Origin of the sequence: Pseudomonas sp. PB105, assembly GCF_009764655.1 — a bacterium.
Lineage (GTDB): Bacteria > Pseudomonadota > Gammaproteobacteria > Pseudomonadales > Pseudomonadaceae > Aquipseudomonas > Aquipseudomonas cyclaminis.
Genome location: NZ_RWIO01000093.1, coordinates 508,006 through 563,996 on the forward strand (window position 1 = coordinate 508,006; position 55,991 = coordinate 563,996).

Annotated in this window: 56 protein-coding genes (2 of these 56 only partly in view); 29 read left to right on the forward strand and 27 right to left on the reverse strand. The window is 59.9% G+C overall.

Translation table 11 applies throughout. The features are described from left to right. The 4 genes in view from yidC to rpmH are tightly spaced (at most 16 nt apart) and all read right to left on the reverse strand, a layout consistent with a single transcriptional unit that may run on beyond the window. On the reverse strand, positions 1–1,053 hold the 5' portion of the coding sequence (yidC, locus tag EJD88_RS25505) for a membrane protein insertase YidC (RefSeq protein ID WP_099586138.1). Its footprint begins 630 nt before the window's first position; 1,053 of the gene's 1,683 nt are visible here — the first part of the coding sequence; its start codon is at positions 1,051–1,053; the stop codon falls past the left edge of the window. A gap of 2 nt (positions 1,054–1,055) precedes the next feature. Further along, positions 1,056–1,301, reverse strand: a complete 246-nt coding sequence (gene yidD, locus EJD88_RS25510) for a membrane protein insertion efficiency factor YidD (RefSeq protein ID WP_010207715.1) — start codon at positions 1,299–1,301, stop codon at positions 1,056–1,058. Continuing rightward, positions 1,294–1,698: a ribonuclease P protein component gene (rnpA, locus tag EJD88_RS25515; RefSeq protein ID WP_053128141.1), complete on the reverse strand. Its 405-nt coding sequence runs from the start codon at positions 1,696–1,698 to the stop codon at positions 1,294–1,296. The genes yidD and rnpA overlap by 8 nt, the downstream gene beginning before the upstream one ends. A 16-nt stretch (positions 1,699–1,714) precedes the next feature. Continuing rightward, positions 1,715–1,849 carry a 50S ribosomal protein L34 gene (gene rpmH / locus EJD88_RS25520; RefSeq protein ID WP_003213577.1) on the reverse strand — a complete coding sequence of 45 codons (135 nt, stop codon included), beginning with the start codon at positions 1,847–1,849 and terminating at the stop codon, positions 1,715–1,717. A 586-nt stretch (positions 1,850–2,435) separates the two neighbouring features. Between rpmH and dnaA the strand changes: the two genes are divergently transcribed. From dnaA to gyrB, 4 genes are read left to right on the forward strand one after another with little or no spacing between them, the layout of a single operon-like run. Continuing rightward, a complete protein-coding gene (gene dnaA / locus EJD88_RS25525; RefSeq protein ID WP_099586139.1) occupies positions 2,436–3,956 on the forward strand; it encodes a chromosomal replication initiator protein DnaA in 1,521 nt (506 codons plus the stop codon). Positions 3,957–3,994: 38 nt separating this feature from the next. Beyond that, positions 3,995–5,098 carry a DNA polymerase III subunit beta gene (gene dnaN, locus EJD88_RS25530; protein WP_005783345.1) on the forward strand — a complete coding sequence of 368 codons (1,104 nt, stop codon included), beginning with the start codon at positions 3,995–3,997 and terminating at the stop codon, positions 5,096–5,098. Positions 5,099–5,118: 20 nt separating this feature from the next. Continuing rightward, the gene (recF, locus tag EJD88_RS25535; RefSeq protein WP_099586140.1) at positions 5,119–6,222 is read left to right on the forward strand and encodes a DNA replication/repair protein RecF; all 1,104 of its coding nucleotides are present in this window, start codon (positions 5,119–5,121) and stop codon (positions 6,220–6,222) included. A 4-nt stretch (positions 6,223–6,226) separates the two neighbouring features. Further along, positions 6,227–8,644, forward strand: coding sequence for a DNA topoisomerase (ATP-hydrolyzing) subunit B (gene gyrB, locus EJD88_RS25540; protein ID WP_099586141.1), 2,418 nt, complete (start codon positions 6,227–6,229; stop codon positions 8,642–8,644). Between the two features lie 105 nt (positions 8,645–8,749). On the opposite strand, the gene EJD88_RS25545 is transcribed toward gyrB, so the two are convergent. Further along, positions 8,750–9,472, reverse strand: coding sequence for a response regulator transcription factor (locus tag EJD88_RS25545; protein WP_099586142.1), 723 nt, complete (start codon positions 9,470–9,472; stop codon positions 8,750–8,752). A 377-nt stretch (positions 9,473–9,849) separates the two neighbouring features. Here EJD88_RS25545 and EJD88_RS25550 point away from each other — a divergent pair, with 377 nt between their 5' ends. Then, positions 9,850–12,132 (forward strand): CHASE2 domain-containing protein, encoded by a 2,283-nt coding sequence (locus EJD88_RS25550; RefSeq protein ID WP_158879281.1) that lies wholly within the window; start codon positions 9,850–9,852, stop codon positions 12,130–12,132. Positions 12,133–12,311: 179 nt separating this feature from the next. Here EJD88_RS25550 and EJD88_RS25555 read toward each other — a convergent pair whose 3' ends face one another. The 4 genes from EJD88_RS25555 to glyQ all read right to left on the reverse strand — a co-directional run bounded on the left by EJD88_RS25555 (position 12,312) and on the right by glyQ (position 16,709). Next, positions 12,312–13,082, reverse strand: a complete 771-nt coding sequence (locus tag EJD88_RS25555; protein WP_017528685.1) for a 1-acyl-sn-glycerol-3-phosphate acyltransferase — start codon at positions 13,080–13,082, stop codon at positions 12,312–12,314. 83 nt (positions 13,083–13,165) lie between these two features. Continuing rightward, entirely contained in the window at positions 13,166–13,702 is a 537-nt protein-coding gene (gene gmhB, locus EJD88_RS25560; protein WP_160385046.1) for a D-glycero-beta-D-manno-heptose 1,7-bisphosphate 7-phosphatase, read from the reverse strand. Between the two features lie 2 nt (positions 13,703–13,704). After that, entirely contained in the window at positions 13,705–15,759 is a 2,055-nt protein-coding gene (gene glyS, locus EJD88_RS25565; RefSeq protein WP_099586144.1) for a glycine--tRNA ligase subunit beta, read from the reverse strand. Next, entirely contained in the window at positions 15,756–16,709 is a 954-nt protein-coding gene (glyQ, locus tag EJD88_RS25570; RefSeq protein WP_003213601.1) for a glycine--tRNA ligase subunit alpha, read from the reverse strand. Before glyQ ends, glyS begins: the two co-directional genes overlap by 4 nt. Before the next feature lie 81 nt (positions 16,710–16,790). On the opposite strand from glyQ, the gene EJD88_RS25575 reads away from it, so the two are divergent. Together EJD88_RS25575 and EJD88_RS25580 are read left to right on the forward strand one after the other, a co-directional pair. Continuing rightward, positions 16,791–17,348, forward strand: a complete 558-nt coding sequence (locus tag EJD88_RS25575; RefSeq protein WP_099586145.1) for a DNA-3-methyladenine glycosylase I — start codon at positions 16,791–16,793, stop codon at positions 17,346–17,348. A gap of 40 nt (positions 17,349–17,388) precedes the next feature. Beyond that, positions 17,389–18,276 (forward strand): lysophospholipid acyltransferase, encoded by an 888-nt coding sequence (locus tag EJD88_RS25580; RefSeq protein WP_099586146.1) that lies wholly within the window; start codon positions 17,389–17,391, stop codon positions 18,274–18,276. Positions 18,277–18,411: 135 nt separating this feature from the next. Here the strand turns inward: EJD88_RS25580 and EJD88_RS25585 are convergent, their stop codons facing one another. The 5 genes from EJD88_RS25585 to def form a co-directional block, all read right to left on the reverse strand. Then, positions 18,412–18,723, reverse strand: coding sequence for a lipopolysaccharide assembly protein LapB (locus tag EJD88_RS25585; protein WP_099586147.1), 312 nt, complete (start codon positions 18,721–18,723; stop codon positions 18,412–18,414). 18 nt (positions 18,724–18,741) lie between these two features. Then, positions 18,742–20,115, reverse strand: a complete 1,374-nt coding sequence (trkA, locus tag EJD88_RS25590; RefSeq protein ID WP_112192829.1) for a Trk system potassium transporter TrkA — start codon at positions 20,113–20,115, stop codon at positions 18,742–18,744. 23 nt (positions 20,116–20,138) lie between these two features. After that, a complete protein-coding gene (gene rsmB, locus EJD88_RS25595) occupies positions 20,139–21,449 on the reverse strand; it encodes a 16S rRNA (cytosine(967)-C(5))-methyltransferase RsmB (protein ID WP_158879282.1) in 1,311 nt (436 codons plus the stop codon). Beyond that, positions 21,446–22,399 (reverse strand): methionyl-tRNA formyltransferase, encoded by a 954-nt coding sequence (gene fmt / locus EJD88_RS25600; protein ID WP_112192831.1) that lies wholly within the window; start codon positions 22,397–22,399, stop codon positions 21,446–21,448. The genes rsmB and fmt overlap by 4 nt, the downstream gene beginning before the upstream one ends. Positions 22,400–22,468: 69 nt before the next feature. Next, on the reverse strand, positions 22,469–22,975 hold the full coding sequence (def, locus tag EJD88_RS25605) for a peptide deformylase (protein WP_099586151.1): 507 nt from the start codon (positions 22,973–22,975) through the stop codon (positions 22,469–22,471). A 135-nt stretch (positions 22,976–23,110) separates the two neighbouring features. Here def and EJD88_RS25610 point away from each other — a divergent pair, with 135 nt between their 5' ends. From EJD88_RS25610 to EJD88_RS25620, 3 genes are all read left to right on the forward strand, one after another. Next, positions 23,111–23,878: a peptidoglycan-binding protein gene (locus EJD88_RS25610; RefSeq protein WP_099586152.1), complete on the forward strand. Its 768-nt coding sequence runs from the start codon at positions 23,111–23,113 to the stop codon at positions 23,876–23,878. Positions 23,879–23,941: 63 nt separating this feature from the next. Continuing rightward, positions 23,942–25,036, forward strand: coding sequence for a DNA-processing protein DprA (dprA, locus tag EJD88_RS25615; RefSeq protein WP_158879283.1), 1,095 nt, complete (start codon positions 23,942–23,944; stop codon positions 25,034–25,036). A 54-nt stretch (positions 25,037–25,090) separates the two neighbouring features. Further along, positions 25,091–25,648: an L-threonylcarbamoyladenylate synthase gene (locus EJD88_RS25620; protein ID WP_099586154.1), complete on the forward strand. Its 558-nt coding sequence runs from the start codon at positions 25,091–25,093 to the stop codon at positions 25,646–25,648. A 99-nt stretch (positions 25,649–25,747) separates the two neighbouring features. On the opposite strand, the gene EJD88_RS25625 is transcribed toward EJD88_RS25620, so the two are convergent. Further along, positions 25,748–26,725, reverse strand: a complete 978-nt coding sequence (locus tag EJD88_RS25625) for a quinone oxidoreductase (protein WP_158879284.1) — start codon at positions 26,723–26,725, stop codon at positions 25,748–25,750. Positions 26,726–26,884: 159 nt separating this feature from the next. Here EJD88_RS25625 and hemF point away from each other — a divergent pair, with 159 nt between their 5' ends. Further along, entirely contained in the window at positions 26,885–27,817 is a 933-nt protein-coding gene (gene hemF, locus EJD88_RS25630; protein WP_158879285.1) for an oxygen-dependent coproporphyrinogen oxidase, read from the forward strand. Continuing rightward, positions 27,817–28,635 carry a shikimate dehydrogenase gene (gene aroE, locus EJD88_RS25635; RefSeq protein ID WP_158879286.1) on the forward strand — a complete coding sequence of 273 codons (819 nt, stop codon included), beginning with the start codon at positions 27,817–27,819 and terminating at the stop codon, positions 28,633–28,635. Before hemF ends, aroE begins: the two co-directional genes overlap by 1 nt. Positions 28,636–28,651: 16 nt before the next feature. On the opposite strand, the gene EJD88_RS25640 is transcribed toward aroE, so the two are convergent. The 3 genes from EJD88_RS25640 to betC all read right to left on the reverse strand — a co-directional run bounded on the left by EJD88_RS25640 (position 28,652) and on the right by betC (position 32,907). Then, complete coding sequence (locus tag EJD88_RS25640) at positions 28,652–30,220, reverse strand: SulP family inorganic anion transporter (protein ID WP_158879287.1); 1,569 nt, start codon at positions 30,218–30,220, stop codon at positions 28,652–28,654. A gap of 241 nt (positions 30,221–30,461) precedes the next feature. Further along, the gene (choX, locus tag EJD88_RS25645) at positions 30,462–31,376 is read right to left on the reverse strand and encodes a choline ABC transporter substrate-binding protein (RefSeq protein WP_112192836.1); all 915 of its coding nucleotides are present in this window, start codon (positions 31,374–31,376) and stop codon (positions 30,462–30,464) included. Between the two features lie 16 nt (positions 31,377–31,392). After that, entirely contained in the window at positions 31,393–32,907 is a 1,515-nt protein-coding gene (gene betC / locus EJD88_RS25650; protein WP_158879288.1) for a choline-sulfatase, read from the reverse strand. A 103-nt stretch (positions 32,908–33,010) separates the two neighbouring features. Here betC and EJD88_RS25655 point away from each other — a divergent pair, with 103 nt between their 5' ends. The 6 genes from EJD88_RS25655 (at position 33,011) to EJD88_RS25680 (ending at position 38,616) form a co-directional block, all read left to right on the forward strand. After that, entirely contained in the window at positions 33,011–33,961 is a 951-nt protein-coding gene (locus EJD88_RS25655; RefSeq protein ID WP_099586161.1) for a LysR family transcriptional regulator, read from the forward strand. 31 nt (positions 33,962–33,992) lie between these two features. Beyond that, positions 33,993–34,322 carry a DOPA 4,5-dioxygenase family protein gene (locus EJD88_RS25660; RefSeq protein WP_099586162.1) on the forward strand — a complete coding sequence of 110 codons (330 nt, stop codon included), beginning with the start codon at positions 33,993–33,995 and terminating at the stop codon, positions 34,320–34,322. Between the two features lie 96 nt (positions 34,323–34,418). Next, a complete protein-coding gene (locus EJD88_RS25665) occupies positions 34,419–35,378 on the forward strand; it encodes a 2-dehydro-3-deoxygalactonokinase (protein ID WP_158879289.1) in 960 nt (319 codons plus the stop codon). Position 35,379: 1 nt separating this feature from the next. Then, a complete protein-coding gene (locus tag EJD88_RS25670; RefSeq protein WP_112192839.1) occupies positions 35,380–36,000 on the forward strand; it encodes a 2-dehydro-3-deoxy-6-phosphogalactonate aldolase in 621 nt (206 codons plus the stop codon). Between the two features lie 48 nt (positions 36,001–36,048). Beyond that, on the forward strand, positions 36,049–37,197 hold the full coding sequence (gene dgoD, locus EJD88_RS25675; protein WP_099586165.1) for a galactonate dehydratase: 1,149 nt from the start codon (positions 36,049–36,051) through the stop codon (positions 37,195–37,197). A 114-nt stretch (positions 37,198–37,311) separates the two neighbouring features. Beyond that, complete coding sequence (locus tag EJD88_RS25680; RefSeq protein ID WP_099586166.1) at positions 37,312–38,616, forward strand: MFS transporter; 1,305 nt, start codon at positions 37,312–37,314, stop codon at positions 38,614–38,616. Between the two features lie 37 nt (positions 38,617–38,653). Here EJD88_RS25680 and EJD88_RS25685 read toward each other — a convergent pair whose 3' ends face one another. From EJD88_RS25685 to trpB, 4 genes are all read right to left on the reverse strand, one after another. After that, positions 38,654–40,312 (reverse strand): BBE domain-containing protein, encoded by a 1,659-nt coding sequence (locus EJD88_RS25685; protein WP_158879290.1) that lies wholly within the window; start codon positions 40,310–40,312, stop codon positions 38,654–38,656. A 170-nt stretch (positions 40,313–40,482) separates the two neighbouring features. After that, the gene (locus EJD88_RS25690; protein WP_158879291.1) at positions 40,483–40,923 is read right to left on the reverse strand and encodes an anti-virulence regulator CigR family protein; all 441 of its coding nucleotides are present in this window, start codon (positions 40,921–40,923) and stop codon (positions 40,483–40,485) included. A gap of 135 nt (positions 40,924–41,058) precedes the next feature. Next, positions 41,059–41,868: a tryptophan synthase subunit alpha gene (gene trpA / locus EJD88_RS25695; RefSeq protein WP_158879292.1), complete on the reverse strand. Its 810-nt coding sequence runs from the start codon at positions 41,866–41,868 to the stop codon at positions 41,059–41,061. Continuing rightward, the gene (gene trpB, locus EJD88_RS25700) at positions 41,868–43,094 is read right to left on the reverse strand and encodes a tryptophan synthase subunit beta (RefSeq protein WP_158879293.1); all 1,227 of its coding nucleotides are present in this window, start codon (positions 43,092–43,094) and stop codon (positions 41,868–41,870) included. Before trpB ends, trpA begins: the two co-directional genes overlap by 1 nt. 110 nt (positions 43,095–43,204) lie before the next feature. Between trpB and EJD88_RS25705 the strand changes: the two genes are divergently transcribed. Next, positions 43,205–44,104, forward strand: coding sequence for a LysR family transcriptional regulator (locus EJD88_RS25705; protein ID WP_112192845.1), 900 nt, complete (start codon positions 43,205–43,207; stop codon positions 44,102–44,104). Here EJD88_RS25705 and EJD88_RS25710 read toward each other — a convergent pair. Then, positions 44,101–44,427, reverse strand: coding sequence for a YqjD family protein (locus EJD88_RS25710; protein WP_003170746.1), 327 nt, complete (start codon positions 44,425–44,427; stop codon positions 44,101–44,103). The genes EJD88_RS25705 and EJD88_RS25710 overlap by 4 nt on opposite strands. A 155-nt stretch (positions 44,428–44,582) precedes the next feature. Here EJD88_RS25710 and EJD88_RS25715 point away from each other — a divergent pair, with 155 nt between their 5' ends. Together EJD88_RS25715 and EJD88_RS25720 are read left to right on the forward strand one after the other, a co-directional pair. Further along, positions 44,583–44,798 (forward strand): dodecin, encoded by a 216-nt coding sequence (locus EJD88_RS25715; RefSeq protein ID WP_032885105.1) that lies wholly within the window; start codon positions 44,583–44,585, stop codon positions 44,796–44,798. Between the two features lie 116 nt (positions 44,799–44,914). After that, the gene (locus EJD88_RS25720; RefSeq protein ID WP_032885104.1) at positions 44,915–45,139 is read left to right on the forward strand and encodes a DUF1161 domain-containing protein; all 225 of its coding nucleotides are present in this window, start codon (positions 44,915–44,917) and stop codon (positions 45,137–45,139) included. A 58-nt stretch (positions 45,140–45,197) separates the two neighbouring features. On the opposite strand, the gene EJD88_RS25725 is transcribed toward EJD88_RS25720, so the two are convergent. Next, positions 45,198–46,199, reverse strand: a complete 1,002-nt coding sequence (locus EJD88_RS25725) for an LLM class flavin-dependent oxidoreductase (RefSeq protein WP_099586172.1) — start codon at positions 46,197–46,199, stop codon at positions 45,198–45,200. 220 nt (positions 46,200–46,419) lie between these two features. On the opposite strand from EJD88_RS25725, the gene EJD88_RS25730 reads away from it, so the two are divergent. Both EJD88_RS25730 and EJD88_RS25735 read left to right on the forward strand, forming a co-directional pair. Then, the gene (locus EJD88_RS25730; protein WP_099586173.1) at positions 46,420–46,851 is read left to right on the forward strand and encodes an OsmC family protein; all 432 of its coding nucleotides are present in this window, start codon (positions 46,420–46,422) and stop codon (positions 46,849–46,851) included. A gap of 207 nt (positions 46,852–47,058) precedes the next feature. Beyond that, positions 47,059–47,298 (forward strand): DUF1161 domain-containing protein, encoded by a 240-nt coding sequence (locus EJD88_RS25735; protein ID WP_034110558.1) that lies wholly within the window; start codon positions 47,059–47,061, stop codon positions 47,296–47,298. Here the strand turns inward: EJD88_RS25735 and EJD88_RS25740 are convergent, their stop codons facing one another. Then, on the reverse strand, positions 47,299–47,721 hold the full coding sequence (locus EJD88_RS25740) for a hypothetical protein (RefSeq protein WP_158879294.1): 423 nt from the start codon (positions 47,719–47,721) through the stop codon (positions 47,299–47,301). It lies immediately after the preceding gene. Positions 47,722–47,794: 73 nt separating this feature from the next. On the opposite strand from EJD88_RS25740, the gene EJD88_RS25745 reads away from it, so the two are divergent. Then, the gene (locus EJD88_RS25745) at positions 47,795–48,832 is read left to right on the forward strand and encodes an aminopeptidase (protein WP_158879295.1); all 1,038 of its coding nucleotides are present in this window, start codon (positions 47,795–47,797) and stop codon (positions 48,830–48,832) included. Between the two features lie 82 nt (positions 48,833–48,914). Here EJD88_RS25745 and EJD88_RS25750 read toward each other — a convergent pair whose 3' ends face one another. Then, complete coding sequence (locus EJD88_RS25750) at positions 48,915–49,574, reverse strand: HAD family hydrolase (RefSeq protein ID WP_158879296.1); 660 nt, start codon at positions 49,572–49,574, stop codon at positions 48,915–48,917. Further along, on the reverse strand, positions 49,571–50,113 hold the full coding sequence (locus tag EJD88_RS25755) for a gamma carbonic anhydrase family protein (protein WP_099586177.1): 543 nt from the start codon (positions 50,111–50,113) through the stop codon (positions 49,571–49,573). Before EJD88_RS25755 ends, EJD88_RS25750 begins: the two co-directional genes overlap by 4 nt. 54 nt (positions 50,114–50,167) lie before the next feature. On the opposite strand from EJD88_RS25755, the gene prlC reads away from it, so the two are divergent. The 5 genes from prlC to EJD88_RS25780 all read left to right on the forward strand — a co-directional run. Next, a complete protein-coding gene (gene prlC, locus EJD88_RS25760) occupies positions 50,168–52,267 on the forward strand; it encodes an oligopeptidase A (RefSeq protein ID WP_178117161.1) in 2,100 nt (699 codons plus the stop codon). After that, complete coding sequence (locus tag EJD88_RS25765) at positions 52,264–52,539, forward strand: YheV family putative zinc ribbon protein (RefSeq protein ID WP_010207776.1); 276 nt, start codon at positions 52,264–52,266, stop codon at positions 52,537–52,539. The genes prlC and EJD88_RS25765 overlap by 4 nt, the downstream gene beginning before the upstream one ends. Before the next feature lie 261 nt (positions 52,540–52,800). Then, the gene (locus tag EJD88_RS25770; RefSeq protein ID WP_099586179.1) at positions 52,801–53,553 is read left to right on the forward strand and encodes a gluconate 2-dehydrogenase subunit 3 family protein; all 753 of its coding nucleotides are present in this window, start codon (positions 52,801–52,803) and stop codon (positions 53,551–53,553) included. 2 nt (positions 53,554–53,555) lie between these two features. Further along, positions 53,556–55,340 (forward strand): GMC family oxidoreductase, encoded by a 1,785-nt coding sequence (locus EJD88_RS25775; protein ID WP_112192849.1) that lies wholly within the window; start codon positions 53,556–53,558, stop codon positions 55,338–55,340. Between the two features lie 12 nt (positions 55,341–55,352). After that, positions 55,353–55,991 carry the start of a cytochrome c gene (locus tag EJD88_RS25780; RefSeq protein ID WP_158879298.1) on the forward strand. 660 nt of this gene lie beyond the right edge of the window, so the window shows 639 of its 1,299 coding nt (coding positions 1–639); it begins with the start codon at positions 55,353–55,355; the stop codon falls past the right edge of the window.

Sequence of the window (55,991 nt, forward strand, 5' to 3'; positions counted from 1 at the left end):
CCACAGAATGCCGTAATCCACAGTCAGTTCCAGACCTGGGGACAACTCTTTCAATACCGCTTGGCTTTTCGGGCCGGCGTAAAGGGTAGCGCTGGTTTCAGCCTTGGCACCTGGTGCGACGTTCAGCACCGGGCCAGTAAAGCCGATGATGTAGTTGCCTTGGCTGTCTTTACGGGTTTGAACCAGGTTGGCTTCACCTTTGTTCGGGATCCATGCGGTCACGAAGTAGTGTTGCAACCAGGCGACCCAGCCGCCTTGGACGGTTTCTTTCAGCGCGCCCTTGTCGATATCTTTCATCGACACTTTTTTGTACGGTTCGCTACTTGTCCACAGGGCTGCGCCCAGGTAAGTCGCGGTGCCGGTGGCGGTGCTGGAAGAAGGATCGGAGCTGCCATCACGCTTGAGTTGGGCAAACAGGTTGCCGCTCCACGGTTTTTCGCTGGTGTTGTCGATCAGGTAAGTGACCTTCAAGTCGTACAAACCGCGAGTGAAACTGAAGCGCTTGATGTAATTGACGCCGTCGAGACTGAATTTCAGGTCGACGTTCAACTGATTTTGGCCATCAGCCAGTTGATAAGTCTTCTTTTCGGTCGAATAAACCGGACGACCGGTAGCACGCGCATCCGGACCATTGGTGCCGGTCAGGCCGCTTTGCGCCAGATAAGTACGTTCACCGCCATTATCGAACAGTTGGAACGGTACATCTGGATGATCTTGGCGACGTGGATAAAGCGGCAGTTTCAACTGCGCGATATCACCACCTTGTGGGTCGATAGCCAGGTCGAGCACATCCGTTTTCACAAGGATGAGGTCTTTATTGGTGACCACTGGCGTTTCTAAAGGGGCGGTTGTCTCGCCATTCGCGCTGGGAACATCGGCACTCGCGGACGCATTGGTACCCAACGGAGTGTCCGGAATAGCCGGCGCAGCCTGATTGGTAGCAACATTCTGAGTCGGCAGGGCAGCTTGGCCATAATCCTGGTTCCACTTAAGAACCATGACATAGGACACGATTGCCAGGGCGACGATCAGGATCGTGCGTTTAATATCCATGATTACTCGGCCATCGAAGAAGAACGGGAGGTAGGGATAGGTGGAACCGGGTCATAACCACCGGGATTCCACGGATGACAGCGACCTAAACGACGAAAGGTCAGCCAGCCACCGCGCAGAAGACCATGATTTTCTATGGCCTCTAACGCGTAGCAGGAACAACTGGGGTAGAAACGACAGTGACTGGCCATCAGAGGACTAATGGCATAGCGATAAAACTGGATCGGAACGAGTGCCAGTTTACGCATCGGTGCTGTCTACCCCTACAGTTTCGGTGCTGACTGCTGGTGCTGGCTTGTTGGTACGCGCCAGACGTTTCCAGAGCTTGCCGAAATGCTGAATCAATTCGGGGTTTTCTACATCCCCCAAGCCTTTGCGCGCGACGATAACAATATCCCAACCAACCAGAGTGTCCTGGTGGAGGCGAAACGATTCGCGCATCAGACGCTTGAGGCGATTGCGCTCAACGGAGAGCTTTACGCTCTTCTTGCCGATCACCAACCCGAGACGGGGGTGATCAAGATCGTTGTTACGCGCAAGGAGCAGGAGATTTTTCCCCGGAACCTTGCCGGTGGGGGAGTCAAAGACTGCCTTGAAGTGCCGGGGGGTTAGCAAACGCTTTTCCCGACTGAAGTCCTGACTCACCACCAGTACCGGATTATCAAACTGCCAGACGCGCACGACCTTTGGCGCGGCGACGCGACAGGACAGCACGGCCGTTCTTGGTAGCCATGCGAGCACGGAAGCCGTGAGTACGGGCGCGTTTGATGGTGCTTGGTTGGAAAGTACGTTTCATGGCGTTGTTACCTGGTTCGTCCACAACGGGCCGGAATGGCCCCCGTTTTAAGAGACCGGCGATTCTAGAGAAAGCAAGCCTCTAGGTCAATTTCCAACCAGCTTTTCCTTCAATTAGATCGCTATAGGGCAAAACGCCCTTTTCTATCCGCCGGCCTTCCACGAGCAATGTCATAGATATAAAAATAAAGAAGGAAGTTATTTAAAGCTTTTCTGTAAAGCTTATAAAAGCTAGGCAGGCCATCCTCTGTGGATAACTGCGTTAAGGCCATATTCCACGTGCTGTACAGAGGATGACAACACGGGGGAGAAGCAGTGCTCTGCCTGTGCTGCGCTGTCGGATAAGCTGTGTGTGGAATGGCATGTTATCCACAGGCCAGTTACCCACAGACTTTCACCCCCACTTGTGCAACGAGCTCAGGGGCGCTTATCCACAGAGCTTATGCACAGACCATTGGTCGCCTTTTTCCCCGATAAGACGTTGATTTTGGGTGCCCTGTGGGCAACCTACATGTGGATAAGTGGGCGGCTCGCCGCTACAATGGCGGCTGTTTTTGCCTCACCGGCTTTCAACTTAGGGGATATCCGTGTCAGTGGAACTTTGGCAGCAGTGCGTGGAGCTTTTGCGCGATGAGCTGCCTGCCCAGCAATTCAACACCTGGATCCGTCCGCTACAGGTCGAAGCCGAAGGCGACGAGTTGCGCGTTTATGCGCCCAACCGTTTCGTTCTCGACTGGGTCAACGAGAAGTACCTGAGCCGCGTTCTAGAATTGCTCGACGAACATGGCAACGGTCTCGCGCCCGTTCTCTCCTTGTTAATAGGCAGCAAACGTAGCTCGGCGCCTCGCGCTGCGCCGAATGCGCCGTTGGCGGCGAGTGCCTCGCAGGCCCAGGCCGCAGTGGCACCTGTTAACAATTCACCCGCGCCGCTTGCCCAGACGCCTTCGAAATCAGCGTCGCAGAAAAATGCGCCTATTAATGAAGAGCCGTCTCGCGACAGCTTCGACCCGATGGCTGGCGCCAGCTCGCAACAGGCACCGGTTCGCGCCGAACAGCGCACCGTGCAGGTAGAAGGCGCGCTCAAGCACACCAGTTACCTGAACCGCACCTTTACCTTCGAGAATTTCGTCGAAGGTAAATCCAACCAGCTTGCTCGCGCCGCGGCCTGGCAAGTGGCGGATAACCCCAAGCACGGTTACAACCCGCTGTTCCTTTATGGTGGCGTTGGCTTGGGTAAGACTCACTTGATGCACGCTGTGGGCAACCACCTATTAAAGAAGAACCCGAATGCCAAGGTCGTGTACCTGCACTCGGAGCGCTTCGTAGCTGACATGGTCAAGGCCTTACAGCTCAATGCCATCAACGAGTTCAAGCGCTTCTATCGCTCCGTTGACGCCTTGCTGATCGATGACATCCAATTCTTCGCGCGCAAAGAGCGTTCCCAGGAAGAGTTTTTCCATACGTTCAACGCCCTGCTCGAAGGCGGCCAACAGGTCATCTTGACCAGTGACCGTTATCCGAAGGAAATCGAAGGCCTGGAAGAGCGCTTGAAATCGCGCTTCGGCTGGGGTCTGACCGTTGCGGTCGAGCCGCCGGAACTCGAAACCCGCGTTGCAATCCTGATGAAAAAAGCTGATCAGGCTAAGGTCGATCTACCGCACGACGCTGCGTTCTTTATCGCCCAACGCATTCGCTCCAACGTGCGTGAGCTGGAAGGCGCGCTCAAGCGGGTCATCGCTCACTCGCACTTCATGGGTCGCGACATCACCATCGAACTGATCCGCGAATCCCTGAAAGACTTGCTGGCACTGCAGGACAAACTGGTGAGTGTGGATAACATCCAGCGCACCGTGGCCGAGTACTACAAGATCAAGATTTCCGATCTGCTGTCCAAGCGCCGTTCGCGCTCGGTGGCTCGTCCGCGCCAGGTGGCCATGGCTCTCTCCAAGGAGTTGACCAACCATAGCCTGCCGGAAATCGGCGATGTGTTTGGTGGTCGCGACCACACTACGGTCTTGCATGCATGCCGCAAGATCAACGAACTTAAGGAATCCGACGCGGATATTCGCGAGGACTACAAGAACCTGCTGCGTACACTGACCACTTGATGACACCAGCGCAGCTTATTAAGGCAAGGGACTAGACCATGCATTTCACCATTCAACGCGAAGCCCTGTTGAAACCCCTGCAACTGGTCGCAGGCGTCGTCGAGCGCCGACAGACCTTGCCGGTGCTCTCCAACGTATTGCTGGTTGTCGAAGGCCAGCAGTTGTCCCTGACTGGCACCGACCTGGAAGTCGAACTGGTTGGCCGCGTGCAACTGGAAGAGCCCGCCGAACCAGGCGAGATCACCGTGCCCGCGCGCAAGCTGATGGATATCTGCAAAAGCCTGCCGAACGACGCGCTTATCGACATCAAGGTTGATGAGCAAAAGCTGGTGGTCAAGGCCGGTCGCAGCCGTTTCACGTTGTCGACCTTGCCAGCCAATGACTTCCCGACCGTGGAAGAAGGCCCTGGCTCTCTGACGTGCAGCCTGGAGCAAAGCAAACTGCGCCGTTTGATCGAGCGCACCAGCTTCGCCATGGCCCAGCAGGACGTGCGTTACTACCTCAATGGTATGTTGCTGGAAGTATCCGAAGGCATTATCCGTGCAGTGGCCACCGATGGTCATCGTCTGGCGATGTGCTCGATGCGTGCCGATATCGGTCAGCCAGACCGTCACCAGGTGATCGTGCCGCGTAAAGGTATTCTTGAGCTGGCGCGCCTGCTCACTGAGCCGGATGGCAATGTCAGCATCGTATTGGGTCAGCACCACATTCGCGCCACCACCGGCGAGTTCACCTTCACGTCCAAGCTGGTCGACGGTAAATTCCCGGATTACGAGCGCGTGCTGCCTAAAGGCGGTGACAAGTTGGTGATCGGCGATCGTCAGGCACTGCGTGAAGCGTTCAGCCGCACAGCGATTCTGTCCAACGAAAAATACCGTGGTATTCGTCTGCAACTGGCCAACGGTCAGCTGAAAATTCAGGCCAATAACCCGGAGCAGGAAGAGGCGGAAGAAGAAGTAGGCGTTGACTACAACGGCGGTTCGTTGGAAATCGGCTTCAACGTGAGCTACCTGCTGGACGTACTTGGCGTGATGACCACTGAACAGGTGCGCCTGATCCTGTCGGACTCCAACAGCAGCGCCTTGGTGCAGGAATCCGACAACGACGATTCGGCTTATGTTGTTATGCCGATGCGCCTGTAATCATGCTCAGCAGACGCTAGATGTCCCTCAGTCGCGTTTCAGTCACCGCGGTGCGTAACCTGCACCCGGTGACCTTCTCCCCCTCCCCCCGCATTAATATCCTCCACGGTGCCAACGGCAGTGGAAAAACCAGCGTGCTGGAAGCTATCCACTTGCTGGGGCTCGCCCGTTCCTTTCGCAGTGCGCGCTTGTTACCGGTTATCCAGTACGAACAATTGGCGTGTACTGTCTTTGGCCAGGTTGAACTGGCGGAGGGCGGATACAGCAGCCTGGGGATATCACGTGATCGTGGCGGTGAATTTCAGATTCGTATCGACGGGCAAAATGCGCGCAGTGCTGCGCAATTGGCAGAGATCCTGCCATTGCAGTTGATCAACCCTGACAGCTTTCGGCTGTTGGAAGGCGCACCCAAAATCCGCAGGCAATTCCTCGATTGGGGAGTGTTCCACGTGGAACCGCGCTTCATGGCCACTTGGCAGCGCCTGCAGAAGGCCCTGCGGCAGCGGAACTCGTGGCTGCGGCATGGTACACTTGACGCCGCTTCGCAAGCGGCCTGGGACCGGGAACTGTGCCTGGCCAGCGACGAAATAGATGAATACCGCCGCGCCTATATCAAAGCCTTGAAACCAGTCTTTGAGCAGACTTTGAGTGAGTTGTTGGATCTCGAAGGGCTGACGCTGAGCTACTACCGTGGTTGGGACAAAGAGCGTGAACTGAGCGCAGTGCTCGCCACGTCCCTGCAGCGGGATCAGCAAATTGGCCATACCCAGGCCGGACCCCAACGGGCAGATTTGCGTCTTAGATTAGGCGCTCATAACGCTGCGGATATCTTGTCCCGCGGCCAGCAGAAGTTGGTGGTGTGTGCTCTGCGTATCGCCCAAGGCCACTTGGTTAGCCAAGCCCGACGCGGCCAGTGTATTTATCTGGTGGATGACTTGCCGTCTGAACTCGACGAGCAACACCGCCGCGCGCTATGCCGCTTATTGGAAGACTTACGCTGCCAGGTGTTTATCACTTGTGTAGACCATGAATTATTGAGGGAAGGCTGGCAGACGGAAACGCCAGTCGCTTTGTTCCACGTGGAACAAGGCCGTATCACCCAGACCCACGACCATCGGGAGTGAAGGCATGAGCGAAGAAAACACGTACGACTCGACCAGCATTAAAGTGCTGAAAGGTTTGGATGCCGTACGCAAACGTCCCGGTATGTACATTGGCGACACTGATGACGGTAGCGGTCTGCACCACATGGTGTTCGAGGTGGTCGACAACTCCATCGACGAAGCTTTGGCCGGTCACTGCGACGACATCAGCATCATCATCCACCCGGATGAATCCATTACCGTGCGCGACAACGGTCGTGGCATTCCGGTAGATGTGCACAAAGAAGAAGGCGTTTCGGCGGCAGAGGTCATCATGACCGTGCTCCACGCTGGCGGTAAGTTCGACGATAACTCCTATAAAGTATCCGGCGGTTTGCACGGTGTAGGTGTTTCGGTAGTGAACGCGCTGTCCGAAGAGTTGATCCTGACTGTCCGCCGTAGCGGAAAGATCTGGGAACAGACTTACGTCCACGGTGTTCCACAGGAGCCGATGAAAATCGTCGGCGATAGTGAATCGACCGGCACGCAGATTCACTTCAAGCCATCGGCTGAAACTTTCAAGAATATCCACTTCAGCTGGGACATTCTGGCCAAGCGTATCCGTGAACTGTCCTTCCTCAACTCCGGTGTGGGTATCGTCCTCAAAGACGAGCGCAGCGGAAAGGAAGAGCTGTTCAAGTACGAAGGCGGTCTGCGGGCATTCGTTGAATACCTGAACACCAACAAGACTGCGGTCAACCAAGTGTTCCACTTCAACATCCAGCGTGAAGACGGCATCGGCGTAGAAATCGCCCTGCAGTGGAACGACAGCTTCAACGAGAACCTGTTGTGCTTCACCAACAACATTCCACAGCGCGACGGCGGTACTCACCTGGTGGGTTTCCGTTCCGCACTGACGCGCAACCTGAACACTTACATCGAAGCCGAAGGCTTGGCCAAGAAGCATAAAGTCGCCACCACGGGTGACGATGCACGCGAAGGCCTGACCGCGATCATCTCGGTAAAAGTGCCGGATCCCAAGTTCAGTTCCCAGACTAAAGACAAGCTGGTGTCTTCCGAAGTGAAGACAGCTGTTGAACAGGAGATGGGTAAGTACTTCTCCGACTTCCTGCTGGAGAACCCGAACGAAGCCAAGTTGGTCGTCGGTAAGATGATCGATGCCGCGCGTGCCCGTGAAGCCGCACGTAAGGCTCGTGAGATGACCCGCCGCAAAGGCGCGCTGGATATCGCCGGCCTGCCGGGCAAACTGGCTGACTGCCAGGAGAAGGACCCTGCCCTCTCCGAACTGTACTTGGTGGAAGGTGACTCTGCTGGCGGTTCCGCCAAGCAGGGTCGTAACCGTCGCACCCAGGCCATTCTTCCGTTGAAGGGCAAGATCCTCAACGTTGAAAAGGCCCGCTTCGACAAGATGATTTCCTCCCAGGAAGTCGGCACCTTGATCACGGCGCTGGGCTGCGGCATCGGCCGCGATGAATACAACATCGACAAGCTGCGCTATCACAACATCATCATCATGACCGATGCTGACGTCGACGGTTCGCACATCCGTACCCTGCTGCTGACCTTCTTCTTCCGTCAGTTGCCGGAGTTGATCGAGCGCGGCTACATCTACATCGCCCAGCCACCTTTGTACAAAGTGAAAAAGGGTAAGCAAGAGCAATACATCAAAGACGACGACGCCATGGAAGAGTACATGACGCAGTCGGCTCTGGAAGATGCGAGCCTGCACTTGAACGATGAAGCCCCGGGTATTTCCGGCGAAGCATTGGAGCGTCTGGTTAACGACTTCCGCATGGTGATGAAGACCCTCAAGCGCCTGTCGCGCCTGTACCCTCAGGAGCTGACCGAGCACTTCATTTACCTTCCGGCCATCACCCTGGAACAGTTGGGCGATCATGCACACATGCAGGATTGGCTGGCCCAGTACGAAGTACGTCTGCGCACCGTCGAGAAGTCTGGCTTGGTGTACAAAGCAAGTCTGCGTGAAGACCGTGAACGTAACGTGTGGTTGCCAGAGGTTGAACTGATCTCCCACGGCCTGTCGAACTACGTCACCTTCAACCGCGACTTCTTCGGCAGCAACGACTACAAGACCGTGGTTACCTTGGGTGCCCAACTCAGCACCCTGTTGGACGACGGCGCTTACATTCAGCGTGGCGAGCGTAAGAAAGCAGTCAAGGAGTTCAAAGAGGCTCTGGACTGGTTGATGGCCGAAAGCACCAAACGTCACACCATCCAGCGATACAAAGGTCTGGGCGAGATGAACCCGGATCAACTGTGGGAAACCACCATGGACCCTGCCCAGCGTCGCATGCTGCGCGTGACCATCGAAGACGCCATTGGTGCGGATCAGATCTTCAACACCCTGATGGGTGATGCGGTCGAGCCGCGCCGTGACTTCATCGAAAGCAACGCTCTGGCAGTGTCTAACCTGGACTTCTGATCCAGGCGGGACCCGCAAAACAAAAAGGCTAACGTTATGCGTTGGCCTTTTTTATTACGTGGAAATCAGTATTTTTTAAATGCTCCACGTGGAACATCACCCTTTTCAACCATGGGAAGCAGTCGCCACGCTCTCCAACCGGTACCCATACCCATAAATCGTCAACAGCTGCCAGCCTCTATCAGCGGTAAGGCCGAGCTTGTTGCGCAGTCGATAGATATGCGTATCCAATGGCCGTGAGGACACCATTTCTTCATGGGTCCAGAACCGCTCGTAAAGGTACTCGCGAGACAGCGGTCGCGCTAAGTTGGCAAACAAGCAACTCGCCAGGCGGTATTCGCGTTCAGTGAGGTTGATCGGTTTTCCCGCGCGGGTGACGGTCAACTCGGCGTCGTCAAAGGTCAGATCGTTGAAACTTTGTACTTCCTGGGTCGCCGACTTCTGCAGGCCATGGCGACGTAGAACGGCGGTAACCCGAGCCTTGAGTTCGTTGGGACGAAAGGGTTTGCTGACGTAGTCATCGGCGCCACTGTTCAACGCGGTGACGATATCGCTTTCCGCATCCCTGCTGGTGAGCATGATCACGGCGGGTGGCGACTCCATGTGCTCACGGGTCCAGCGCAGCAACGCAATGCCGGTGATATCGGGCAGTTGCCAATCGAGTATCAGCAGGTCAAAGGTTTCCCGCCGCAACTGACGCAGCAGGTCCTCACCACGCTCGAAGCAATGCAGGGTCCAGGGCTGTTCGGCGGTGCTGGGGATTTGTCGCAGTGTCTGTTCCACCCTTCGCAATTCAGCGGGTTCGTCATCCAGTATTGCGACACGCATGGGTGGGTCCTTTCATTTCGAAGAGTACGGCAGTCGTAGTGAGGGCACGTACTGCGCAGATGCCAGCCATCGAATCTGAAGAATTGTGCGCAGATTCGTTAGCCCCTTGGATCTCTCGGTAGGCTGGGTTCAATGAGTGATCAACCCAGTTAAAGTCCTCGGTACCGATGTGGGAAAGATACCGGCTCCAGGCCGTAAGGAAAAGGATCAGCCGACGCGTGCGCTGTCGTAGACTTCTGTGCCCCAATGGTAGATACCTTGGTGGTTCTACCTTTATGAGCCTCACGCAGGAAAACTTTTCCACTGCCGCGAAAATGAGCTTCACTGGGCGCTATGCCACTTCCTTTCGTATGCCAACAACAGGGACACGCTGATCAATGATGCTCTGGGGCAAGGCTGAAAAACGTCAACCCACCCATGCCCAACGGCTGTTCCACGGTTTGGTTCGTGAGTGGTTGTGGATCGGTTTGCTGTTGTTGCCGATCACGTCCTACCTTTCGACGAGTGCTGGCCTGGCGTTGAACAATCCGCTGTACGACAGCCTTCGCCGTCTGACACCGCTGCCGGTGGACCCACGTATCTTATTGGTGACCATCGATGACGCCAGCTTGAAGAAGCTCGGGCAGTGGCCTTGGCCCCGTAGTTTGCATGCCGACCTGATCGACCGCCTGAGTGCTGCACAACCCACCGCCATCCTGTTCGACGTGATATTCAGCGATCCTGCCGATCCCGCTACTGACAAACGCTTGGCCGACGCGGTGTGCAACGCCGGCAACGTATTGTTGCCCCTGGCGCGTGATGATTCTGCCAGCGATAGCCAGCCCAGAGGAGAACTGCAGCCACTGCTTAAATGTGCCAAAGGCATAGGGCATATCAACGTGGAAGCGGACAGCGATGGCGTGGTGCGCAGGCTGTATTTGCGCGAGGGCCCACCCGATGCCACGGCGCCTCAGTTGGCATGGCTAGCGTTCACGATGAGTGGCCAACCCTCAGAGATGCCAGGTGAGCCTCGCGATTCGAACTCCCAGGGCTGGCATCAGGAACATGCAGTTCGCATCCCGTATATCGACCCCGACAGCCGTTTTCCGAGTGTGTCTTATGTCAGCGTATTACGCGGCGAAGTCCCTCCTGAGCGGTTGCGTAACCGCCTTATTTTGGTAGGCGCCCCAGGTTCGGGCATGGGCGATCGTTTTGTCACACCGCTTTCCCCCATGATGGGCACTACAGCGGGTGTAGAGATCCAGGCCAACGTGCTCAACGGCCTACTGCAAGGACGTAGCATCGTGGATCTGCCCCAATGGCTGTCAGCCGTGATGGCAACGTCCTGGGTGGCGCTGCTGCTGGGCCTGCTGCTCTATCGCCCACGCTATGCACTATGGATGACGCTAGGGTGTATGTTCACGGCCTTGCTCGGCTCATTTGCCCTATTGCGTTTGGGCTACTGGTGGTCGCCTGCGGCCTGCCTGATCGGTTTGCTGCTCAGCTACCTGATCTGGAACTGGCGGCGTCTGAGCGTGATCCTGGCCTACTTTGGCTGGGAGTTGGCGCGGTTGGATAACGAACCCAAAGTCTTGCCCGAACGCCGCCGAGCGCCGGCCAGCAAAGGTGATGTGTTGCAGGGGCGCATCTTTGCCCTGGAGCAAGCGGTGAGCCGCACGCGGGACACCCGGCGCTTTATGGCTGACGGCCTTGAGTGCCTGCCGGTGGCGACGCTGATCACGGACACCCAAGGCAATATATTGCTGGCTAACCGGATTGCCCGCGACGTGTTCGGTAATGATCTGGTCAACCAAAACCTGTTGGACCAGCTGGTTGATCTGGGTTATCCACCGCTGCACAACGGCGTGCGACCTGCCCTTTCGGCATTGGAATTGGTTGAGTTTCGGGATATCCACCAACGTAGCCTGCGCATGGAGCTTGCACCTCTGCTACCGGCCGAAGGAGACATGGCGCTGGGTTGGCTGCTGAGCCTCACTGACCTCAGCAAGGAACGTGAGGCCCAGCAGCACCGAGAAACCATGTTGCGTTTCCTGTCCCATGATCTTCGTGCACCGCACTCGGCGATCCTTGCACTGCTCGACGTACACAGCGCCGAGTCGCCAGTGTTTGCGCAGATAGAGCAGCAGGTACGCCGCGCCTTGAGCCTGACTGAATCTTTTGTTCAGTTGGCAAAAGCCGAGGCCGACGGTTACCACTTCCAGCCAACGCTGTTCGCCATGCTGGTTATGGATGCTTTTGACCAAGTGGCGCTGATCGCACAGCTCAAGGGCATTCACCTGGTCCACGATCTGGATGAGGCAGATGAGGGGATGGTGTCAGCCGATCAGTCGCTGCTCACCCGTGCGTTATTCAACGTGCTGGAGAACGCGATCAAATACTCGCCGTCCGGCACCACCGTCCGGTTGAGACACAGCAGCACGCAAGGCTGGTTGGAATGCCGGATCAGTGACCAGGGCCCGGGTATAGCTGCCGAAGATTTACCGGAGTTATTCAGCCAGTACAAACGCTTTGATTCAGCCCAAGGCAGCGATGGGTTGGGACTCGGGCTGACCATGGTCAAAGCGGTCGTGGAGCGTCATGGAGGACGTATCGAATGTGAAAGCAGTGTGGGCAAAGGCACCACATTCAGCCTGCAATTGCCCTTGCTGGACGAGTGCTAAAACGTGCTTTTGCGCTGTGCATAAAAAACCGGTCACAAGGACCGGTTTTTTTATGCGGAAAAAACTTATGCACGTTTTTAGGGATTTTTAGGTCTCTGGAAATATGTAAGTAAATCAGCTTGTTATGAAGCAAAAAAGCCAATTCGCCAACAATCCGTGCACAGGTTATCCACAGATGCTCATACCACCGGAGTGTCTACCACAACCGGCTCCGGCGGCAGGGAACCCATGGCCCGTTGCTGCGCTTCATTCCACGCCTGCGCGCGCTCATTCAGCGCGGCAATGGCGCGTGGGCCTTCGCCTTCTGCGTACATAGGTTCGCCAATCACCACGGTGATGGTGCCTTCGCGTTTTGCCCAACCAGTCTTCGGCCAGAACTTGCCGGCGTTATGCGCAATCGGCAACACCGGCAGATGGGCGTTGACCGCAAGGGCCGTACCACCTCGGGAGAATTTACCCACGGTGCCAAAGGGCACCCGCGTACCTTCCGGGAAGATCAGCACCCAAACGCCGTCCTTGAGCAGCTCGTCGCCCTTCTTGGCCACGTGCTTGAGCGCCGCCTTGGGGTTGTCACGGTCGATGGCGATCGGGCGCAACATGGCCATGGCCCAGCCAAAGAACGGTACGTACAGCAATTCGCGCTTGAGCACCTGGCTCAACGGCGAGAAGTACGCCGAGAGGAAGAACGTCTCCCAGGTGCTCTGATGGTTAGACAAAATCACGCAGGGCTGGTCCGGGACGTTTTCAGCGCCCTTGATCTCAAAACGGATGTTCAGGAACACCTTGGTCAGCCACAACGCGCAGCGGCACCAATAGACGTTGATAAAGCGATAGCGCGCCTTGAACGGCAGGAAGGGCGCAATAAAAAAGCTCAGGGTGCACCAGAGAAGCGAACTGGTGCCCAGCAGCAGGTAAAAGAAAAAGGTTCTGATGGCCTGCAAGATCGACATGGCGGCATTTACCGTTGCGGGACACGGCCCGCCTGTTGAAAAGCGCACTCCCGAACACTCCTTGGCCAGGATGTCGAGGGCGGCTAGTTGTTGATAAGTTCTGCGGCAACGGCCGCCAGATCGTCAAAAATCAAAGTGCCTACCGGCAGGTTTTTCGCCTGGGTCTTTTCGCCTTTCCCGGTCTTTACCAAAACTGGCTGAGAGTCGACGGCTTTGGCCGCCTCCAGGTCACCGAGGCTGTCCCCGACGAACCATATCCCAGCTAACGGCACCTTGTAATGTTCTGCAATGATTTTCAACATGCCAGGCTTGGGTTTACGGCAATCGCAGCCCTCATCCGGCCCGTGGGGGCAGTACGTCACCAACCCCACCTCACCGCCCTGCTCCGCCACTAACGTGCGCAAGCGCGCGTGCATGGCGTCCAGGGTAGCGATGTCGTAGTAGCCACGGGCAATGCCGGACTGGTTGGTGGCAATCGCCACTGTCCAGCCGGCTTTGCTCAACTGCGCGATGGCCTCGATCGAGCCGGGCAGTGGTATCCACTCCGCCACCGACTTGATGTAAGCGTCGGAGTCGTAGTTGATCACCCCGTCCCGATCGAGAATCAGCAGTTTCACCATGGTCAGCTCAGGGTCGAAATGTCGGCGATGTTGACGAACAAGCCGCGCAGACGCGCCAGCATGGCATAGCGGTTTTTCCGCACGCCGGCATCTTCGGCATTGATCATCACCGCTTCGAAGAACGCATCCACCGGCTCACGCAAGGTGGCCAGGCGCGCCAGTGCTTCGGCGTAGTTACGCTCGGCGATCAGCGGCTTCACGGCGTTTTCTGCCTTGGCGATGGCCGAGTTCAGCGAGAACTCCTTGGCATCGGCAAACAGGCCAGGGTCGACATCGCCGTTGCCCAGGCCTTCGGCCTTGCTCAGCAGGTTCGACACACGCTTGTTCACCGCGGCCAGGGCATCGGCTTCCGGCAATTTGCGGAAGGCCTGCACAGCTTGTACGCGCTGATCGAAGTCCAGCGCCGAACCCGGTTGCAGGGCACGTACCGACAGGTAGACGGAAACGTCCACGCCTTCGTCTTCGTAGCGCGCACGCAGGCGGTCGAACACAAACTCCAGCACTTGCTCGGCCAGGCCGGCTTGCTTGACCTTGGTACCGAACTGGCCGACGGCGAACACCACGGCCTGGGTCAGGTCGAGGTCGAGCTTCTTGTCGATCAGGATACGCAGCACACCCAGGGCTGCACGGCGCAGGGCATACGGGTCTTTGCTACCTGTAGGCAGCATGCCGATACCGAAGATACCCACCAGGGTATCCAGCTTGTCGGCGATGGCCACGGCCGCGCCGGTCAGGGTGGTTGGCAGCTCTGCACCGGCACCGCGTGGCATGTACTGCTCGTTCAGTGCCAGGGCAACGTCTTCGGCCTCGCCATCGTTGAGGGCGTAGTAGTAGCCGGCAACGCCTTGCATCTCAGGGAATTCGCCGACCATCTCGGTGGCCAGGTCGCACTTGGACAGCATACCGGCGCGGGCGGCCGAGGCCGCATCGCCGCCAATGCGGGGTGCGATATAGGCAGCGAGCTTGGAAACGCGCGCAGCCTTGTCGTAGACGCTGCCGAGCTTTTCCTGGAACACCACGTTTTGCAGGCGCAGGTTGAAGTCTTCAAGCTTCGACTTCTTGTCTTGCTTGAAGAAGAACTCGGCGTCGGTCAGGCGCGGGCGGACGACTTTCTCGTTACCGGCGATGATCTGCTGCGGGTCTTTGCTTTCGATGTTGGCCACGGTAATGAAGCGCGGCAGCAACTTGCCGTCCACATCCAGCAGACAGAAGTACTTCTGGTTGTCCTGCATGGTGGTGATCAGGGCTTCTTGCGGCACGTCGAGGAAGCGCTCTTCGAACGAACACACCAGCGGCACTGGCCATTCAACCAGCGCGGTCACTTCGTCGAGCAGGCTTGGCGGCACGATGGCGGTGCCTTCCTGCAGGCGGGCCAGCTCTTCGGTGCGCTTGCTGATCAGCTCGCGACGCTCATTGGCATCGGCCAGCACGTAAGCGGCACGCAGGTCGGCGGCATAGTTCGCCGGCGAGGTGATGCGTACGGCTTCAGGATGATGGAAGCGGTGACCACGGGAATCGCGGCCAGCCTTCTGGGCGAGGATGGTGCAGTCGATGACCTGGTCACCGAGCAGCATCACCAGCCATTGGGTTGGGCGGACGAATTCTTCTTTGCGTGCACCCCAGCGCATGCGCTTGGGGATCGGCAGGTCGTTCAGGGAGTCTTCAACGATGGTCGGCAGCAGGCTGGCAGTCGGCTTGCCGGTGATGACCTGGCTGAAGCGCAGTTTCGGACCGCTCTGATCGATCTCGCTCAGCTCCACGCCACACTTTTTGGCAAAACCAAGGGCGGCCTGGGTCGGATTGCCTTCGGCGTCGAAAGCCGCCTGACGCGGCGGGCCGTCGAGGTTGATGCTGCGGTCCGGTTGCTGGGTTTCCAGCGCGGTCAGCAACACCGCCAGGCGACGTGGCGCGGCGTAGACTTTCTTGGCTTCAAACTTCAGGCCGGCAGTCTGCAGGCCTTTTTCGATACCGGCCAAAAATGCGTCGGCCAGGGTGTTGAGTGCCTTGGGTGGCAGCTCTTCGGTGCCCAGTTCAACCAGGAAATCTTGAGCACTCATTGTGCAGCCTCCAGCTTAGCCAACACTTCATCACGCAGGTCCGGGGTGGCCATCGGGAAGCCCAGCTTGGCGCGAGCCAGCAGGTAGGCTTGGGCGACGGAACGCGCCAGGGTGCGTACACGCAGGATGTATTGCTGGCGCGCGGTTACCGAAATGGCACGGCGGGCGTCCAGCAGGTTGAAGGTGTGGGATGCCTTCAGGACCATTTCATAGCTTGGCAACGGCAGCGGCTGGTCGAGTTCGATCAGGCGCTTGGCTTCGCTTTCATAGAAGTCGAACAGTTCGAACAGCTTCTCGACGTTGGCGTGTTCGAAGTTGTAGGTCGACTGCTCCACTTCGTTCTGGTGGAACACGTCGCCGTAGGTCACCTTGCCGAACGGGCCGTCCGCCCATACCAGGTCGTAGACCGAGTCCACGCCCTGCAGGTACATGGCCAGGCGTTCCAGACCGTAGGTGATCTCGCCGGTCACCGGGTAGCACTCGATGCCGCCCGCTTGCTGGAAGTAAGTGAATTGCGTCACTTCCATGCCGTTGAGCCAGACTTCCCAGCCCAGGCCCCAGGCGCCCAGCGTCGGCGATTCCCAGTTGTCTTCGACGAAACGGATATCGTGGACCAGCGGGTCCAGGCCAACATGCTTGAGCGAGCCCAAGTACAGTTCCTGGAAGTTGTCCGGGTTCGGCTTCAATACCACCTGGAATTGGTAGTAGTGCTGCAGACGGTTCGGGTTTTCGCCGTAGCGGCCGTCAGTCGGGCGACGACTGGGCTGCACATAAGCGGCGTTCCAGGTTTCCGGGCCAATGGCCCGCAGGAAGGTAGCGGTGTGGAAAGTGCCGGCGCCTACTTCCATATCGTAGGGCTGAAGTACCACACAACCTTGCTCGGCCCAGTATTGCTGGAGGGCGAGGATCAAGTCTTGGAAGGTACGCACGGCTGGCGTAGGCTGGCTCACGAAATTCACCTGTTACTTGGGCTGCGATTTAAAGAGCGGGAGTATACCCGATTCGGCCGCGCCACCATCCCCTGGAGCCTTATGCCACGCTGCTTTTGGTGTTCTGAAGATCCGCTGTACATGGCTTATCACGATCAGGAGTGGGGAACGCCGCTGCGCGATGCGCAGGGCTTGTTCGAGTTGCTTTTACTCGAAGGGTTCCAGGCGGGCCTTTCCTGGATCACCGTTTTACGCAAACGCGAGCATTACCGAAAGGTCTTGTTTGGTTTTGATGCGCAGCGCCTGGCGCACTTGAGCGACGACGAGATCGAAGCGCTGATGCTCGACCCTGGCATCGTGCGCAACCGCCTCAAGCTCAACGCCACTCGCCGCAACGCCGCGGCCTGGTTGGCGCTGGAAGATCCGGTGGGCTTGCTCTGGTCGTTTGTCGGTGGCGTGCCCAAGGTCAATCACTTCAAGGATCGCAGCGAAGTCCCGGCGATCACGCCCGAGGCTGAAGCCATGAGCAAAGCCCTGAAAAAGGCCGGCTTCACCTTTGTCGGACCGACCATTTGCTACGCGTTCATGCAGGCCTCGGGCATGGTCATGGATCACACCCAGGACTGCGACCGTTACGCGGACTTGGTCAACGCCGGTTAGAATGCGTGCTTTGCGCACCACACACGAATGGGAGTGACCTGTGGAAAAGTTTAAAGGCGCCTTGCTGGTAGGCGCTCTTCGGTTGTTTGCCCTGCTGCCCTGGCGTGCCGTCCAGGCCGTCGGCACGGCGATTGGCTGGATCATGTGGAAAACCCCCAACCGCTCTCGCGAGACGGTGCGGATCAACCTCTCCAAATGTTTCCCGGACATGGACCCGGCCGCTCGCGAACGCCTGGTTGGCCAGAGCCTGATGGACATCGGTAAGTCCCTGACCGAAAGCGCCTGTGCCTGGATCTGGCCGGCGCAACGCTCCATCGACCTGGTGCGTGAAGTCGAAGGTCTCGAAGTGCTGCACGAAGCATTGGCCTCGGGCAAAGGCGTGGTCGGCATCACCAGCCACCTGGGTAACTGGGAGGTGTTGAACCACTTCTATTGCAACCAGTGCAAACCGATCATTTTCTATCGCCCGCCCAAGCTCAAGGCGGTGGATGAGTTGCTGCGCAAACAGCGCGTGCAGTTGGGCAACCGCGTTGCGGCGTCCACCAAGGAAGGCATTCTCAGTGTGATCAAGGAAGTGCGCAAAGGTGGCCAGGTGGGTATTCCCGCTGACCCGGAGCCGGCGGAATCGGCAGGGATCTTCGTGCCGTTCTTTGCCACCCAGGCGCTGACCAGCAAGTTCGTGCCAAACATGCTCGCGGGCCACAAGGCTGTTGGTGTGTTCCTGCACGCCCTGCGACTGCCGGACGGTTCTGGCTACAAAGTAATCCTCGAAGCGGCGCCGGAAGACATGTACAGCACCGACACGGCCACGTCCTGCGCGGCGATGAGCAAGGTGGTGGAGCGCTATGTCGGCGCCTACCCGAGCCAGTACATGTGGAGCATGAAACGCTTCAAGAAACGCCCACCGGGTGAAGCGCGGTGGTACTGATTCACCGCTGATCTAAAGAACAACACAAACCAAATGTGGGAGGGGGCTTGCCCCCCGATTGCAGTCTGTCAGCTACTGATATTTGGCTGATACACCGCTATCGGGGGCAAGCCCCCTCCCACATTTGATTTGCGCTTAGGCTTGGCGGTCGAGTTTCTTCAGGAACACCGTCATTTCTTTTTCCGCCTGTTTGTCGCCATGGGCCTGGGCCGCTTCTATGCCCTTTTCCCATGCCAGCCGTGCGGCGGTCAGATCATTCAAGCCAAGTTGCGCCTTACCCAACAACTTCCACGCCGCTGAATACTTCGGATCAAACTCAACGCACTTGCGCAAATGCTCGGCCGCCTTGGCATTGTCCTTCAGATCCAGATAACCCTTGCCCAGCCCAAAGCGCAGCAGCGAATTATCCACACCCTTGGCGAGCATTTTTTCCAGGGATTCGAGCATGTCGGTCACTCCGGTTGATCAGAAAAAGCTCAAACCCACGTGGAACAACTTCTCCACATCGCGGATATGTTTTTTATCCACCAGGAACAGGATGACGTGGTCGCCGGTAGCGATCACTGTATCGTCGTGGGCAATGATCACTTCTTCATCGCGAATAATCGCGCCAATGGTGGTGCCCGGTGGCAGGCCAATATCGCGGATGGCCTTGCCGATCACTTTGCTCGACTTCGCATCGCCGTGTGCGATCGCTTCGATGGCTTCCGCCGCGCCACGGCGCAGGGAGTGCACGCTGACGATATCGCCACGGCGTACGTGGGCCAGCAAGGTGCCGATAGTCGCCAGTTGCGGGCTGATAGCGATGTCGATATCGCCGCCCTGGATCAAGTCGACATAAGCCGGGTTGTTGATGATGGTCATCACCTTCTTCGCCCCCAGCCGCTTGGCCAGCAGCGAGGACATGATGTTGGCTTCGTCATCGTTTGTCAGGGCCAGGAAAATGTCGGCGTCGGCGATGTTTTCTTCCATCAACAGGTCGCGGTCCGAGGCGCTGCCTTGCAGGACGACCGTGCTGTCGAGGGTGTCGGACAAATGCCGGCAGCGCGCCGGGTTCATCTCGATGATCTTCACTTGATAGCGGCTTTCGATGGCCTCGGCCAGGCGCTCACCGATCTGCCCGCCGCCGGCGATGACGATGCGTTTATAGTTTTCGTCAAGCCGGCGCATTTCGCTCATCACGGCGCGAATATTCGCCTTAGCGGCGATGAAAAACACTTCGTCGTCGGCCTCGATCACCGTATCGCCCTGGGGCAGGATCGGCCGGTCACGCCGGAAAATCGCTGCTACGCGGGTTTCCACATTGGGCATGTGTTCGCGCAGCTGGCGCAGCTGCTGGCCGACCAGTGGGCCGCCATAATAGGCCTTCACTGCGACCAACTGCGCTTTGCCGCCCGCGAAGTCGATTACCTGCAGGGCGCCCGGAATTTCGATCAGGCGCTTGATGTAGTGGGTCACCACCTGCTCCGGGCTGATCAGTACGTCGACCGGGATCGCGTCGTTATCGAACAGGCCGGCGCGGGTCAGGTAGGCGGCTTCGCGGACACGGGCGATCTTGGTCGGGGTGTGGAACAGAGTGTGGGCGACCTGGCACGCGACCATGTTGGTCTCGTCGCTGTTGGTCACGGCCACCAGCATGTCGGCATCGTCGGCTCCGGCCTGACGCAGCACCGTAGGAAACGACGCACGACCTTGTACGGTGCGGATGTCCAGGCGGTCGCCCAAGTCGCGCAGGCGCTCAGCGTCAGTGTCCACCACGGTGATGTCATTGGCTTCGCTGGCCAAATGTTCCGCCAGTGTGCCGCCCACCTGCCCTGCCCCAAGGATGATGATTTTCATCCGGTCACTCCCTAAAAAACCATTCAGCCGCGTGCGGCGGCAATCTTGATCAGTTTGGCGTAGTAGAAGCCGTCGTGTCCGCCTTCTTGCGCGAGCAATTGGCGACCGTGCGGCTGCTTGATGCCAGCCGTTGTGGCGAGGTCCAGCTCCCGGGCGCCACTGGTGCGGGCGAGGAAGGCTTCGATCACCTCGGTGTTTTCGGTAGGCAAGGTGGAGCAGGTGGCGTAGAGCAGGATGCCGCCGACTTCCAGGGTTGGCCACATGGCGTCCAGCAGCTCACCTTGCAGGGTGGCCAGGGCGACGATGTCGTCGGGTTGGCGGGTGAGCTTGATGTCCGGGTGGCGGCGGATCACGCCGGTGGCCGAGCATGGCGCGTCGAGCAGGATGCGCTGGAATGGTTTGCCGTCCCACCAGGTGGCGGTGTCGCGGCCGTCGGCGGCAATCAGTTCGGCGCTGAGGCCCAGGCGGGCAAGGTTTTCCCGTACACGTACCAGGCGCTTGGCTTCCAGGTCGACGGCGACTACGCCGGCCAGGTCTTTTTCGACTTCCAGGATGTGACAGGTCTTGCCGCCCGGGGCGCAGCAGGCGTCGAGCACGCGTTGGCCGGGCGCCAGGTCGAGCAAATCGGCAGCCAATTGCGCGGCTTCGTCCTGCACGCTGATCCAACCCTCGGCAAAACCCGGCAGGCTGCGCACGTCAGTGGCGGCTTCGAGCACAATGCCATCGACGCTGTACACGCACGGCGTGGCGTTGATGCCCGCGTCGGTGAGCAATTGCAGGTAGGCGTCACGCGCGTGATGACGACGGTTGACCCGCAAAATCATCGGTGGATGCGCATTGTTGGCCGCGCAAATGGCTTCCCACTGCTCGGGCCAGAACGCCTTCAGGGATTTTTGCAGCCAGCGCGGGTGGGCGGTACGCACCACCGGGTCATGCTCCAGCTCGGCCAGCAGCGCTTCGCTTTCGCGCTGGGCGCGGCGCAGTACGGCATTGAGCAAGGCCTTGGCCCAGGGTTTTTTCAGCTTGTCGGCGCAACCGACGGTTTCACCGATGGCGGCATGGGCCGGCACGCGGGTGTAGAGCAACTGATAAAGCCCCACCAGCAGCAGCGCTTCGACGTCAGCATCGGCCGCCTTGAATGGCTTTTGCAGCAGCTTGGCCGCCAGCGCCGATAAGCGCGGCTGCCAACGGGCGGTGCCAAAAGCCAGGTCCTGGGTAAAGCCGCGATCGCGGTCCTCGACCTTATCCAACTGCGTCGGCAGTGAACTGTTCAGCGAAGCCTTGCCGTTGAGTACGGCGGCGAGAGCCTTGGCGGCGGCCAGACGTGGGTTCATTGCGCGGCCACCCCAAGTACGGTGCCCAGGGAAAATTTCTCACGACGGCTGTTGAACAAATCGCTGAAATTCAGCGCCTTGCCGCCGGGCAATTGCAGACGGGTCAGGCACAGGGCCTGCTCGCCACAGGCGACCAACAGGCCGTCTTTGCTGGCGCCAATGATTTCACCGGGGGTGCCTTTGCCGTCTGCTAACGTGGCGGCCAACACTTTCAAGGCTTCGCCATTGAGGGTGCTGTGGCAGACCGGCCACGGGTTGAAGGCACGCACCAGGCGCTCCAGCTCCACGGCCGGACGGCTCCAGTCGATGCGCGCTTCGTCTTTGTTCAATTTGTGGGCGTAGGTGGCCAGGTTGTCGTCCTGCACTTCGCCTTCCAGGGTGCCGGCAGCGAGGCCAGCGATCGCTTGGATTACGGCGGGCGGGCCCATTTCGGCCAGGCGGTCGTGCAGGCTGCCGCCAGTGTCCGCGGCGGTGATCGGTGTCACCACTTTGAGCAGCATCGGGCCGGTGTCCAAACCCGCCTCCATGCGCATCACGGTTACACCGCTTTGAGCATCACCGGCTTGCACCGCACGCTGGATTGGCGCCGCACCGCGCCAGCGTGGCAGCAGTGACGCATGACTGTTGATGCAGCCCAGGCGCGGGATATCCAGCACCACTTGCGGCAGGATCAAGCCGTAAGCCACCACCACCAGCAGGTCAGGCTTGAGCGCAGCCAGCTCGGCCTGTGCCTCGGCGTTGCGCAGGGTCGGCGGCTGCAGCACAGCAATGTTGTGCTCCAGCGCCAACTGCTTGACCGGGCTCGGCATCAGTTTTTGCCCGCGACCGGCCGGGCGATCCGGCTGGGTATACACCGCAATGACATCGTAAGGGCTGGCAAGCAGCGCCTTGAGGTGTTCGGCGGCGAATTCGGGGGTGCCAGCAAAAACAATGCGCAGTGGCTCGGTCATGGGAGGTCTCGGTTAAAAGCAGTCACAAAAGAAAAAGGCTTGCCGCAGCAAGCCTTTGGAAGGAGGGCATCAAGCTTGCTGGCGATGCTTTTTTTCCAGCTTCTTCTTGATCCGATCACGCTTGAGCGTGGACAGGTAATCGACAAACAGCTTGCCGTTGAGGTGGTCGCATTCGTGTTGGATGCACACCGCCAGCAGGCCTTCGGCAATCAGCTCGAACGGCTTGCCGTCGCGGTCCAGGGCCTTGATCTTGACGCGCAGCGGGCGCTCGACGTTCTCGTAGAACTCCGGCACCGACAGGCAGCCTTCCTGGTATTCGCCCATCTCTTCGGTCAGCGGTTCGAACTCTGGGTTGATGTACACCATCGGTTCGCTGCGGTCTTCCGACAGGTCCATGACCACGATGCGCTGATGCACGTTGACCTGGGTGGCGGCGAGGCCGATACCCGGGGCTTCATACATTGTTTCAAACATGTCATCGACCAACTGACGAACCTTGTCGTCCACTACGGCCACCGGTTTGGCGATCGTGCGCAGGCGCGAGTCGGGGAATTCGAGGATGTTCAAAATAGCCATAAGCGTAATTGCTGCACATGTGAGGTAAAGGCAAATCGGCGGTGGGATGGACCCATACGGCCGGTGTGAAAGGCTCGAAAGCCGCGAAGGCTCTGGCATTTCACGCGAACGCACATAATAAAGGAGATTCACCCCATGAGGAAATCGCTACTCGTCTTGCTGCTGTGGGTTCCGTTTGCCGCAGCCCTGGTTCCCCAACCTGGCCCGCGTCTGGATCTACCGACGCAACAGGCCATCCAGCGCTTTTTATTGCACAACCGCATTCTGGATACGCCCCGGGATCTGGACACAGCGCCTTACATTGTCGCGGCCGAGGCCGGGCGCGTGCTGGGCACCCAGGGCGAGCGTGTGCACGCCAGGGGCGACCTGGACCCGGCCCAGCCGAGCTATGGGATCTTTCGCCGAGGCAAGGTCTATACCGACCCCCAGACCCAGGAATTGCTGGGTATCAATGCCGATGACATCGGTACTGCTCGTTTTGTGATGGCGGGGGACCTCAGCACTCTCGCCGTGCAACGGGCCACCCAGGAGGTGCGTCCTGGGGACCGTCTGCTCCGCGCGCAATTGCCCACGGCGCTGGAGCCTCAGAAATCAGCGCCTTTCATTGAAGGAAAAATCATCGATATCCCGAGGGGCGTGACCCAGATCGGCGTGCTGGACGCCGTCACCCTGAACAAGGGCCGGCGCGACGGGATGGTCGAGGGCCAATTGCTGGCCGTCATCAAAACCGGCGCCACCGTCCGTGACCCGCTAACCGGCGCCCCCACGAAGCTACCCGATGAGCGCGCCGGCACGCTGCTGGTGTTCCGCACCTACGAAAAACTCAGTTATGGCCTGGTTCTCAACGCCTCGCGCCCACTGGCCGTGATGGACCGTTTCGAGACTGCTGAGCAAACGCAATAAATAGCCTGCTAAATAAGTTACCAACAGAGTTATCCACAGCTTGTTCCGGTCAAGGATGATCAGATGTTTCCGATAAACCGCAGTGAAATTTCCCCGTCAGAACTGGAGGCCCGACTACGCTTGCACAGGCTGCCGGAGGTAGGGCCGAAGCGTTTCAGGTTGTTGATCGAAGCGTTCGGCAGCGCTTCAAAGGCTATCAGTGCACCGGCCAGTGCCTGGCGTGCGCTGGGGTTGCCCCCCGTCAGCGCCGACGCCCGGCGCAGTCCGCAAATCCGTGATGGCGCCAGTCAAGCATTGGCCTGGTTAGGGCGCCCGGCCCAGCATTTGCTGATGTGGGACCAACCGGAGTACCCCGCTCTGCTCGCCCAGATAGACGATGCGCCACCGTTGTTATTCGTTGCTGGCGACCCTTCAATCCTCGAAAAACCGCAACTGGCGATGGTCGGCAGCCGGCGTGCGTCGCGCCCTGGCATGGACACTGCCGCGGCGTTTTCTCGCAGTTTGGCCAGTGCCGGTTTTGTCATCACCAGTGGCCTTGCGTTGGGTATCGATGGCGCGGCGCATCAAGCGGCATTGGATGTGGGTGGACATACCATCGGCGTGCTTGGCACGGGCCTGGAAAATTTTTATCCACAGCGCCACCGGCGGCTCGCCGAGGCGATGATTGCCCACGGCAGTGCCGTGGTGTCCGAGTTTCCGCTGGATGCCGGGCCCCAGGCGAACAACTTTCCCCGGCGCAATCGCATCATCAGTGGCCTGTCGTTGGGCGTACTGGTGGTGGAGGCCAGCGTGGCCAGTGGCTCGCTGATCACCGCGAAGCTGGCCGCCGAGCAGGGCCGTGAGGTGTACGCGATCCCTGGCTCCATCCATCACCCTGGGGCCAAGGGTTGTCATCAGTTGATCCGCGAGGGTGCGACGCTGGTGGAAACCATCGAGCACATCCTTGAAGGCTTGCGGGGCTGGCAGGCATTGTCGCGCCCCACGCCGATGCCAGTGACCCATCCGTTGGTGGCTTTGCTGCACGCGGCACCTCACACCAGCGAAGCCCTGGCGATTGCCAGCGGCCGGCCTTTGTCCCAGGTGCTGGCGACCCTTACCGAGTTGGAACTGGAAGGCCTGGTCATCTGCGAAAGCGGGCGCTGGCTTGCACGCTGCTAGGTTTTGTAACGAAGATCGGTAAACTGCGCAGAGCTTTAGTCCGGAGAGTAAACAATGGTCAACAGGTGGCGTGTGCTGGAAGCCGCACGGGAAATTCGCGCAGGCGCGGTGATTGCCTATCCAACCGAGGCGGTCTGGGGCCTGGGTTGCGACCCTTGGAACGAAGAAGCGGTGGACCGGCTGCTGGCGATCAAGAATCGCTCGGTGGACAAGGGCCTGATCCTGGTTGCCGACAATATCCGTCAGTTCGACTTCCTGTTCGAAGACTTCCCGGATACCTGGATCGACCGCATGGCCAGCACCTGGCCTGGGCCGAATACCTGGTTGGTGCCGCATCAGGATTTACTGCCGCAATGGGTTACCGGTGTGCATGACACCGTGGCGCTGCGGGTCAGCGATCACCCCTTGGTGCGTGATTTATGCGCGCAGGTGGGGCCGTTGATTTCCACCTCGGCCAACCCGCAAGGCCGCCCGGCTGCCCGTACGCGGATTCGTGTGGAGCAGTATTTCCGTGGCCAGGTTGACTTGGTGTTGGGTGGCGCCTTGGGCGGGCGCAAGAACCCCAGCCTGATTCGCAACCTGGCGACGGGTGAGGTGGTGCGGCCTTCCTGAGACCGCGTCGAATCGTCGAACCGCCCCTCCCACATTTGAACCGTGTCCTTCAGGACAACACGGTCAACTGTGGGAGGGGGCTTGCCCCCGATGGGGCCCTCAAGGCAACAGAATGGTCGACCCCGTGGTACGCCGCCCCGACAACTCCGTCTGCGCCTTCGCCGCCTCCGCCAACGAATACCGCTGGTTGATATCAATGCGCACCTTGCCGCCTCGGATCATCGAAAACAGATCATTCGCCATCGCCTGCAAGTTCGTCGGGTTGTTGGCGTAGGTCGCCAAGGTCGGCCGGGTGACGTACAGCGAGCCTTTGGCCGACAGTATCCCCAGGTTCACGCCATCCACCGCGCCCGACGCGTTCCCGAAGCTCACCACCAATCCACGTGGCGCAACGCTGTCCAGGGACGTCAGCCACGTATCCTTGCCGACGCCGTCGTACACCACCGGGACCTTTTTGCCGTCGGTCAATTCCAGCACGCGCTTTGCCACGTCTTCCTTGCTGTAATCAATGGTTTCCCAGGCGCCGAGGGATTTGGCCAAAGCGGCCTTTTCTGGCGAACTCACGGTACCGATCAACTTCACGCCCAGCGCCTTGGCCCATTGGCAGGCCAGGGAGCCCACACCCCCTGCAGCGGCGTGGAACAGGATGGTTTCGCCGCCCTTCAGTTCATAGGTCTGGCGCAGCAGGTACTGCACGGTCAGACCTTTAAGCATGGCCCCGGCGGCTTGTTCGAAGCTGATATCGTCCGGCAGGTGCACCAGGTTGGCGGCGGGCAATACGTGCAGTTCGCTGTAGGCACCAAGCGGGCCGCTGCCATAGGCCACGCGGTCGCCGACCTTGAATTGGCTGACTTCGCTGCCAACGGCGTCAACCACGCCGGCGCCTTCTGCACCCAGGCTGGACGGCAAGGCAGGCGGCGCATACAGGCCGCTGCGGAAATAGGTGTCGATGAAGTTCAGGCCAATGGCCTCGTTACGCACCCGAACCTGCTGCGGGCCCGGCTCCGCCGGCGTGTAGTCGACATATTCAAGTACATCGGGGCCGCCATGGGCGCTGAACTGGATACGTTTTGCCATCTGCCTTCTCCTTGGTTCGAACTCGCGTAGCCGCTTATCGAACTCCTAAGCTTGATCTTCGTCAACTGCGACGGCATAGGGTGCGGTGTTATCCTGTGCGCCCATTTGCCGCCGACGCCCAATGGCCTCGCGTAGCTTTGCCCGATTCAAGGTGATGCCATGACTACCCGCACCGAGGCTGTAAAGGCCTACCTGCTTGACCTGCAAGACCGCATTTGCAGCGCCCTGGAAACCTTCGAGACGGACACTCGCTTTATCGAAGACGCCTGGACCCGGCCTGCCGGCGGCGGCGGTCGCACCCGTGTGATCGAAAACGGCGCGGTGATCGAAAAAGGCGGCGTTAACTTTTCCCACGTCTTCGGCAGCGGCCTCCCACCCTCCGCCAGCGCGCACCGCCCTGAACTGGCCGGTCGCGGCTTTGAAGCCCTCGGCGTGTCGCTGGTGATCCACCCGCACAACCCCCATGTGCCGACGTCCCACGCCAACGTGCGCTTTTTCATCGCCGAAAAAGAGGGCGAAGAGCCGGTGTGGTGGTTCGGCGGCGGCTTTGACCTCACCCCGTATTACGGCAACGAAGAAGACTGCATCCACTGGCACCGCGTGGCCGAGCAGGCCTGCGCGCGGTTCGGTCCGGATGTGTACTCGCGCTACAAGGCCTGGTGCGATACCTATTTCCACATCAAGCACCGCAACGAGCCCCGTGGCATCGGCGGGCTGTTTTTCGATGACTTGAACGAGTGGGACTTCGACACCTGCTTCGCCTTCATCCGCGCCATCGGCGATGCCTATATCGATGCCTATCTGCCGATCGTGCAGCGCCGCAAGGCCACGGCCTATACCGAGCAGCAGCGCCAGTTCCAGGAATTCCGGCGTGGCCGCTATGTTGAATTCAACCTGGTCTACGACCGTGGCACGCTGTTCGGCCTGCAATCGGGCGGGCGTACCGAGTCGATCCTGATGTCGTTGCCGCCGCAAGTGCGCTGGGGCTATGACTGGAAAGCCGAGGCCGGCAGCGAAGAAGCGCGCCTCACCGATTACTTCCTGCAAGACCGCGACTGGCTCGGCCTTGCCGCGCCTAAGGCGACCGTCTGATGGATCGTTATGTCGTATTCGGCAACCCCATCGGCCACAGCAAGTCGCCGCTGATTCACCGCATGTTCGCCGAGCAGACCGGCGAACAATTGGACTACAGCACCTTGCTTGCTCCCCTGGAGGATTTCACCGGGTGTGCCCGTGAGTTTTTCCTGCAAGGCCGTGGCGCCAACGTCACTGTACCGTTCAAGGAAGAGGCCTACCGCCTGCCCAACAACCTCACCCAACGCGCCCAACGCGCCGGGGCGGTGAACACGCTGAGCAAGTTGGCCGATGGCACGCTGCTGGGGGATAACACCGACGGCGCCGGCCTGGTGCGCGACCTGACGGTCAACGCCGGGCTGAGCCTGCAAGGCAAACGCATCCTGTTGCTGGGTGCCGGTGGCGCGGTACGCGGGGTGTTGGAGCCGTTGCTGGCCGAGCGGCCTGCTTCCTTGATCATCGCCAACCGCACCGTGGCAAAGGCCGAGTTGCTCGCTGAACTGTTCGACGACTTGGGCCCGGTGTCTGCCAGTGGTTTCGACTGGCTGCGTGAGCCGGTGGACGTGATCATCAATGCCACGTCTGCCAGTCTGTCAGGCGATGTACCGCCCATTGCCGGCAGCCTGATCGAACCGGGTAAGACCTTTTGCTACGACATGATGTACGCCAAGGAGCCGACCGCGTTTTGCCGCTGGGCGTCCGAGCAAGGTGCTGCGGTGGCGATGGATGGCCTGGGCATGCTGGTGGAACAGGCGGCCGAAGCGTTTTTCCTGTGGCGCGGTGTGCGCCCGGATTCGGCGCCGGTGTTGGCTGAGCTGCGCCGTCAATTGGCCTGATACATTTGAACCGCGTTCAGTTCTCGAAATGGAGGGGGCATTTGTCGGCCCCTTCCAGCTTCTTCAGTTCTTCCACTACCTGCGGCCGCGCCCCGCGCAATGTCAGGCTACGCCCCAGCCCCTTCAATCGCCGCGCCTCCTGGTGCAGCATCTCCACCCCGGAATAGTCGATAAAGTTGATCTGCTGCGCTTCGATCACCACCCGCTCGCCCTGCAAACGTTGCAGGCGCACTTGCAGGTAGTGGCTGGCGCCGAAAAAGATCGAGCCGCCGACGCGCAATACGTCGTCGCGACCGTCGCGCCATTGCTGAACCCGTGGCTGCGACGTGCGTTTGAGATAGAAAAACAGTGACGCCAGCACCCCCGCATAGATCGCCGTTTGCAGCTCCAGCAGCAAGGTGGCGACGAAGGTCAGGCTCATCACCACAAACTCGGCGCGGCTGACCCGGAACAATGCGCGAATCCCGCGGTGATCCACCAGACCCCAGCAAATCAGCAGGATGCTCGCCGCCATGCTCGGGATCGGAATATGCGCGATCAGCGCAGCGCCAAACAACGCAAACAGCGCCACCCACAACGCGGAAAACATCCCGGCCAACGGCGAGCAGGCACCCGCCTCATAGCTGAGGCCCGAGCGGGTAAAGGACCCGGCCGACAAGTAGCCGGAGAAAAATCCGCCGACGATATTGGATAAACCCTGCGCGCGAACTTCCTGATTCGCGTCGAGCAACTGTTGCGAACGTGCCGACAACGAGCGGGCAATCGACAGGCTGGTCACCAGCCCCAGCATGCCCACCGCCACGGCGCTGGGCAGCAGGCGCAGGATCATGTCCAGGTCCAACGGTAACGGGCTGAACGGCGGCAGTTTGCCGATAAACGAACTGACCAACGCCACATGCCCGAACATCGCCGGCCACAGCCATGCGGCGACGCTGCTTAAGGCCAGTGCGATCAACAGTGTCGGCCAGCGCGGCACCAGGTACTTGAGCACTGCGCCCACCAGCAATGCACTCAAGCCCAGGGCGAGCGAGGCGTGGTCCCATTGGCCGCCATGCTCGATCAACGCCAGCAGGCTATTGATCGCCGTGGCCTGGCTCGGCAAGTCCAGCCCCAGCAGATTGGGCAGCTGACCGAGCGCGATCACCACGGCGGCGCCCAAGGTGAAGCCCAGCACTACCGAATGAGAGACAAAGTTCACCAGCGCGCCAAAGCGCAGCATGCCCAGCAACCACTGGAACACCCCCGCGAGGAACGTCAGCAACAGGATCAAGGTGATGTAGTCCTGTGAGCCCGGTACGGCCAGTGGACTGACACTGGCATACAGCACGATGGAAATCGCCGCCGTAGGGCCGCAGATCAGATGCCAGGACGAGCCCCACAGGCAGGCGATCAGCACCGGAATGATGGCGGCATATAGGCCGTACTCCGGTGGGAGACCGGCGATCAGCGCGTAGGCAATCGACTGCGGCAGGGCAAGCACGGCGCCACTGAGGCCCACCAGCGCATCCCGGCCCACACTGGCACGGGTTTGGCGTGGGAGCCAGCTGAGGAAGGGGAACAGTGTGTGGCGGTTGGGCCGTGGCATCAGAGGCTCGGATTTAAAGGGTTAAACCAGAATAACATTGGGCTGCACGTAGCTGCCGTATTGACCTCTCACCGGGCAAGCGCGCGTTTCGCCCTGTAGCTGTCGAGCGCAAGCGAGGCTGCGTTGGCGTCCCCGCAGATCGCGGGGTGTCAATACGTCCGCCACGCAGCCTCGCTTGCGCTCGACAGCTACGACCCGAAACTTGCAGAAGACGGGATCTACAGGGGAAAGCGGGCAGGCGTTAGAGTTTGGCTTTGACTGCGGCCAATGCATCCTGGCCATCCACGGTTTTAACCCCATCAAGCCACTTATCCAGCACAGCCGGATTGGCCTTGATCCACGCCTTTGCAGCCTCGGCATTGCTGACCTTGTTGTTGGCCACCTCGGCCATGATGCTGTTCTCCATTTCCTGGGTAAAACTCAAGTTGGTCAGCAGTTTTCCTACGTTCGGGCAGGCCTGTGCATAACCCTTGCGGGTCAGGGTGTACACGCTGCCTGTGTCACCAAAGTACTTTTCCCCGCCTTTGAGGTAGTGCATTTTCAACTGCACGTTCATTGGGTGCGGGGTCCAACCGAGGAAGGTGACGAAGCGTTGTTTTTTCACCGCCCGTGACACTTCAGCCAGCATCGCCTGTTCGCTGGACTCGATCAGTTTCCATTGGCCGAGCTCGAAGTCGTTCTTCTTGATGATTTCCTGCAACGAGATATTCGCCGGCGCGCCGGAGCCGATGCCGTAGATCTTCTTGTCGAACTTGTCGGCGAATTTGTTCAGGTCGGCAAAGTCATGCACGCCCGCGTCCCACACGTAATCCGGCACGGCGAGGGTGAACTCGGTGCCGTCGAGGTTTTTTGCCAGTTGCACCACATCGCCGTTGGCCACGAACTTGTCGTAAAACCCCTGCTGCGCGGGCATCCAGTTGCCCATGAAGACATCCACCTGGCCTTCCTTGAGCCCGCCAAAGGTAATCGGCACCGCGAGGGTGTCGACCTTGGGTTTGTAGCCCATGCCCGTCAGCAGAAAACCGGTGATGGCGTTGGTGGCCGCGATATCGCTCCAGCCTGGATCGGCCATTTTCACGGTTTCACAGCTGGTGTCTGCATACACATTGGCGCTGCCCAGCACCAGCATGCCCACTATCACAGATAACTTTTGCATGGCCTTCCCTCTGTATTTATTGGTTTTGGCAGGGTTGTGGATAACGTGCCTTGCGCTCCAGGTCATCGAGGTCGATATGGTTGCGCATGTACTGCTGACTGGCGTCTACCAGTGGCTGGTGATCCCAGCTCTTCAGCTTGCCTTGGGTCAGCGCCTCGAATACCAGGCGCCGACGGCGTTGGCTGGCGAGCACCTGCTGGTGGATCGCCGGGATGTCCCATTTGGCCCGCGCTTCACTTAAAAACGCCTCGAACAGTGACCGATGCTGCGGTGACTGGCTGAGATCTTCCTGCTCGTGCGGGTCGTTGTGCACATCGAACAGCAGGCAGGGATCGTCTTCGCTGTAGATGAATTTGTAGGCGCCCCGGCGAATCATCATCAGCGGGCTGATGGTGCCTTCGGCCATGTACTCGCCAAACACTTCGTCGTGCCCGCCCTGCCCTTGCAAGTGCGGGACCAGTGAGCGGCCATCCAGTGGCAGGTGTGGGTCGAGTTCGCCGCCGGCCAGTTCCACCAGGGTCGGCAGCAGGTCGGCGGTGGACACCGCGTGGGAAACGCGGCCCGCCGCAAACTGCCCCGGTGCACAGACCAGCAGCGGCACGCGGGCAGCCATTTCAAACCAGTGCATTTTGTACCAGAGGCCGCGCTCGCCGAGCATGTCGCCGTGGTCACCGGAGAACACGATGATGGTGTCGTTGGCCAGGCCGGTGTCTTGAAGGGTTTGCAGCAGCTTGCCGACATTGCTGTCGATGTAACTGCAGGCACCGAAGTAAGCCCGGCGCGCATCCCGGATCTTATCCACAGGCAGCGGCTTGTCCCATAGGTCGTAGACCTTGAGCAGGCGTTGGGAATGCGGGTCGAGATCAGCTTGCGCGGGTGTTGCAGGCAACGGGATGTCGTTGTCGTCGTACAGATCCCAGAATGGCTTGGGAATCGTGTACGGGTCGTGGGGATGGGTCATCGACACGGTCAGGCAGAACGGCTGGTCGCCGTCTTCACGAATATGGTCGAACAGGTACTGTTGAGCCTTGAACACCACCTCTTCGTCGAAATCCAGCTGATTGGTGCGCACGCAGGGACCGGCTTGCAGTACCGAGGACATATTGTGATACCAACTGGGGCGCACGTCCGGCTCATCCCAGTTCACCGCCCAGCCGTAGTCAGCGGGGTAGATGTCGCTGGTCAGACGTTCTTCATAGCCGTGCAACTGGTCCGGCCCGCAGAAGTGCATCTTGCCCGACAGCGCGGTGCGGTAACCGAGGCGACGCAGGTAGTGGGCATAAGTCGGTACATCGGCGGGCAAATCCGCCGCATTGTCGTAGGCGCCGATCTTGCTCGGCAACTGGCCGCTGACCAAGGTGAAGCGCGACGGCGCGCACAGTGGGCTATTGCAATAGGCAGCGTCGAACACCACGCCTTGTTCGGCGAGGCGGCTGAGATTTGGCAGCTTGATCGGGGAAGATCCGTAGAACGGCAGCATCGGCGCGGCCATTTGATCGGCCATGATGAAAAGAATGTTCTTGCGCTTCATGGGTTCTCGGCATTCCATAGGCGGTGTTTATGCGAATGAGCATGCGGCCCATTGAAAATGGGGTAAAGCCCATAAAAAGCAATGTCTAGGATAAGCACAGCTTATGTATGAGTCCCTGGGTGACCTGTCTCTCGACCTGCTGCGCGCATTTGAAGCGGCGGCACGCCATCGCAGTTTTACCGCCGCCGCGATGGAGCTGGGCACCACCCAGCCCGCGATCAGCCAGCAGATCAAGCGCCTCGAAGAACAGCTGGCGGTGCGCCTGTTTGATCGCATCTATCGCGGTATCGAACTGACGGACGCCGGCGCCCTGCTGTTCGAGCACGTGCAAGGTGGCCTGCAGAGCATCAATCAGGGCCTCAGCGCCATCACCCAGCAGGACCAGCACGAAGTGCTGCAAGTGGCTACCGACTTCGCCTTCGCCGCCTACTGGCTGATGCCGCGCCTGCACCGCTTCCACCAGGCCAATCCTCAGGTCGATGTGAGCCTGGTGACCAGTGAACGCAACCACGCGACCCTGCGCAGCGACATTGACGTGGCGGTGCTGTTTGGCGACGGCCGTTTCAAGCAGGGCGACAGCCTGTGGCTGTTCAATGAGGAAGTGTTCCCGGTGTGCAGCCCGCAGTGGCTCAAGGCCCAACCCGCACCACTGACCCTGCAGAACTTGCACGATGTGCCGCTGCTGCACCTGCGCCAGGAAAACAACAGCCAGTGGTTCGACTGGAGCGGCGTGTTCCGCGAGCTGGGCATCACCGCAGCGCCCACCCCCGGCCAGCTGCGTTTCGACAACTACACCCTGCTGATCCAGGCGGCGATTGCCGGCCAGGGCGTCGCCATTGGCTGGCGCCATTTGGTGGATAACCTGCTGGAGCAGAACTGGCTGTGCCGACCGATCAGCGACACCGTGATCTCACGTTTCGGCTACTACGTGGTACAGCCCCAGCGCAAACGCCGGGGGCAGTTGGTCGAGCGTTTTGTCGAGTGGCTGGTGGCCGAGCAGGCCAGCAGCGCGCAGTCGTTGACCGGGCTGGCTCTGCCGTCGATTGCGGTTTAGGATTTGGCGCATATTGGATCCGGAGTCCGTCATGCAACGTATCAAGGGCTATCACGCCCATATCTACTTTGACGCAAACACCCTTGAGCAGGCGCGCACCCTGTGCGAAGACGCTGCCAAACTTTTCCCGCTGCGCATGGGGCGTGTGCACGAAAAGCCCGTCGGCCCGCACCCGGACTGGAGTTGCCAATTGGCATTCGACGCCGAATACATCGGCGTCGTGCTGCCGTGGCTGGTGATCCATCGCGACGGCTTGGTGGTGTTCCTGCACCCGGATACCGGCGACGATTTGAAGGATCACACCGACTACGCGATCTGGATGGGCGCCATGCGTGACCTGAACTTGTCAGCCTTTTCTTAAATGTCGTCCCTGAATGTGGGATTGATATTTATATATTGAGACTTTCTCGCCCATAGGTTTATATTCGCGGCATCCGCTCTGAACTCAGGTGAAGCGATGCAGGCGCAATTGATCGCGCTCGATTGGGGGACCAGCTCCCTTCGTGCTTACAAACTCGGCCCCGCTGGCGTGGTGTTGGAACAACGCTCGCTGGCGTCGGGCGTCATGCATTTGCCCAGTGAGCCCCGGGACATCGCCGGCGTGCGTTGCAGTGACGGTTTTGAATTGGCCTTCGACGCGGCATGCGGTGACTGGCTCGACGCCCAACCCGGCTTGCCGGTGATTGCTTGCGGTATGGTCGGCAGCGCCCAAGGCTGGAGCGAAGCGGCTTATCGCAATACTCCGGTCGATGTCGCCAGCCTCGGCCAGGCTCTGCATGCCGTGCGCAGCCTGCGCGGTGTCGATGTGCACATCGTGCCGGGTGTGATCGAGCAGGTCGGTTTGCCCAATGTGATGCGCGGCGAAGAAACCCAAGTGCTGGGCGTGCTGCAGGGTTTGGGCGCTGAAGTGTTGATTGGCCTGCCGGGCAGCCACTCCAAGTGGGTTGAGGTCGTCGATGGCCGTATCACTCACTTCGATACGTTCATGACCGGTGAAGTCTTCGCCGTGCTGAGCAAGCACAGCATCCTCGGCCGCACCCAAAAGACCCCCGAAGCCTTCCAGGCCGACGCCTTTGACCGCGGCGTGCACGTGGCGTTGTCCCAAGACGGCCAGCGCGGCGTGCTGTCGACCTTGTTCAGCGCCCGCACCCTGGGGCTCACCAAGGAACTCGCTGGCGACCAGCAGCCCGATTATCTGTCTGGCCTGTTGATCGGCCACGAACTCGCCGGCCTGCCGGCCAGTGCCCGCAAGACCCCCATCATTCTGGTGGGCGCCGCGCCGCTGTGCGCCCGCTATCAACGCGCCCTCGCCCTTTGCGGCTTCGCCCACGTCAGCCTGGCGCAGGAAGCCACCGAGCGCGGCCTGTGGCAACTGGCCGTGGCGGCCGGGCTGGTTCAACCTGTATCGGAGGCCTGACATGCTCAAGCAAGCACTCGCACAAAACGGTTTGATCGCAATCCTGCGCGGCCTGCGCCCGGATGAAGCCCAGGCGGTCGGCCAGGTGTTGTATGACGCCGGTTTCCGCGTGATCGAAGTCCCGCTGAATTCGCCGGACCCGTACACCAGCATCCGCACCCTGCGCGACAGCCTGCCCGCTGATTGCCTGATCGGTGCCGGCACGGTGTTGACGCCCGAGCAGGTCGGGCAGGTCAAAGCGGCTGGCGGCCAAGTGATCGTCATGCCCCACAGCGATGCCAAGGTGTTGCGCGCCGCCAAAGCGGCGGGCCTTTACCTGTCGCCGGGTGTGGCCACGCCGACCGAAGCCTTTGCGGCCCTCGCCGAAGGCGCCGACGTGTTGAAGTTGTTCCCAGCCGAGCAAATGGGCCCGGCAGTGATCAAGGCGTGGCTGGCGGTACTGCCGGCGGGCACGCTGCTGTTGCCGGTAGGCGGCATTACTCCGGACAACATGCAGGTGTTTACCGACGCCGGCGCCAAGGGGTTCGGGCTGGGTTCCGGGTTGTTCAAGCCGGGTATGACAGTGGATCAGGTAGCGAGCCGTGCCCAGGCTTATGTCGCCGCCTGGAAAGCCCTGAGCTGATATCAAGTTCCGCGCCCACAGGCGCCGCATCTATAAGAGAGATAACAGATGAAAATCACCAAACTGACGACCTATATCGTCCCGCCGCGCTGGTGCTTCCTCAAGGTCGAGACCGACCAGGGCGTGACCGGCTGGGGTGAGCCCGTGGTCGAAGGCCGCGCACACACCGTGGCGGCTGCCGTTGAAGAATTGTCCGACTACCTGATCGGCAAAGACCCACGCAATATCGAAGACATCTGGACCGTGCTCTATCGCGGCGGCTTCTACCGTGGCGGCGCCGTGCACATGAGCGCCCTCGCCGGTATCGACCAGGCGCTGTGGGACATTAAGGGCAAGGCCCTCGGTGTGTCCGTCAGCGACCTGCTGGGCGGCCAGGTGCGCGACAAGATCCGCGTGTACTCGTGGATCGGCGGCGACCGTCCGGCCGACACCGCTCGCGCTGCCAAAGAGGCCGTGGCTCGCGGTTTTACCGCCGTGAAAATGAACGGCACCGAAGAATTGCAGTTCGTCGACAGCTTCGAAAAAGTCGACCTTGCCTTGGCCAACGTGGCGGCCGTGCGAGATGCGGTCGGCCCTAACGTGGGTATCGGCGTCGACTTCCATGGCCGGGTGCACAAGCCCATGGCCAAGGTCCTGATGAAAGAACTGGACCCGTACAAACTGATGTTTATCGAAGAACCGGTGCTCAGCGAAAACTACGAAGCGCTCAAGGAACTCGCACCGCTGACCAGCACGCCGATTGCCCTGGGCGAGCGCCTTTTCTCGCGGTGGGACTTCAAGCGCGTGCTCAGCGAAGGCTACGTCGACATCATCCAGCCGGACGCCTCCCACGCCGGCGGCATCACCGAAACCCGCAAGATCGCCAACATGGCCGAAGCCTACGACGTGGCCCTGGCCCTGCACTGCCCGCTGGGCCCGATCGCCCTGGCGGCTTGCCTGCAACTGGACGCAGTTTGCTACAACGCGTTTATCCAGGAGCAAAGCCTGGGCATTCACTACAACGAGAGCAATGACTTGCTCGACTACGTGCGTGATCCAGGCGTGTTCGACTACGACAAGGGCTTCGTGAAGATCCCCAACGGGCCGGGCCTGGGCATTGAGATCAACGAGGAATACGTGATCGAACGCGCGGCTATCGGCCACCGCTGGCGCAACCCGATCTGGCGCCATGCCGACGGCAGCTTTGCCGAGTGGTGATTTCTGCCTGAAAGAACACGCTCAAGAATGTGGGAGGGGGCTTGCCCCCTCCCACACTTGATCCGGTTTTTTCAGAAGGCCCACCTCAATAAACATAAGAAGAGGCAACCCCCCATGCACCCTGAATCCCTCACCGGACAGGCGCCTTTAGTCACGCCTACCCGAAAGCGCTACTTCATCATGGTGTTGCTGTTTATCACCGTGGTTATCAACTACCTCGATCGCAGCAACCTGTCGATTGCCGCGCCGGCGTTGACCAGTGAGTTGGGGATCGACCCGGTGCACGTCGGCCTGATTTTCTCCGCGTTCGGCTGGACCTACGCTGCCATGCAGATCCCCGGCGGCTGGCTGGTGGACCGCGTGCCGCCGCGCATCCTCTACACCGCCGCCTTGCTGTTGTGGTCCATCGCGACCGTGATGCTGGGTTTCGCCGCCAGCTTCATTGCGCTGTTTGTACTGCGCATGGCCGTGGGTGCGCTGGAAGCCCCGGCCTACCCGATCAACAGCCGCGTGGTCACCACCTGGTTCCCTGAGCGCGAGCGCGCGACGGCGATCGGTTTCTACACCTCCGGGCAGTTTGTCGGGCTGGCGTTCCTCACGCCCGTACTGGCCTGGCTGCAACACTATTACGGCTGGCACATGGTGTTTGTCGTCACCGGTGGCGTCGGTATTTTGTGGGCGGCGATCTGGTACGCGGTGTACCGCGAGCCAAAGGACTTCAAAGGCGCCAACGAGGCTGAAATCCAACTGATCCGCGACGGTGGTGGCCTGGTGGATATGCAGGCGCAAACCGTCAAGGCGCCGTTCAGCTGGGTCGACCTGGGCATCGTGCTGAGCAAGCGCAAACTCTGGGGTATCTACCTGGGGCAGTTCTGCCTCAACTCTACCCTGTGGTTCTTCCTGACCTGGTTCCCAACCTACCTGGTGAAATATCGCGGCATGGACTTCATCAAGTCCGGTTTGCTGGCATCGCTGCCGTTCCTGGCTGCGTTCGTGGGTGTGCTGTGCTCGGGGATTTTTTCCGACTGGCTGATTCGCCGGGGTGCGTCGGTAGGCTTTGCGCGTAAGTTGCCGATCATTGGCGGGTTGTTGATTTCCACAGCAATCATCGGCGCCAACTATGTGGACTCAACCGCATGGGTGATCGCGTTCCTGGCGGTGGCGTTCTTTGGTAACGGCCTGGCGTCGATTACCTGGTCACTGGTGTCGACCCTGGCACCGGCACGGTTGCTGGGCCTGACGGGGGGCGTGTTCAACTTCATCGGCAACCTGTCCGCGATTGCCACGCCGATCGTGATTGGTTTTCTGGCCAGCGGCGATTCGTTCGCGCCAGCGATTACCTATATTGCGGTGCTGGCGTTGCTTGGGGCGTTGTCCTACATCCTGCTGGTGGGCAAGGTCGAACGGATCCAGTTGTAAAAGAAGGGCGACCCCAGGGTCGCCCTTCTTTTTTGGATTACGTCACCGACATCTCGTTGCGGAACACATTCAACGGGTCCCAGCGCTGTTTGGTACGCCGCAGGCGGCTTTCGATGATCAGATTCGGAAAGAAGATGCGGTACCAATGGGGGTTTTTGGCATTGGCGGGGTTGCCACCAAGGTGCGTCATGTCCAGGTCCGGGTAATTGATGTAGCAACCCTCGAACTCGCTGTTGATCGGCACGCCGCCGTCATTGGCAAAAGCGCTGAAATAAAGTCCCTGGATCCAACGTGCGTGAGCCTGGTCCGAGGCGGCGCTGGCATCGCGCCAATAACATTGCGGTTGCCACTTCAAATAAGAGGAGCGCTGCGCCGCCGACGATTCTCGACGTACTCCCGGAGCGGGATCATTGATGCGCCCTCCAAAGGATTGGATCTGGATCAGGCTCTGGGTCAGGTCGTTATCGGGGTCGTCCAGGGTTAACGTGTCCCATATGGCTTGCAGCACCTGGGGTGTGAACCCTCCTTTTTGGTAGGCCGACTTATACCGGCCACGTTGGTTATCCCCCGAGCCATTCAATGCCTGCTGACACGGCAGCCAATCCAGGCGCCGAGCAGCGTCCCGCGCAGCGGGTAAGGCATTGATGGTGCGCCCGCCGGCACTGCCGCGCGGCAGGTGGATTACGTGAAACGGCACCAGAGATTCGGTGGCGGGCAGTGCAATGGCGGCGAGCATCCGGGTGACGAAATCGTCGAAAGGTGCCTGGTCGTTGAGTTCGCCATCCTTGTCCACGTAGTGGATGCCCAGCGTCAGGTTGCCCGTGTGCTGATGGCGCATCTCTAGCTTGGTCGCCAGCCCCCAGGTGTCCGGGTTGCTCTGATTGTTGGCAAACCACAGCTGATAGGCGGCCAACAGGTTGTCGAGTGCCGGCTTGGTCAATAGCGCCCAGTCCCATTCCAGCACCAGCCAAAGCACCTCTTTGGGGGCGTCCGGCAATGCCTTGAAGTAATAGCTGGTAATGATGCCGAACTGGCCGCCCCCCGCACCGCAGCATGCGGCGAACAGGTTGAGTTCGTCTGGATCTGTGCTGTCACGGCAGACGTGCAGCGGTATCAGTCCGTTGCCCTGGGTATTGGGTACCAGCATGTCGACGCCGTCCAGCCAGTCGCAGACCAGCCCGTGTTTGCGTGACAACAGCCCGTAGCCGCCCCCGCAAATATGCCCGCCCAGCCCGACCGAATAACACGAGCCGCCCGGCAGCGTCTTGCCCGCCAGTTTGTACAGCGCGACATAGGCATCCCAGTTCTGGCCGCCGGCTTCCAGGCGAAAGGCATAGCGATAGGTCAAGCCCGTCACCAGTTGAGACTCGATTTGCCCATTCGGGTCATAGGCCAGTTGGTTCATCTGCCCGATATCCAGAATCGACAACACTTCGCCGGGGGAATCGGGCATTTTGTTGGCGACAAATCCCTCGTAGCAGTGGCCGCCGCTGCGCACGGTAATCCGCCCGTTGGGAACCGCCAACGCCTGTGCTGCAGCGTCGATGATGTCCTGGGGGCTGTAGCAGAGGTAAATCAGGTTGGCGCCATTGGGTGACGATTGGCCCTGAACGTTGCCCAGTGGCCAGCGCAGGTTGAAGCCTTTCTGCAGAGTGGTGTGGCGGCGGTCCGAAGCGGTGATGAGATCAAATGCCATGATGTACTCCTGAGAGCCAAGGATGACTTCTGATGCAGCTAACTTAACGACCGGGAGGCAAGGAATGTGGGGCTTGCGAGGTGGTTAGACGGCAAGAGGCATGAAGTGCGTTGAAGGGTGAGCAAAACGCTCACCCTTCAAGCCTAGCGGACATTCGAGAGGTTATTCGGTCAGTTCAGCACACCGTCCAGAATCTCGTAGACGATGCCTGTACCCACAGCAATCAACACCACATCCGGTCCCGAACGGCGCCATTCGTAACCCTGGTACACCGGCAGGCGGGCCAGGGCGCGGTTGTCCAGGCGTTCGCCGTAATAGCCGCGAGGCAGTGGCTCGCCGCGAACCAGGCGCACATTTGGCGGCGGCGGTGCGCCCCGGGAGAACTGGCCACGGTTGTCGTGGATGATCTGGCGCACCGGGCCGAAGTCCTGGGGTAAGCCGCCGCGACGGTTGGCCTGTGGGCCGCGATGGTCGTCGCCCCGTTGCTCGTGCTGGCCCTGCGGGCCGCCACGGTCATCACCTCGCTGGTCAGGCGGCGCGGCTTGCACCAGGGCGCTGGCGCCAAGCACCAGCACGCCAAGACCTGCAATCACGGATTTGGGCATTTTCATCGGGTATTCCTCAGGGCACACAAACAAAAAAGGGACGTCGAACGCAGTTCGAAATCCCTTGGTCTTGCTGTTTAGGCCGTGAAGCGGCGAGTTGATTCCTCTGTATCAGGAACTTTACCTCTGGCTACATGGCGCTTACTTACGGGCGTTACGCACACCTTCCGACAGCGCCGCGCAATGGCTCAACACCCCGTCGATGGCTTGCTGGTCGTTGCTGGCATTGGCGATGTGATCGATCAACGCCGATCCCACTACCACACCGTCCGCCAGGCGAGCGATGGCCGCGGCTTGTTCCGGCGTGCGGATACCAAAACCGATGCTGATCGGCAGGTCGGTATGGCGGCGCAGGCGGGCCACGGCTTCTTCGACGTGCTCCAGGGTGGCGGCACCGGCGCCGGTCACACCGGCCACCGAGACGTAGTACACAAAACCGGAGCTGCCGTTGAGGACGGTCGGCAGGCGCACGTCGTCGGTGGTCGGCGTGGTCAGGCGGATAAAGTCGATACCTGCCGCCTGGGCCGGGTCGCACAGCTCGCCGTTATGTTCCGGGGGCATGTCGACCACGATCAGGCCGTCGACACCGGCTTCCTTGGCGTCGGCGATGAACGTGGGCACGCCGTATTTGTGGATCGGGTTGAAGTAGCCCATCAACACCAGCGGGGTGTCGTTGTTGTCTTTGCGGAACTCGCGAACCATCTGCAGGGTTTTCAGCAGGTTCTGCTTGGCTTCCAACGCCCGGATATTGGCCAACTGGATGGCTGGGCCGTCGGCCATCGGATCGGTGAAGGGCATGCCCAGCTCGATCACATCGGCGCCGGCGGCCGGCAGGCCCTTGAGGATTGCCAGGGACGTGTCATAGCCAGGGTCGCCAGCGGTGACGAAGGTCACCAGGGCGGCGCGGTTTTGTTCTTTGAGTTGGTCAAAGCGCGTTTGCAGGCGGCTCATCAGTGTTTCTCCTGCTGGGACTGTTCCATATGGTGCATCACGGTCTGCATGTCTTTGTCGCCACGGCCAGACAGGTTGACCACCATCAGGTGATCCTTGGGCAGGGTCGGTGCGCGTTTGAACACTTCGGCCAGGGCATGGGCGCTTTCCAGGGCAGGGATAATCCCTTCCAGGCGGCAGCATTTATGGAAGGCATCCAGCGCTTCGTTGTCGGTCACCGAGGTGTACTGGACGCGGCCGATGTCGTGCAACCAGGCGTGTTCCGGGCCGATGCCAGGGTAATCCAGGCCGGCGGAAATCGAGTGGGCGTCGATGATCTGGCCGTCGTCGTCCTGCAGCAGGAAGGTACGGTTACCGTGCAGTACACCCGGTACGCCACCGTTGAGGCTGGCCGCGTGCTTGCCGGTTTCGATGCCGTGGCCGGCGGCTTCCACGCCGATGATTTCGACGCTGGTGTCGTCCAGGAACGGGTGGAACAGGCCCATGGCGTTGGAACCGCCGCCGATGCACGCGACCAGGCTGTCCGGCAGGCGGCCTTCCTGGGCTTGCAGCTGGGTGCGGGTTTCCTTGCCGATCACGGCCTGGAAGTCGCGCACCATCGTCGGGTACGGGTGTGGGCCGGCCACGGTGCCGATCAGGTAGAAGGTGTCGTCGACGTTGGTCACCCAGTCACGCAGCGCTTCGTTCATGGCGTCTTTCAGGGTGCCGGTGCCGGCAACCACCGGGATCACTTCGGCGCCCAGCAGCTTCATACGGAACACATTGGCCTGCTGGCGCTCGATGTCGGTGGTGCCCATGTAGATCACGCATTGCAGGCCGAAACGCGCGGCGACGGTGGCGGTGGCCACACCGTGCATGCCGGCGCCGGTCTCGGCAATGATGCGTTTTTTGCCCATGCGCCGCGCCAGCAGGATCTGGCCGATGCAGTTGTTGATCTTGTGCGCGCCGGTGTGGTTGAGCTCTTCGCGCTTGAGGTAGATCTTGGCGCCGCCGCAGAACTCAGTCAGGCGCTCGGCGAAATACAGCGGGCTTGGACGGCCCACATAGTCGCGCTGGAAGTAGGCCAATTCCTCGTTGAATGCCGGATCGATCTTGGCCGCTTCGTATTCGCGGGCCAGGTCGAGGATCAACGGCATCAGGGTTTCGGCAACGTAGCGGCCGCCGAATGCGCCAAACAGGCCGCTGGCGTCAGGGCCGTTGCGTAGATCGGTCTGGGACTGAGTCATGGGACGCTCCAGGAAAAAAGGTGTGTAACTGACAATGAGGGCCACTCTACCCCTGACGCTCCCGACTGAAAACCGATAAGATCGCCGTAACCTGTCAGGAAAACTCACAGATGAGCCGAGACCTTCCACCCCTCAATGCCCTGCGCGCGTTTGAAGCCACCGCGCGGCTCAACAGTGTCAGCCAAGCGGCTGAGCAGTTGCACGTGACTCACGGAGCAGTCAGCCGACAGTTGAAGGTGCTTGAGGAACACTTGGGGGTCAGTCTGTTCATCAAAGACGGGCGCGGCCTTAAACTCACAGATTCCGGCGTTCGGCTACGGGATGCCAGCTTCGAGGCATTCGAGCGGTTGAGGGATGTATGCGCCGAACTGACCCAGGCCAGCGCCGACGCGCCGTTTGTGCTCGGCTGCTCGGGGAGTTTGCTGGCGCGCTGGCTGATCCCGCGCCTGGGGCGTTTGAACTCAGACTTGCCGGACTTGCGCCTGCACCTGTCAGCAGGTGACGGCGACCTTGATCCTCGGCGCCCCGGCCTGGATGCCCTGCTGGTCTTCGCCGAGCCACCGTGGCCGGCGGACATGCAGGTGTATGAGCTGACCAGTGAGCGCATCGGCCCGGTGATGAGCCCGCGCTTCAACGGTTACGAACGGCTGCGCCAGGCGCCCGCCTCGTCTTTATGTGGCGAAGCGCTGCTGCACACGACCTCGCGCCCCCAAGCCTGGCCCAGTTGGGCGCAGCAACACGGCATCGAACCCGGCGCGTTGAAACACGGCCAGGGTTTTGAGCATTTGTATTATTTGCTGGAAGCGGCAGTGGCCGGGCTGGGTGTGGCGATCGCGCCGCAGCCGTTGGTGGCCGAGGACGTGCGTGCAGGTCGGCTGGTGGCGCCGTGGGGTTTCAGTGAAACCCCGGCGCACCTGGCATTGTGGCTGCCCAAACGCGCCGCAGACGGGCGCGCCGGGCAACTGGCGCAGTGGCTCAAGGCTGAGCTTTCGCGCCAGCCGGGGAGTTAATCACCACGCTTGCATAGCAGATAAGCGGCGAGCAGGCCCAAGGCACCAACAGCCACGCCGGCTGTAGTCCATGGGTGCTCTTGCGCGTAATCCCGGGTAGCGACACCGGTTTCGCGGATTTTGACTTTGCTTTCTTCATAGGCGTCGCTGATCAGGTGGCGGGAGTGCTTGAGGGCATTCTCGGCATTGCTTTTCAGGGCCTTCAAGGTTTTGCGCGACTCATCGGACGCATCGTCCTTGAGGCTTTCAAGGGACTTGAGCAGGCTCGAAATCTCGGCTTCCATGCTTTCCAGCGACGCTTTGCGTAAAGAAGTGTTGGCCATGTGGACTCTCCTGAAGTGATTGAGTGGCGTGTGTAGATACCGACTCCAGCGGTTTCAGAAAGTGCAGTAAATCTGAACTTTCGAGTAGGAATGGCCGCCAGAAGCAGTACGAACATTGACTGCTACGCTTGCTTAACGACCCTAGGAGAACTGCCATGAGTGATCACCACACCTACAAGAAAGTCGAATTGGTTGGCTCATCGACCACGAGTATCGAGGACGCCATCAACAATGCCATTGCTGAAGCCAACAAGAGCATCAAGCACCTGGAGTGGTTTGAGGTGACTGAAACCCGCGGGCATATCGAAAACGGCAAGGTGGCCCACTACCAGGTCACCCTCAAGGTGGGGTTCCGAATTGCCAGTAGTTGATCGGGCGAGTTGAACTTTGCCGGCTGGCCGATTGCCATAACCTGCGCTACAACCAATGGGTGCCGACGCCACAAGCGTCGGCACGCTCTTTTTGATCAGCGCAAGGAAAGTAACGGATGAAGAAGTTCCTGTTAGCGGTAGGTTTGTTGAGCATTGCCGGCACAGCCCTGGCGGCGGGCAAGCCTTGTGACGAGCTGAAAAGCGAAATTGCCGCGAAAATCGACGCCAAGGGCGCTTCGGGTTATTCGCTGGAAGTGGTGGATAAAGGCGCCTCGACCGACGCCAAAGTGGTCGGTAGCTGTGAAGGCGGCACCAAGGAAATCGTCTACAAACGCGGTTGATTGCGTGTTTCAGACATAAAAAACCGACGCAGGTGCGTCGGTTTTTTTCGCCTGGGTTTTAGCCCTTCATCAACTGCGCCAGCAGCTCGTAGGAATGAATCCGGTCGGCGTGTTCATACAGGTCGCTGGTAAAGATCAGCTCGTCGGCGCCGGTCTGCTCGATCAACACCTCCAGTTTGGCGCGGATCTTCGCCGGGCTGCCGACCATTGCCAGGCCGAGGAAGCTTCCCACCGCATCTTTCTCATGGGGCAGCCACAGGCCATCCATGGTATCGACCGGCGGGCGCTGCACCAGGCTTTGCCCGCGCATCAACGCGAGGATGCGTTGGTACACCGAGGTGGCCAGGTAGTCGGCCTGTTCATCGGTGTCAGCGGCCACCAGCGGAATGCCGAGCATCACATAGGGCTTGTCCAGCACCGCCGATGGTTTGAAGTGATTGCGGTACACGCGAATCGCTTCATGCATCAGGCGAGGTGCGAAATGGGAGGCGAAGGCGTAGGGCAAACCGCGCTCGCCTGCCAGTTGTGCGCTGAACAGGCTGGAACCGAGCAACCAGACCGGCACGTTGGTGCCGGTGCCGGGTACGGCAATGATGCGTTGGTCGGGTGTCCGTGGGCCCAGGTAGGCCATCAGCTCGGCAACATCTTCAGGGAACTCATCGGCGCTGCCGGAGCGTTCTCTGCGCAGAGCGCGCGCGGTCATTTGATCGGAACCCGGCGCACGGCCCAGGCCCAGATCGATACGGCCGGGGTAGAGGCTTTCCAGGGTGCCGAACTGTTCGGCGATCACCAGCGGCGCGTGGTTGGGCAGCATCACGCCACCGGAGCCGACGCGGATCGTCGACGTACCGCCCGCCAGATAACCCAGCAACACCGAGGTGGCCGAGCTGGCGATGCCGTCCATATTGTGGTGTTCAGCCACCCAGAAACGGTTGTAGCCAAACTTTTCCACATGCTGGGCCAGGTCCAGGGAATTGCGCAGCGACTGCGCCACACTGCCATTGGCCCGCACGGGCACCAGGTCGAGGGTCGAGAACTTCACGTCGGACAGCGATTTCATAAGCCTGCTTCTCCAATAGGGGCGCAGGCTTTTTAGACGATCCAAAACCTGCCGCTTCATGTGCATGCTCTATGCAATGAGGGCATATACCCGAGATTCAATAGCTGAGTAGAAATTTCCTACTGGATTGCTAGGTTTCTCCGACAAGAAGATGAACTTTGCCAAGCGGTCTATCCTCAGAACCCTTACTGACGCAAAACCACCGTTCGAGGAGACCGCTATGAGTATCGTTAAAAAAGCATCCGCGCATTGGGAAGGTGACCTGAAGACGGGCCTGGGGTCTATCTCCACGGAAACCGGCGTGTTGCGCGAAGCGCCCTACGGCTTCAAGGCACGTTTTGAAGGCGGCAAGGGTACTAACCCGGAAGAACTGATTGGTGCGGCGCATGCCGGCTGTTTCTCCATGGCGTTTTCCATGATTCTGGGCGATGCGGGGCTCAAGGCTGACAGCATCGACACCCAGGCCGAAGTGACGCTGGACCAGGTCGATGGCGGCTTTGCTATTACGGCTGTGCACCTGATCCTGAAAGCCAAGATCCCAGGCGCGAGCCAGGCGCAGTTCGATGAGCTGAGCAAGAAGGCGAAGGAAGGCTGCCCGGTGTCCAAAGTGTTGAATGCAACAATCAGCCTGGACGCCACGCTGGTCAACTGACCGCGTAGGTCCACTGTGGGAGGGGGCTTGCCCCGATAGCGGTCTTTCAGTCATATAAATGTCGACTGATCCACCGTTATCGGAAGCAAGCCCCCTCCTACATTCAGTTCTGCGTTAAATCAGAACTCGTGTTTCCAAACTGTGGTCGAATAGCCATATGCAGCCTAGGCGCACACCCGTGCGCAGTGCATTCAGGGAGCTTCACACATGAAACGTTTTGCCTTGGCGATCATCTGCGGTGTGTTGGCCACTTCGGCCGTGGCCGCGCCGAAAGATTGTGAAGAGCTCAGGAAAGAGATCGAGGTCAAGATCCAGGCTAACGCGGTGCCGTCCTACACCCTGGAGATCGTCAGCAAGGAAGAAGCTGATAAGCACGACGTAGCCATGGTCGTCGGCAGTTGTGAGAACGGCACCAAGGCGATCGTCTACCAAAAAAATAACGACTGATCAGAGGCAGTTCACGCTGCGCTCTTCAGCCAGTAATTGGCGGGCGGCGTTATACAGGCGGATATTCGGCGTGTAGCCCAACGAGCGTCCTTCCAGGCGATAACGTTGGCCTGCTTCGAAATGGTCGTACTGCAGGGTAATGAAGCAGGTTCGCTCGGTCGTTTGGCCAAAACTGCTGAAATTTCCGCCCGTAGGCACTTCAAAATCAAAACGTACCATCAGCTCGTGGCCGCCAGGCGGGACTTGGAAGTAGCGTCCGTCATTAAGGTTCTTGCCGTCCAGGCGCTGTGCCATCACCAGCTTGGCGCCCGGCGTTGGCGTGGCAAAATCAACCCATGCTTGTTGCGGATCGGCGGGAGGCATCGGGGTTGACGTACAGGCGCTGATGAACACGGCGGCGACGCAAAGCAAGAGCTGACGCATGACAGGCACTCGATGACAGGACGGGTATCTCGGTCAGTATAAACACGAACCCATCAGCCAAGAGCAGTCAGGTATGGTCAGGCGTTTTCTTCCAGGGTTGATGGTGTTGCTGCTCAGTGGCTGTTCCAGTGTCAGCTACTACAGCCAATTGGCGGGTGGCCAGTGGCAGCTGTTGCAGGCTCGGGAGCCCGTTTCAAAGGTCGTCGCTGACCCGTCCCGCCCGCAGCAACTGCGCGAGCATCTCGCCCAATCCCAAAAAGCGCGAACCTTCGCCAGCGAACACCTGCACCTGCCTGACAACCAGAGTTACCGGCTGTACGCCGATATTGGCCGGCCTTATGTGGTCTGGAATGTCTTCGCCACGCAGGAATTTTCCCTGTCTCCTGAAAGTCACTGCTTCCCCATTGCCGGTTGCGTGGCTTATCGCGGTTATTACAGCCAAGGTGCCGCACGGGGTGAGGCGGCGTTGTTGCGTCAGCAAGGCATGGATGTGTCGATTGGCGGGGTCGAAGCCTATTCCACGCTGGGTTGGTTCAATGACCCGATCATCAGTTCGATGATGCATTGGGGTGATGAACGCCTGGCCACGCTGATTTTTCATGAGCTCGCGCACCAGCGTTTTTATGTGAAGGACGACACTGAGTTCAACGAATCATTTGCCAGCTTTGTCGAGCAGGAAGGTACCCGACAATGGCGCGCCGCCCGTGGTTTGGGGCCTCTGAGCAATTTGACGTTGAAGCAGCGTGACCAGTTTATCCAGCTGATCCTCGACACGCGCAAACGCCTGGAAAAACTCTACGCGCAGCCGCTGTCTGCCGAGTCGATGCGCCGGGCCAAGGCGGCCGAATTCGAGCACTTGCGCCGTAAGTACCGGCAGATGCGCGACAGCCAGTGGGGTGGCGACAAGCGTTATGACGCCTGGATCAACCTGCCGATGAACAATGCGCGGCTGCTGCCGTTCGGGCTGTATGACCAGTGGGTGCCGGCGTTTGCGGCGTTGTTTGCGCGCGAAGGCGGGGATTGGGTGAAGTTCTATGCGGCGGTGGAGAAGTTGGGTGGATTGCCGGTGGCGCAGCGCAAGGCGGCGTTGAGGCAGTTGGCGGGGGGTTGATCTTTAGGGACTCATCGGGGGCAAGCCCCCTCCCACCTTGTCCGGTGTACACCTTTCAAAAATGTGGGAGGGGGCGGCGGCCTCAAGCCCGCTGCAAAAACGCCTGATGCATCTCTGCCAACGTCTCAAAGTGCCACGTCGGCGCCTCGGCATTCAACTCGTCAAAGCTGCCAAACCCATAACCGACGGCCGCTGAATCCAGCCCATTGCTACGCGCTCCGATCAGGTCGTGCTTGCGATCACCAATCATCAAGGTCGTGGCCGGGTCCAGGCCTTCCTCGCGCATCAGATGTGCGATCAGCTCGACCTTGTTGGTCCGCGTCCCGTCCAATTCGCTGCCGTAGATCACCTTGAAGTGCTTGGCAAAGTCGAAATGTCGGGCGATTTCACGGGCAAATTCCCACGGCTTGGAGGTGGCTACGTACAGCTGGCGGCCCTGGCTGCTCAAGTCTTCCAGCAGCGGCGTCACCCCGTCGAACACGCGGTTTTCATACAGCCCCGTGACTTTGAAGCGCTCGCGGTAAAAATTCAGCGCCTCCCAGGCCTTGGCTTCATCGAAGGCGTAGAACTGCATGAACGCTTGCAGCAACGGCGGGCCGATGAAATGTTCGAGTTTGGTCAGGTCCGGCTCGTCGATGCCCAGTTTGCCGAGGGCATACTGGATCGAGCGGGTGATGCCCTCGCGTGGATCGGTGAGGGTGCCGTCCAGGTCGAACAACACGGTTTGGTAAGGCAGGCTCATTGGTCAAATCCCTCAGCCAGGTGCAGGTCTTTGAGCTTCACGTAGTTCGCGGCGCTGTAGGTGAAAAAGGCGCGCTCCTTGTCAGTCAGCGCCCGGACCTGTTTAACCGGGCTGCCCACATACAAGAAGCCGCTGTCGAGTTTCTTGCCTGGCGGCACCAGGCTGCCGGCGCCGATGATCACGTCGTCTTCCACCACGGCGCCGTCCATCACGATGCTGCCCATGCCGATCAGGATGCGGTTGCCCACGGTGCAACCATGCAGCATGACTTTGTGAGCGATGGTCACGTCGTCGCCGATCAGCAGCGGGAAACCATCAGGATTGAAGGGGCCTGCGTGGGTGATGTGCAGCACGCAGCCATCCTGCACGCTGGTGCGCGCACCGATGCGGATGCGGTGCATGTCGCCGCGAATCACGGTCAGCGGCCAAACCGAGCTGTCGGTGCCGATTTCGACATCGCCGATCACCACCGCCGAAATATCGACAAAAGCCCCGGCGCCCAGGGTTGGCGTGTGGTTCTGATAGGTGCGAAGGGTCACGATAGCCTCTCTCTCTTCTGCTGATAGCTGCGGTGGGCGTTGATTGTAATTAAGATGGCCCCATCTTTGTTCTTACATGTTTCTTCAGCCAAGGTGCCAACCGTGAGCGCGAACAACCCTCTTCTGCAGTCCTACGACCTGCCGCCGTTCTCGGCGATCCGTGCCGAGCACGTGCAGCCGGCCATCGAACAGATCCTCGCCGACAACCGCGTTGCCATCGCAGGCATCCTGCAAAGCCAGGGTAAAAATCCGACATGGGCCGGGCTGGTACTGGCCATGGACGAACTGAATGACCGCCTGGGCGCCGCCTGGAGCCCGGTCAGCCATCTCAACGCGGTGTGCAACAGCGCCGAATTGCGCGAGGCCTATGAAAGCTGCCTGCCCGCATTGAGCGCGTATTCCACCGAAATGGGCCAGAACCGCGAGCTGTTCCAGGCCTTCGAAGCCTTGGCTAACAGCCCCGAAGCCGCCGGTTTCGACGTGGCGCAAAAAACCATTCTTGAACACTCCCTGCGCGATTTCCGCCTGTCGGGCATTGACCTGCCACCTGAGCAGCAGAAGCGTTATGCCGAAGTGCAGAGCAAACTGTCTGAGCTGGGCAGCAAGTTCTCCAACCAACTGTTGGACGCCACTCAGGCCTGGACCAAACATGTCACCGATGAGGCGACGCTCGCCGGCCTGACCGACTCGGCCAAGGCGCAAATGGCCGCTGCCGCACAGGCCAAAGGCCTCGACGGCTGGCTGATCACCCTGGAATTCCCCAGCTACTACGCGGTTATGACCTACGCCCACGACCGTACCCTGCGTGAAGAAATCTACGCGGCCTACTGCACTCGTGCGTCGGACCAAGGCCCGAATGCCGGTCAGAACGATAACGGCCCGGTGATGGAACAGATCCTCGACCTGCGTCAGGAACTGGCGCAACTGCTCGGTTTCGCGTCGTTCTCCGAACTGAGCCTGGCCACCAAAATGGCTGAATCCAGCGATCAGGTCCTGAGCTTCCTGCGCGACCTGGCCAAGCGCAGCAAGCCGTTTGCCGCCCAGGATCTGCAACAGCTCAAGGCTTACGCCGCCGAACAAGGTTGCGCCGACCTGCAAAGCTGGGACAGCGGTTTCTACGGCGAAAAACTGCGCGAGCAGCGCTACAGCGTGTCCCAGGAAGCCCTGCGCGCCTACTTCCCGATCGACAAAGTGCTGGGCGGCCTGTTCGCCATTGTGCAGCGCCTGTATGGCATCGAGATCGCCGAGCAGAAAGGCTTCGACACCTGGCACCCGGATGTTCGCCTGTTTGAAATCAAGGAAAACGGCCAGCACGTCGGGCGCTTCTTCTTTGACCTTTACGCCCGCGCCAACAAGCGTGGCGGTGCCTGGATGGACGGCGCCCGCGACCGTCGTCGCACCGTTGACGGTGTGCTGCAAAGCCCGGTGGCCAATCTGGTGTGCAACTTCACCCCGGCTGACAGCGGCAAGCCTGCCCTGCTGACCCACGATGAAGTCACCACGCTGTTCCACGAATTCGGCCACGGCCTGCATCACCTGCTGACCCGCGTCGAACACGCTGGCGTGTCCGGCATCAACGGGGTGGCCTGGGATGCGGTGGAGTTGCCGAGCCAATTCATGGAGAACTGGTGCTGGGAGCCAGAAGGCCTGGCGCTGATCTCCGGCCATTATGAAAGCGGCGAGCCGCTGCCCCAGGACCTGCTGCAAAAAATGCTCGCGGCGAAGAATTTCCAGTCCGGCCTGATGATGGTGCGCCAGCTGGAATTTTCGTTGTTTGACTTCGAAATGCACGCCACCCACGGTGATGGCCGCAGCGTGGCGCAGGTGTTGGAAGGCGTACGCGACGAGGTGTCGGTCATGCGTCCGCCGGCCTACAACCGCTTCCCCAACAGCTTTGCGCACATCTTCGCCGGTGGTTATGCGGCTGGTTACTACAGCTACAAGTGGGCAGAAGTGCTGTCGGCGGATGCCTTTTCCAAGTTCGAAGAGGACGGCGTACTCAACGCTGACACCGGTCGTGCATTCCGCGAGGCGATCCTGGCCCGTGGTGGTTCACAGGCGCCGATGGTGCTGTTCGTCGACTTCCGCGGACGCGAACCGTCGATTGACGCACTCTTGCGCCACAGCGGCCTGAGTGAGGACGCGGCAGCATGAGTGAAGGGCCTGTGATTACCAAAAAACAATTCATCGCCGGGGCGGTCTGCCCGGCGTGCAGCGAGCCGGACAAGCTGAAAATGTGGACCGAGGACAACGTGCCGCACCGCGAATGCGTGGCCTGTGGCTATACCGACACCTTGAATGATCAAGGGCTGTCAGTGCCTAAGGAGCTGGGGACGCGGGTCAATACCTCGGCACTCAAAGCGCCGGCGGATCCCAAGGTTCAGGCAGTGCAATTCTTTCCGAACCCGAAGCTGAAAAAAGACTAAAAGTTTCACGCACACCTAATGTGGGAGGGGGCTTGCCCCCGATAGCGCAGTGTCACGCAGCCTATGTATCGGCTGACCCACCGCTATCGGAGCCAAGCCCCCTTCCACATTTTTTTGCCTGCGTTTATTCGACTTAGGTCGTTGAATCCGTTCTCCACATCCTTAGCCTGCTATCATTTGTAACCATTGATTGCCAAAAGTAGACGAGCCGCTCCCCAGAAGCGACCGAATAAACCCGTGACCACATGATGAGGTGCACCCATGTCTGATCAAGATCAAGACAACCCCCGGCGTGACTTTTTGCGCAAATCCTTGACCTTGATCCCGGTGGTCACGGTTGCCAGTACCGGCCTTGGCGGCTCGATATTGATGGCCACGCCTGAGCCTGCCCAGGCCGCACCGGCCAAGCCTGCGGCGAGCGACAAGGCCTACGAGCCAAGCTATTTCACCGCAGAAGAATGGGCGTTTATCAACGCCGCCGTCGAGCGCTTGATTCCCGCCGACGCCCAAGGCCCAGGTGCCCTGGAAGCCGGTGCGCCGGAATACATAGACCGTCAGATGAACACCCCGTATGCCAGTGGCGCGCTGTGGTTCATGCAAGGTCCGTTCAACGCCGACGCCGCGCCAGAGATGGGCTGGCAGAGCAAGTTGGTGCCCAAAGAGATCTATCGCCTGGGTATTGCTGCGACGGATGCCTGGTCGAAAGCCTTCAACGGTAAAGCTTTTGCCGCGCAAGACAGCGCTACCCGAGACGATATGCTGCGCCGTCTAGAGGCTGGCGGCAGTGAAGTAACGGCGCATTTCGAGGCGGTGCCGCCAAAGATGTTCTTCAACCTGTTACTGCAAAACACCAAGGAAGGCTTCTTCTGCGACCCGATCCACGGGGGCAATAAAGGCATGGTCGGCTGGACCATGATCGGCTTCCCCGGCGCCCGCGCCGACTTTATGGATTGGGTGGAACGCAACGAGCAATACCCCTTCCCGGCTGTTTCCATCCGTGGCGAGAGGGCATAACCGTGGCGACCATCATGAAGAAAGTGGATGCAGTGATCGTAGGCTTCGGCTGGACTGGCGCGATCATGGCCAAGGAGCTGACGGAGGCGGGCCTCAACGTGCTGGCGCTGGAGCGCGGCCCGATGCAGGACACGTACCCGGACGGCAACTATCCCCAGGTCATCGACGAATTGACCTACAGCGTGCGCAAGAAACTCTTCCAGGACATCTCCAAGGAGACGGTGACCATTCGCCACAGCGTGAATGACGTCGCCCTGCCTAACCGTCAGCTCGGTGCTTTTTTGCCGGGCAATGGCGTGGGCGGCGCGGGTTTGCACTGGTCGGGTGTGCACTTTCGTGTCGACCCGATCGAGCTGCGCATGCGCAGCCATTACGAAGAACGCTACGGGAAAAATTTCATTCCCAAGGACATGACCATCCAGGACTTCGGCGTCAGCTATGAAGAACTGGAGCCGTTCTTCGACTACGCGGAAAAGGTCTTCGGCACCTCAGGCCAGGCCTGGACGGTGAAAGGGCAATTAGTGGGTGAAGGCCGTGGCGGCAACCCGTATGCGCCGGATCGTTCCAACCCGTTCCCATTGGAATCGCAGAAAAACACAGTCTCCGCACAGCTGTTTCAGAAAGCGGCTGCCGACGTCGGTTACAAACCCTACAACCTGCCGTCTGCCAATACTTCGGGGCCTTACACCAACCCCTATGGCGCGCAGATGGGCCCATGCAATTTCTGCGGTTTTTGCAGTGGCTACGTGTGCTACATGTACTCCAAGGCTTCGCCGAACGTGAACATCCTGCCGGCCTTGCGCCAGGTGCCGAACTTCGAACTGCGCCCCAATTCCCACGTGCTCAAGGTCAACCTCGACAGCACCAAGAAGAAAGCCACGGGCGTGACCTATATCGACGCCCAAGGACGCGAAATCGAGCAGCCGGCGGACCTGGTGATCCTCGGCGCGTTCCAGTTCCACAACGTGCGGCTGATGCTGCTGTCGGGCATCGGCAAGCCGTACGACCCGATCACCAATGAAGGCGTGGTGGGCCGCAACTTCGCCTACCAGAACATGGCCACCATCAAAGCCTTTTTCGACAAAGACACCCACACCAACAACTTCATCGGCGCGGGCGGTAATGGCGTGGCGATGGACGACTTCAACGCGGACAACTTCGACCATGGGCCCCATGGCTTTGTGGGCGGTTCGCCGATGTGGGTCAACCAGGCCGGCAGCCGGCCGATTGCCGGGACGTCCAACCCGCCTGGCACCCCGGCCTGGGGCAGTGCGTGGAAGCGCGCCACCGCCGATTACTACACCCATCAGGTGTCGATGGATGCCCACGGCGCCCATCAATCCTACCGTGGCAACTACCTGGATCTGGACCCGGTTTACCGCGATGCCTACGGCTTGCCGCTGCTGCGGATGACGTTCGATTGGCAGGAAAACGACATCAAGATGAACCGCTTCATGGTCGAGAAAATGGGCAAGGTCGCCCAAGCGATGAACCCCAAGGCCATTGCGGTACTTGGTAAAAAAGTCGGTGAGCATTTCAACACCGCGTCCTACCAGACCACCCACCTCAACGGTGGCGCGATCATGGGCACCGACCCGAAAACCAGTGCGTTGAACCGTTACCTGCAGAGCTGGGATGTACACAACGTGTTTGTCCCAGGCGCGTCCGCTTTCCCACAGGGCCTGGGCTACAACCCTACTGGCCTGGTGGCGGCGCTGACCTACTGGTCGGCTCGGGCGATCCGTGAGCAGTACCTGAAAAACCCCGGCCCACTGGTTCAGGCATAAGGAGCGATGACCATGAAAGCATTTGTTATCGCGACGTTGGCGCTGCTCAGCAGTTGCTCCATAAGCGCTGCCGAAACCGACCTGATCCAGCAGGGCGAATACCTGGCCCGCGCCGGTGACTGCGTGGCTTGCCACACCGCCAAGGGTGGCAAACCCTTTGCGGGTGGGCTGCCGATGGAAACCCCGATTGGCGTGATCTACTCCACCAATATCACCCCGGACAAGACCGGCCTGGGCGACTACAGCTTCGACGACTTCGACAAGGCCGTGCGCCATGGTGTCGCCAAAAGCGGTAGTACGCTTTACCCGGCGATGCCCTATCCGTCTTATGCGCGTGTCAGCGACAGCGATATGCAGGCGCTGTATGCGTACTTCATGAAGGGTGTGGAACCCGTTGCCCAAGACAACAAGGACAGCGACATTCCGTGGCCCTTGAGCATGCGTTGGCCGTTGGCGGCGTGGCGTTGGATGTTTGCCCCTGAAGTGGCGGATACACCGGCTGAGGCAGCGACTGACCCGGTTATCGGCCGTGGCGCCTACCTGGTGGAAGGTTTAGGCCACTGCGGCGCGTGCCATACACCGCGTGCCCTGACCATGCAGGAAAAAGCCCTGAGTGCTACCGATGGCACCGCGTTCCTGTCCGGCAGTGCG

Bases quoted from the DNA above. Each gene is read 5' to 3' on its own strand.
- EJD88_RS25545 (WP_099586142.1), bottom strand. From the start codon at position 9,472: ATGCGTGTCGCAATACTGGATGACGAACCCGCTGAATTGCGAAGGGTG.
- glyS (WP_099586144.1), bottom strand. From the start codon at position 15,759: ATGAGTGCTCAAGATTTCCTGGTTGAACTGGGCACCGAAGAGCTGCCA.
- EJD88_RS25725 (WP_099586172.1), bottom strand. From the start codon at position 46,199: ATGAAATCGCTGTCCGACGTGAAGTTCTCGACCCTCGACCTGGTGCCC.
- trpA (WP_158879292.1), bottom strand. From the start codon at position 41,868: ATGAGCCGCCTGCAAACGCGCTTTGACCAACTCAAAGAACAAAACCGC.
- EJD88_RS25745 (WP_158879295.1), top strand. From the start codon at position 47,795: ATGGTCAGGCGTTTTCTTCCAGGGTTGATGGTGTTGCTGCTCAGTGGC.
- EJD88_RS25740 (WP_158879294.1), bottom strand. From the start codon at position 47,721: ATGCGTCAGCTCTTGCTTTGCGTCGCCGCCGTGTTCATCAGCGCCTGT.
- aroE (WP_158879286.1), top strand. From the start codon at position 27,817: ATGGATCGTTATGTCGTATTCGGCAACCCCATCGGCCACAGCAAGTCG.
- dprA (WP_158879283.1), top strand. From the start codon at position 23,942: ATGTTTCCGATAAACCGCAGTGAAATTTCCCCGTCAGAACTGGAGGCC.
- EJD88_RS25710 (WP_003170746.1), bottom strand. From the start codon at position 44,427: ATGGCCAACACTTCTTTACGCAAAGCGTCGCTGGAAAGCATGGAAGCC.
- EJD88_RS25660 (WP_099586162.1), top strand. From the start codon at position 33,993: ATGCAACGTATCAAGGGCTATCACGCCCATATCTACTTTGACGCAAAC.
- choX (WP_112192836.1), bottom strand. From the start codon at position 31,376: ATGCAAAAGTTATCTGTGATAGTGGGCATGCTGGTGCTGGGCAGCGCC.
- EJD88_RS25715 (WP_032885105.1), top strand. From the start codon at position 44,583: ATGAGTGATCACCACACCTACAAGAAAGTCGAATTGGTTGGCTCATCG.
- EJD88_RS25575 (WP_099586145.1), top strand. From the start codon at position 16,791: ATGCCACGCTGCTTTTGGTGTTCTGAAGATCCGCTGTACATGGCTTAT.
- EJD88_RS25770 (WP_099586179.1), top strand. From the start codon at position 52,801: ATGTCTGATCAAGATCAAGACAACCCCCGGCGTGACTTTTTGCGCAAA.
- trkA (WP_112192829.1), bottom strand. From the start codon at position 20,115: ATGAAAATCATCATCCTTGGGGCAGGGCAGGTGGGCGGCACACTGGCG.
- EJD88_RS25670 (WP_112192839.1), top strand. From the start codon at position 35,380: ATGCTCAAGCAAGCACTCGCACAAAACGGTTTGATCGCAATCCTGCGC.
- fmt (WP_112192831.1), bottom strand. From the start codon at position 22,399: ATGACCGAGCCACTGCGCATTGTTTTTGCTGGCACCCCCGAATTCGCC.
- def (WP_099586151.1), bottom strand. From the start codon at position 22,975: ATGGCTATTTTGAACATCCTCGAATTCCCCGACTCGCGCCTGCGCACG.
- EJD88_RS25720 (WP_032885104.1), top strand. From the start codon at position 44,915: ATGAAGAAGTTCCTGTTAGCGGTAGGTTTGTTGAGCATTGCCGGCACA.
- gyrB (WP_099586141.1), top strand. From the start codon at position 6,227: ATGAGCGAAGAAAACACGTACGACTCGACCAGCATTAAAGTGCTGAAA.
- EJD88_RS25610 (WP_099586152.1), top strand. From the start codon at position 23,111: ATGAGGAAATCGCTACTCGTCTTGCTGCTGTGGGTTCCGTTTGCCGCA.
- EJD88_RS25655 (WP_099586161.1), top strand. From the start codon at position 33,011: ATGTATGAGTCCCTGGGTGACCTGTCTCTCGACCTGCTGCGCGCATTT.
- EJD88_RS25625 (WP_158879284.1), bottom strand. From the start codon at position 26,725: ATGGCAAAACGTATCCAGTTCAGCGCCCATGGCGGCCCCGATGTACTT.
- EJD88_RS25680 (WP_099586166.1), top strand. From the start codon at position 37,312: ATGCACCCTGAATCCCTCACCGGACAGGCGCCTTTAGTCACGCCTACC.
- hemF (WP_158879285.1), top strand. From the start codon at position 26,885: ATGACTACCCGCACCGAGGCTGTAAAGGCCTACCTGCTTGACCTGCAA.
- prlC (WP_178117161.1), top strand. From the start codon at position 50,168: ATGGCCCCATCTTTGTTCTTACATGTTTCTTCAGCCAAGGTGCCAACC.
- EJD88_RS25585 (WP_099586147.1), bottom strand. From the start codon at position 18,723: ATGCTCGAATCCCTGGAAAAAATGCTCGCCAAGGGTGTGGATAATTCG.
- rsmB (WP_158879282.1), bottom strand. From the start codon at position 21,449: ATGAACCCACGTCTGGCCGCCGCCAAGGCTCTCGCCGCCGTACTCAAC.
- EJD88_RS25705 (WP_112192845.1), top strand. From the start codon at position 43,205: ATGAGCCGAGACCTTCCACCCCTCAATGCCCTGCGCGCGTTTGAAGCC.
- trpB (WP_158879293.1), bottom strand. From the start codon at position 43,094: ATGACTCAGTCCCAGACCGATCTACGCAACGGCCCTGACGCCAGCGGC.
- yidD (WP_010207715.1), bottom strand. From the start codon at position 1,301: ATGCGTAAACTGGCACTCGTTCCGATCCAGTTTTATCGCTATGCCATT.
- EJD88_RS25730 (WP_099586173.1), top strand. From the start codon at position 46,420: ATGAGTATCGTTAAAAAAGCATCCGCGCATTGGGAAGGTGACCTGAAG.
- EJD88_RS25665 (WP_158879289.1), top strand. From the start codon at position 34,419: ATGCAGGCGCAATTGATCGCGCTCGATTGGGGGACCAGCTCCCTTCGT.
- EJD88_RS25555 (WP_017528685.1), bottom strand. From the start codon at position 13,082: ATGTCGATCTTGCAGGCCATCAGAACCTTTTTCTTTTACCTGCTGCTG.
- EJD88_RS25620 (WP_099586154.1), top strand. From the start codon at position 25,091: ATGGTCAACAGGTGGCGTGTGCTGGAAGCCGCACGGGAAATTCGCGCA.
- EJD88_RS25550 (WP_158879281.1), top strand. From the start codon at position 9,850: ATGATGCTCTGGGGCAAGGCTGAAAAACGTCAACCCACCCATGCCCAA.
- EJD88_RS25640 (WP_158879287.1), bottom strand. From the start codon at position 30,220: ATGCCACGGCCCAACCGCCACACACTGTTCCCCTTCCTCAGCTGGCTC.
- EJD88_RS25750 (WP_158879296.1), bottom strand. From the start codon at position 49,574: ATGAGCCTGCCTTACCAAACCGTGTTGTTCGACCTGGACGGCACCCTC.
- EJD88_RS25735 (WP_034110558.1), top strand. From the start codon at position 47,059: ATGAAACGTTTTGCCTTGGCGATCATCTGCGGTGTGTTGGCCACTTCG.
- dnaN (WP_005783345.1), top strand. From the start codon at position 3,995: ATGCATTTCACCATTCAACGCGAAGCCCTGTTGAAACCCCTGCAACTG.
- EJD88_RS25685 (WP_158879290.1), bottom strand. From the start codon at position 40,312: ATGGCATTTGATCTCATCACCGCTTCGGACCGCCGCCACACCACTCTG.
- EJD88_RS25765 (WP_010207776.1), top strand. From the start codon at position 52,264: ATGAGTGAAGGGCCTGTGATTACCAAAAAACAATTCATCGCCGGGGCG.
- EJD88_RS25690 (WP_158879291.1), bottom strand. From the start codon at position 40,923: ATGAAAATGCCCAAATCCGTGATTGCAGGTCTTGGCGTGCTGGTGCTT.
- recF (WP_099586140.1), top strand. From the start codon at position 5,119: ATGTCCCTCAGTCGCGTTTCAGTCACCGCGGTGCGTAACCTGCACCCG.
- rpmH (WP_003213577.1), bottom strand. From the start codon at position 1,849: ATGAAACGTACTTTCCAACCAAGCACCATCAAACGCGCCCGTACTCAC.
- dgoD (WP_099586165.1), top strand. From the start codon at position 36,049: ATGAAAATCACCAAACTGACGACCTATATCGTCCCGCCGCGCTGGTGC.
- gmhB (WP_160385046.1), bottom strand. From the start codon at position 13,702: ATGGTGAAACTGCTGATTCTCGATCGGGACGGGGTGATCAACTACGAC.
- betC (WP_158879288.1), bottom strand. From the start codon at position 32,907: ATGAAGCGCAAGAACATTCTTTTCATCATGGCCGATCAAATGGCCGCG.